Raw genomic sequence first — 57,671 nt, 5'->3', positions numbered from 1 at the left:
CCATTTGGCTGGTACTGATTCTACCGATTCTATAAACGTATCTAGTGTACAGGTATGCATTCCCAAGTATTCCACTCCTTGGTATGGTGGTTTTTGCCCATTTTGCTGCTGGTGATTAAAAAATTGCAAAAGTGGAGATACTCCTACAATATCAAAAGTGTATTTCATTTTAGTACTCCCAGTTTTAACTTACTTGCAGGAAAGATTTATTTTTTTAATATAATGTCTGACAAGTAACTAAAGCATCTAGAAAAAGTATGGTTTTCGTCTATATCATAGGCATTAAACCTCAGTCAAAAATTAGCACTAACAAGCCGAGAGTGCTAATTTTTTTTTGATAGTTTGATTTATTATTAAAGAGTTTGAGGTATTAATATAAGATGGTTCCCAGTTTGCGGGCTAAGGTAGATTTACCAGCACCCCCAGAACCAATAAATTAAAATTTTCTTCACGTTATGTTTGCATCTCCCTTTTCAAGCTCAAGAGGGTAAGCATTGCTCACCCAAATAACCGTCTTCAGGGCAACTCAATCCGCCGCTACAATAGTACCACTAGAAGGATTATGCCGAAATAGTGATATTATGACGACTGCTACAACTGTAAAAACTGAATATGAAGCGATTATTGGTCTAGAAACCCATTGTCAGCTGAGTACCAACACCAAGATTTTCTCTAATAGCTCTACGGCCTTTGGTGCTGACCCAAATACTAACATTGACCCGGTTTGTATGGGTTTACCTGGGGTCTTACCCGTACTCAATGAAAAAGTATTAGAATACGCTGTCAAAGCTGGTTTGGCACTGAATTGTCAAATCGCTAGATATAGCAAATTTGACCGGAAACAGTATTTTTATCCTGACTTACCCAAAAATTACCAAATTTCTCAATACGATCTACCGATCGCAGAACATGGTTGGTTAGAAATAGAATTGGTAGATGCTGAGGGGAATCCCAGCCGCAAACGTATTGGCATTACACGTCTGCACATGGAAGAAGATGCAGGAAAATTGGTACATGCAGGTAGCGATCGCCTTTCTGGTTCTTCCTATTCTCTAGTAGACTACAATCGCGCAGGTATACCATTAGTCGAAATTGTCTCGGAACCCGATCTGCGTTCTGGATTGGAAGCTGCTGAATATGCCGAAGAGATACGCCGGATTGTCCGGTATCTCGGCGTGAGTGACGGGAATATGCAAGAAGGATCTCTGCGCTGCGATGTCAACATTTCTGTACGTCCAGTGGGACGAAAGGAATTTGGTACCAAGGTAGAAATAAAAAACATGAACTCCTTCAGTGCCATCCAACGGGCGATTGACTACGAAATTGAGCGCCAAATTGCCGCCATCGAAGCAGGCGCGAGCATCATCCAAGAAACTCGCCTGTGGGAAGAAGGCGCTCAACGTACAAGTAGTATGCGGATAAAGGAAGGTTCTAGCGATTATCGCTACTTCCCCGAACCAGATTTAGCACCAATTGAGGTGACGGATGCTCAATTAGAGCAATGGCGTAGCGAAATACCAGAATTACCAGCCCAAAAACGCCATCATTATGAAAATGAGTTGGGGCTTTCGGCTTATGACGCGCGAGTGTTGACAGAAGATCGTCCAGTAACGGAATATTTTGAAACTGCGATCGCATCTGGAGCAAATCCCAAAGCTGCTGCAAACTGGATTACTCAAGATATCGCCGCCCACCTTAATAAGCAAAAACTCAGTATTACTGAAATTGGACTGACTCCCACCAATTTAGCTGATATCATCACTCGCATTGAAACAGGCAAAATTAGCAATGCTCAAGCTAAAGAAAAGTTGCCAGATTTGCTCAGTGGGATTTCTCCTGAAAAAGCTTTTGCAGGTCTTGAGTTAATCAGCGATCCTAGTGTACTAGAACCCATCGTCGATGGAGTCATAGCTGCTAATCCCAAAGAACTAGAAAAGTATCGCAACGGTAACACCAACCTTAAAGGCTTCTTTGTCGGACAAGTTCTGAAAAAGACAGCTAAACGTGCCGATCCGAAGCTGACTAATGAATTGGTGGAAAAAAAACTGAACGCCTTGTAATTCGTAATTACTGTTCAGTAAGAGTTTTAGACATTTTACAAGTCATCTCTCAAGTCAACTTTATTGGGTGAAGGGCAAAGGAGAAGAGGGGAGTTGCAGTAAGTCTTTTCCAATGCCCAATTCCCAAGTAAGTATTTTATCGGTGTTTCTTCATCAAATCTTCATATAAAAATTGGTGACAACCCGCATACCTAAAATGATATAGTGTGGTAAGTAGATGCACCCTGATGATCTGGAGAGCTGCCTAAGTAGCTCTCTTTTTTATTTTGTTTCACAGTTTTTATGGAGAAGCTTCATCAATTCTTATAAAAAATCTTAATAAATAAGTATTAACCCTTAAGTAAGAAAATATATATCGGAATAAAAAGATGCACCGTAACGATCTGGAGAGCTACTTAGGAGCTCTCTTTTTTCATATAGGATTACTATTTGATTTTTGAACGAAATTAGGTATTGTAGAGGAGCCAGTGCGTTGCGGAGGTTCCCTCCGTTGTAGCAACTGGCGTTGGGTTAGAACAGAGTTTGTAACGCACTCTTATCAAGGGTTTGATGCCGTACTCTCCGTGCTAACAGATCCTACGGATATTTTCAGAAATCAAATCGGAAGGCTATATTTGTCTTTCGTCATAAGAAAGGTAAAAACAATTATGCTAATCGCCAACTGGTGCATTATTATTGCCATCAGCAAATAAACTCACAATGAAGATTAAGGATTGGGGGAAATTCCTAACTCCTGTACAGACGCGATTAATCGCGTCTCTCCTAACTCAACACTTTGCTAAAGCACAAATTGACCTATCCAAACTGATAGTTGTAAGGACGAATAATGGCAGATTGGCAAAAAATAACAGGTGGTGTCACAGCACCAAGGGGGTATCAGGCGGCAGGAATTACCGCAGGGTTGAAACCTTCGGGGTTGCCGGATTTAGCTTTGATATTCTCAGAGGTGGAAGCGATCGCAGCTGGTGTCTTCACCACTAGTCAAGTTAAAGCTGCCTGTGTAGAATATTGTCGTCAACGCTTGCAAGCCAAACATAGCACTCGTGCGATCCTTTGTAACGCTGGACAAGCAAATGCCGCTACAGGTAATCAAGGCTACCTTGATACCTTAGAGTCTGCTCTGGCAATAGCCCAAGCACTGAACATCTCGTCTGAATCTGTCTTATTGGCTTCTACTGGGGTGATTGGTCAAAGAATTAAGATGGATGCTTTGCGAAGCGGAATTCCGAAAGTAGTAGCAGCACTATCAGAAACAGGCTCAGATGCCGCAGCCGGAGCGATTATCACTACAGATTTGGTAACAAAATCCATTGCCCTAGAGACAACCGTAGGCGATGCCTCCGGCGGGCTGCGCCAACGCCCAGTACGAATTGGCGGCATTGCCAAAGGTTCCGGCATGATTCACCCCAACATGGCAACCATGCTAGCATTTGTTACTTGTGATGCTATGGTTTCGCCAGCCCTTTGGCAACAAATGTTAGCAAGGGCGGCTGATAGAAGCTTTAATTCCATCACAGTGGATGGTGATACCAGTACCAACGACAGCTTAATCGCCTTGGCAAACGGTCAATCTCGCACCCCAGCAATTACAGAATGGGGTGCAGAAGCAGAGAAATTAGAGGCCATGTTAACAGCAGTTTGTCAGCATTTAGCCAAAGCGATCGCTCGTGATGGTGAAGGTGCAACCTGTCTAATAGAAGTGGAAGTAACAGGGGCCCATGATGAACTCTCAGCCAGACAAATAGCCAAAACTATCGTTGGTTCATCCTTAGTTAAATCTGCAATCTTTGGACGAGATCCCAACTGGGGACGTATCGCCGCCGCCGCTGGACGTGCAGGTATACCTTTTGAACAAGAAAACCTGCAAATTAAGTTAGGGGATTTTTTAATGTTGGAAAACGGACAACCCTTAACTTTTGATCGTGCAGCAGCGAGTGCTTATTTGAAAAAAGCGGCGATAGGTGCTTATCTCCAAGAGGATACGGTGTTAATTTCTGTTAATGTTGGCAATGGTTATGGTGTCGGTAAAGCTTGGGGTTGTGATTTGAGTTACGACTACGTGAGGATTAACGCCGAATACACTACTTAAACTTCTCACATCTATTTACTAGGTTGAGAAAACCATAACTAATTATTTGTGCAGAAGTTACGAACAAAAAGATCCCTGACTTCTTGAAGATGTCGGGGATCTGAGCTTTTCAGTCGAGAGCAAATCAAATAGGATTGTTATATAAATCATAATCCCAACATAATAGTCATTTATAGATAAAAGCTTCCTGATAGAATGGTGGTGTTCCAAAATTATTCGCTATTACCTTGGCGGACGGTAAGAGAAAATATTGCCCTCGCTGTAGACTCGGTAATGAAGGGTATACCCGCCGATGAGCGAAACGCTATTATCGAAAAACATATTGATATGGTGGGTTTGCGTCCCCATGCAGACAAACAACCGGGAATGTTATCAGGTGGACAAAAACAGCGAGTTGCGATCGCCCGCGCCTTAGCAATTCGTCCCAAATTACTCTTGCTAGATGAACCCTTTGGTGCATTGGATGCACTCACACGCGGCAATTTGCAAGAACAACTGATGCAAATCTGCGAAGAAAATCAAGTAACTGCCGTCATGGTTACACATGATGTCGATGAAGCAGTACTATTATCTGACAGAATCGTGATGCTAACCAACGGCCCCGAATCTAAAATCGGTGACATTTTAGAAGTAGATATTCCCAGACCCCGCAAGCGGATGGAAGTAGTAGAACATCCCAGTTACTACAGCTTAATGCAAAACTGGTATTGGTACAGAGTTTGCCGAACTGCGGAACTATCGCACTAGTGACGAAGCCCGGAATCAACTTTAGTAGAGACGCGAAATTAATTTCGCGTCTCTACTAATCACGGTTAATCAACCACAAAATTGTTGTTGGTTAGTGACAATCCAGCAGATAGTTGGGCAAATTTTACCTGAGTAAACCCAGCCGCACTGCCATCTTGGTCAAAATACAGTCCACCTGTAGAATTATCATAAATGAATCGTTGAGCGATCGTCGTTGCAGATGTTCCCAGAGTAAACTGATTAGCTGAGAGTGAACCTATTGACAACCCGCCACCAAAATAAGCAGCCGATACCTGAATGAGTTCATTAGCTGCGTTGAAGTCATAAATAGTAGCAATACCTTCTTCACTGTAACCATTGAAAGCAAAGGTATCAGTTCCATCTCCTCCATAGAGGGTATCATTACCGTTGCCACCTGTCAGAATATCATTGCCATCTCCCCCAAAGAGGAAGTTATCGCCTGTTGAACTTGTAGCATTCAAACTATCGTTACCAGCGCCCCCATTGAGGGTGTTATTACCAGAAGCGAAAAAAGCAGAGAGATAATCATCGCCACCGCCACCGTTGATGGTATTATAGCCTTCTGAGTCTTCAACATCCAAGAAATCATTGCCATCCTCGCCAGAGAGGATGTTATCGCCTCTTGAACGGATAGCACTCAAGGTATCGTCGCCTCCACCACCATTGAGGGTGTTATTGCCTACTGAGCGAGTGTCGGAGCTATTGTAGTAAAAGCCAGAGATGTCAAGAGAATCATTGCCATCACCCCCAGAAAGCAGGTTATAGCCTGGTAAACTACTAGCATTCAATGTATCGTCACCTGCACCACCATTGAGGGTGTTATTGCCTAAAGAGTAGGAGTAATCGTAGGCATCAAAAATGTAAAGATAATCATTGCCATCGCCCCCAGAGAGCAGGTTATTACCTTTTGAACTGCTAGCATTCAATGTATCGTCACCTGCACCACCATTGAGGATGTTATTACCTGTTGAACTGCTAGCACTCAAACTGTCGTTACCAATACCACCATCAAGGATATTATCACCTGCACCACCGTTGAGGGCATCATTTCCCGCACCACCAATGAGAGTATCATTTCCCGCACCACCTCTAAGAATGTCATTACCACTCAAACCGTTGATGATGTCGTCACCTCCTTGACCATTGATGACATCATTGGAGTTGTCAAAACCTGTAATATTGTTGGATAGGTCATTGAGGAAGGTAACAGTATTCTTATTGAACAGGGTAGTTTGAGTGGAATTAGCATCAAACACATCAAAACTGTCGGTGATGCTGGTTTGTCCATCAAACAAGATATTGCCAATAGCAGGTCGTGAAGAAGTTGCTGGCAGATTATCCAGGTTTTCTAATTTGAAGTTTTGCAGAATGACTTTGCTACCAGCAGAACCTTCAAAGGTAATTTCTAAGTTGTTACCATTTTGAGTTAATTGTAGATTTTGAGCAGTGAGGGCAGTGAATTGATCGCCTGTAAATTGCAAGGTATCTGAGGAGGCAATCACGGTTGCTGAGGGATTTGAGCCTTTACCTATGCCACCGAAATCGGTAATAACATCAACGCTGCCGCTAAAGTCGTAAACAAATCTATCATTGCCTGCGCCACCAGTTAGGGTGTTATTACCTCTGCTCCCGGAGAGGGTATCGTTGCCACTGTTCCCCACAATTAAGTCATTGTATTCTGTACCTAAGATATTTAATCGTTCGATATTCTTGTAACTAACCCGATTCGTACCTGCCGTAATTGAGCCAGTGTTAGTAGTGGCATTGTAAGTTGAAGCGATCGCCACAGCAGCATAATTGTAATTGACGGACAACACATCGTCACCCTCACCCCCATCTATGGTATCATTGCCACTAGCGCCCCCAGAGAGGGTATCGTTGCCACTGTTACCCACAATGTTGTCATTGTAACCTGTACCTAAGATATTTAATCGTTCGATATTCTTGTAACTAACCTGATTCGTACCCGCTTTAATTGAACCAATGTTAGTAGTAGGATTGAATGTCGTTGTAATTCCCCCAGTAGTATCATTGTAATTGACGGACAACACATCGTCACCCTCACCCCCATCTATGGTATCATTGCCGCCATAGCCTGTGGAAAGGGTATCGTTGCCACTGTCACCCACAATGTTGTCATTGTAACCTGTACCTGAGATATTTAATCGTTCGATATCCTTGTAATTAACCTGATAGGTGCCGGCCGTAATTGAGCCAGTGTTATTAGTAGGATTGAATGTCGTTGTAATTCCTTCTGTAACACTGACGTAATAACTGTAATCAACGGACAACAAATCGTCACCCTTACCCCCATCTACCGTTTGATTCTCTAAACTTAGATAGAAGGAATCATTGCCATCGTCTCCAAAGAGGAAGTTATTTCCTGTTGAATCCTCAGCCCTCAAGGTATCATCACCAGCACCACCGTTGAGAGTATTATCGCCTGAAGACAAGAATATACCATCGTAGTAAGTGGGAATACTAGAGATATCAAGATAATCATTGCCATCACCACCAGATAGCAGATTATTCCCTGATGAAGCCTCAGCCATCAAGTAATCGTCACCAGCGCCACCGTTGAGAGTGTTATTCCCTGATGAGATAAAATTAGGATCTGCTCTATAAGTAAAAACACCAGAGGTGGTGAGAGTATCATTGCCATCGCCACCAGATAGCAGGTTATTGCCTTTTGGAGACTCAGCATTCAAGTAATCGTCACCAGCGCCACCGTTAAGGGTGTTATTACCTAATGAGGCAGTATAGCCATAGCCATAAGGGTTTATAAAAATGTAAGAGGCGTAGAGAGTATCGTTGCCATCGCCACCAGATAGCAGGTTATTGCCTGATGAAGCCCCAGCATTCAAGTAATCGTCACCAGTGTCACCGTTAAGGATGTTGTTGCCTGTTGAATATTCAACATCCAAGATATCATTGCCCACACCACCAATCAGAGTATTATTCCCTGCACCACCCCGCAAACGGTCATTACCACTTTTGCCGTCAATTTTGTCATCACCTCCCTGACCATTGATGACATCATCTGAGTTATCAAAGCCGTTAACATTATTGTTCAGGTCGTTGAGGAAGGTGACTGTATTTTTGTTAAAGACTGTGCTTTGGGTGGAGTTGGCATTGAAGACATCAAAGCTATCTGTGATACTAGTTTGCCCATTAAACAGGATATTGCCTAAGTTTACTTTGGCTCCTGTAGATGTGCTGAGATTATCCAGATTTTCCAAGGCAAAGTTTTGCAGGATGACTTTAGGACTATATAAAGGAAACGGTTCAAAGCTGATTTCCAGATTGTTGCCCTTCTGAGTCAGCAGTAAATTTTCGGCATTGAGGGAATCATCGTAAGAAAATCTTAACGTGTCTACTTCGGCAATGACTGCTGCCGATGGATTGATGCCTTTACCTATGCCACCAAAATCGCTGATGGTGACGACACCAGAGGAATCGCCTGGTATATCATAAATATCGTTGCCGCCTCCACCAGTCAAGGTGTCGTCGCCACCGCCGTATAGGGTATCGTTACCGTTGGTTCCAATGATACTTGCCATGACTTTTACCTACCTCAATCTATTTTTTTTAGTAACTTAAATTCAGAATCTGCTGTTAGTGCTGTTTTTGGGCACAAACAACTCGCCGAAATTTGACGTTTTCGGCATACTTTATCACTCACCCTTGAGGATCGGAATATTTCTCGAAAATTTGCCCATATAATGGCTTGTACGTAGTACTGAATCTAACTATCTCCAACTATCTAAGCCTTAAGCGCTGTACAAACTAATGAGGGTATGCATTCAAGGTATTTGGTTATTTTGGGTTAAATAAATTATCTTTGTTCAGTAGAAATCACTGAATAAACAACAAAAAGTCTTCTAATTGAATGCCTAAAAATTACCGTTCATATTTAGTTTTTTGCCAGTGCCTAAGTCCTACTAGCTTAAAAGTAAGATAGAGATTTTTATGCCCTCCTTGTGGGCTATGTTCCGTGAGTATCTAGCTTGAACATAGAGAACATCTTAATAGCCCTCAGAATAACTACATAGTCAATATCTTACTTAAATGTCTGTGCTGAATCAGCATTTTTACACAAGCTTCATATTATTGACCAATCAATGTATATACGAATACTGAGCTTTGTATATTCTTTATATTCTTCTAATTTTTAATGCCTACCGAGGGCTACATTTACACCGATAATATTATCTGTGCAATAATTGCGATCGCTGACCAAAACGACTTCCATTGAGCAATAGGAATGCAATATGCTAAAAATAGCACCTCGCAAACCGTACCTGTTGGCGATCGAAGAGCGCTAATTCCGATTAAACAACCACAAAATTGTTGTTGCTTAGTGACAATCCAGCAGATATTTGTGCAAATTTTACCTGAGTAAACCCAGATGCACTGCCATCTGGGTCAAATAACAATGCACCTGTAGTGCTATTGTAAATAAATCGCTCTTCGTTAGTAATTGCAGATGTTCCGACGGTAAACTGAATTTTCTGAAGTGAACCTATTAATAACCACCCACCAAAACCAGTCTCTGATACTTGAATAAGTTCATTTGTGGCATTGAAGTCATAAAGACTATCGACACCTTCTTGTTAACAAATACCTTGCTTCTTCTGTTGCTGCTGAGTGCTACACCCAACATAGCAACTACCAGGGTTCCCAAAACAGTTGTCGGTTGAGGAACCGCAGATGATTTAATCTGATTCGGACTCGAATCGAGCAATTGACTATTGTCAATGAGTATTCGTTCGCTTTTAGCGTCTCGTAGAGAGCGTCATTACGAATTAGTAATTGTAAATGCTCACCCCGCCAGCCGATACACAATCACTTTTCCTTTCCAATTTTCTTCCACAAATACCAGATACTCACCATTTGAACGACGAAAAGCGCGGATACCATAGGGTATATCAATCCAGCCACTTTCGCTACCAACTTCTGGGCCTGGTTTTAACTGTTGTACTTGCGCTCCCGTCTTGGCATTATATACATATACCTCTGCGGTTTTGACTGTCACGGCAAATACACGATCTCCCGCCACACTTATGGCCGCTGTAGATACTTCACGTTTCCCGGTGGTGTCGTAGGGAATCACAGTTCGCCACTTGGGAGTACGATTTCCTTTACTCCAATTGTCAAAACGGGCAATCTCAGATCCAGCAACTCCAGTATCATCACCGAATGCGGGGCGATCTACTGTGAAGCCTGACAAATACATAGTATCTGTTTCGGGGAAATATTCGATTCGCCGGAAGTCGTTAAATATGTTGGGAGTTGTTTGCTTTTCCACCGAACTATAGTTGTAGATGGGATTGCCTTTAGCATCTATTCCCTGTAAAGGATAGTGGCGAATGCCATTTTCTGTTCGCAAAGCTTTCCAAACATCTCCTTTGCTGTCTACCCACCAGCCGCCGACATAGGGATAATCTTTGCTGGTATCATATTCATTCTTTTCAAATTTGCCATTACCGTTGCGATCGCGCCAGATCCATTCCCCTTTTTGTGGTTGATTCGGCGGCCAATTTCCAGCGAGAAATGGTTTGTCTGCGCCATTGCTACCGACAAACATTCCGGCTGGGATAGCGATTTTACCATCTGTGGCTGGATTAAAACGATATATTTGCAGGAAGCTGTTATACATATCTGTGAGGAACAAAAACGGCTTCCCTTTGATGCGGCGAACAAATGTTCCATCTGGCGATGTATGCAAACGTGGATCTTGAGGATATTTGAAAGGATTTAAGGTGTAGGCTTTGTAAGTCCATTGCTTACCAGCAGGCTGACTGTAATCCATGAGATAGTGTTCTTGTTTGGTGAATAAATCTACACCATCTGTTTTAGGATCGGCATCTGCATTATCGACGAATATCAATCCCAGCGATCGCCATATTAGTTTTCCCGATGGCGAAAATTTCCGCAAATCTGTTCCCGATTTGTTGAAACCATTACTATTTATATAGATATTACCTGAAGCATCTGCACCAACTCCGGTAAGCCCGTAAAGCTTCAAATCTCGAACTTCACCCGCAACTTCTGTATAGATACCACCCTTAGAGCCAAAACTACCCGTCTGCACTGGCCGATCTTTGATGTCATAAATCAACATTTGCTGACGCGGGCCATTTTCTGCCACTAACAGCTTACCTTGACGATCGATTGCGATCGCAGTTGGTTCAACGATATCTGCAATCTGTTGAGGCAATTGCTTTCCACTCTGGGAATAATGTAAAATCTTGGCAGGATTACTACCATTTTTACTTTGAATAATCCACAGATTTTTTTGTGAATCAATAGTTATTGCTCCCGGATTGTTAATAGTAAAGCTGCGTAATTCCTTCATCGTCTCAGTATCGTAGACACGAATGTGGTTAGCAGCAAAATCGCTCACATACAACTCACTTCCTACAGTTGCTAATCCAGTGACTTCACTTTTAGTACTGCTAATTAACATACTTTTATCCCAGCCACGCCCTTCAGGAAACGGTGCAGGTTTTCCCGATAAATCATAGCGTCTAACGCAGTGCCAAGCTGTTCCTTCAGGGGGATAATCTTCATCGGTTTTGCCCTTCGATCCCTGAGTCATGGCAAGGTAAATATATTTACTATTTGCGGTTACAGCTATGCCACCTCCACGACTCCAACCGTGAGTATCCCCAATAGCACCAATAACCTTACCATCTTTATATATAGCTGCCTCCATTCCCGCCTCATCCCAATGGCTGTTGGTATAAACTGTGCCATCAGGTGCAACATACATTGCCTCAATATTATTTTGTACCCGCAGATTTCCACTGCCAATAGTGTTACCTATCCATGATGTTTTGTAGGTAAGCCTGGGTGTTTCAATATTGTTTTGTACCAGCAGATTTGTACTGTCAATAGAATTACTTGTCCACGATATTTTGTATGGAAGCGTCGGTGTTTCCGTTGTTGCCCAGTCCGTTGTAATTCCAAGGGTAGTAACAATAAATCCAACAGTCAAGCTGAGTAAAAAATTGAAAGTTTTACTTCTTGGAAAATATCTAAAATTAGATAAGTTTTTGATATGCTGATTAAGTTTGCAACGAAGTTTTCCTAACTTCGTCATTAATTTATTTATCATATAGTTTTTCAGCTTTTAATTATTTATATACAATCATTTTTTGGGAAATCAGTAAAAAATATAATTATTATAAATGAACGATGATTTTACACTATCTTTATAAAAATCCTTTGATTATTTAATTTTTCAGACAATATCTCTAAAACCTTCCTGGAGGTATTAATAGCTACTGATTAGTAACCAAAAATAGTAAATATTAATACATGATATTTCTATAATTGTTAACTTATAGTGAATTTTGGCTCTCTCTATCTAGCATTTACCTTTGTTAATTGACAAGTATCATATATATCATAATCAGTGTTGTGTAGTTAATAAAAACACAAGGTTTTATCCCTTGTTGACGTTGACATATAAATAGTTTATAAATTGGTGTTCTATATAAAAATCTTCTTGCGAATGTGGATTCAATCCGGTTCTGGAAATTATAGTAATTAATATTTTGAATATTTTCTAGGGGCTTACATTTGTACATACCTACTGTTTTTATATATTTATAGGAGACATATTAGTGAAAAATAAACCAGAAAATTTTGCCTCATCGCCTGCATCTATCCTTACTTTGGGATTAGGCTGGTTTCCCAAAAACCCCGGAGGATTAGAAAGGTATATTTATGAATTAACTCATAAATTAGCAGCCAATAAAGACCAGGTTGAATTATGCGGAGTTGGTCTACCAGAGGCTGAAATCAATTCGCCAATTATGCTGACTAACTTAGCTTCTCCCGATAGTCCTATTTGGCAAAGATTATGGTCGATCAGAAGTAATTTCCAGAAAACAAGAACAAGCAAACCAGATGCTATTAATCTGCACTTTGCATTATATAGTTTTCCTCTTTTAGATATTTTGCCAAAGGGTGTACCAGTTACTTTTAATTTTCATGGCCCTTGGGCTTCTGAGAGTCAGCAAGAGGTAGTTAATAAAAATCTTAGTCTTTTGATCAAACACTGGCTAATAGAACAAAACACTTATAATCGCTGCGATCGCTTCATTGTTCTGAGCAAAGCATTTGGTAAAATTCTACATGAGAAATATCAAGTACCGTGGAGCAAAATTAATGTTATTCCTGGTGGAGTTGATATTGATTGGTTTCAACCAAATTTATCACCCCAAGAGGCTTGTAAACAACTAGGCTGGCCAAATAATCGCCGGATAATATTTACATCCCGCCGTTTAGTACATCGAACAGGAGTTGACAAATTATTGCAGGCTTTGGCTATAATTAAGCCCAGAATACCAGACGTTTGGCTAGCGATCGCAGGTCGCGGTCACATCCAAGCCGCACTCCAACAACAGGCTACAGAATTAGGACTAAATGACAACGTTAAATTTTTAGGTTTTCTCCCTGATGAGCAATTACCTATAGCTTATCAAGCTGCGGAATTGACTATAATGCCTAGTCAATCTTTTGAAGGATTTGGATTAGTAATAGTTGAATCTCTAGCCTGTGGTACTCCTGTTTTATGTACACCAGTCGGGGGAATGCCAGAAATTTTATCAGAATTTTCACCCGATTTAATTACTACTTCAATAGAAGCCTCAGCTATTGCTGAAAAATTAGAACAAGCGCTTTTGGGAAACATCCCCATACCTTCACGTTCGGACTGTCGCCATTACGCCACCACACACTACGACTGGAATCAAATCGCCCAACAAGTACGGAATGTTTTATTAGCTTAAACTAGAGACGCAAAACTCTGCATCTCTATATTGTATTATAAGGAAGTTTTATGAGAATTTTTTTCTTAGACCAAAGTGGGAAACCAGGTGGTGCAGAATTGTGTTTAATAGATATTGCTAAACCATATTCCCATCATGCTTTAGTAGGTTTATTTGCAGATGGGCCATTTAAAGATTTACTACAGCAAAATCATATCCCAGTAGAAGTTCTTGCAACTCAAGCAATCCCAGTTCGTAAAGAAAGTAGTTTGGTGCAAGGATTAAAGAGTTTGGGACAACTTGCACCTTTGATTACTAAGGTAATTAAAAAAGCACGTGAATACGATTTAATTTATGCCAACACCCAAAAGGCATTAGTTGTTGGAGCATTAGCAAGTTTTTTTAGTCGTCGTCCTCTAGTTTATCATTTACATGATATTCTTTCCACAGAACATTTTAGCCAAACTAATCTTCGCATTGCTATTAACTTAGCTAATCGTTTTGCCTCATTAGTAATTGCTAATTCCCAAGCTAGTAAAATAGCCTTTATCCAAGCAGGAGGATGCTCAGATATAATCGAAGTTGTCTATAACGGCTTCGATCCAAAAAATTATCAAACTGATGAATATGACATTAGTAAATTGCAGGAAAAGTTAGGATTGGAAGGTAAATTTGTCGTCGGACACTTTAGCCGTCTTGCACCTTGGAAAGGACAGCACATTTTAATTGATGCCCTTGCCAAATGTCCGCAAGAGGTGATAGCTATTTTAGTGGGTGATGCCCTGTTTGGCGAACAAGATTACGTCCAGAAGTTACACCAACAAGTTGCCGAACTGGGACTAGAAAACCGCGTTAAATTTTTAGGATTTCGTTCCGATATTCCCCAGTTAATGGCAGCTTGTAACTTGGTGGCACATACCTCTACTTCCCCCGAACCCTTTGGTAGAGTGATTGTAGAGGCAATGTTATGTGGAAAACCTGTAGTTGCAGCAAAAGCTGGGGGTGTAATGGAATTGGTGGAACACGGGCTTAATGGTTTTTTGGTGACACCAGGAGAACCCCAGGAACTTGCACAAGTAATTATCACCTGTCTTCAGGAGACGGAAATAACTGCAACTATAGCTAATAATGCCAAGACTACTGCTAGTCGGCGTTTTGATGTTGCAACTATTAATCAGCAAATTGCCCAACTGTTGTCTCACAGATTCTAGTACACTGTGGCAGAAGTAGGGGATTTTGGCCAAGATCCCCTACAAATAATTTGGGATAATTTGTTTTTTGGAAGCCCCTTATCTTACATTGTCTGGTTAAATAATATGAGTTGTTGAGCGATCGCTAATCTTGCTCTCAACTTAGCTACACTAAATTAGCTACGCAGATATTCTAAGCGATCGCATTAAGCCGCTTCCCGCAATTGTGGTTGTGACGACACACTCACCTCTGGAAACGAAAGCGAGAGCTGTTCTGCTTGAGGGACTGCGGCTTGCTGCAAAACTTGAACTTCGATATTCACGCTCACCAAATAACTGCCTGTATCAGCACCAACCGCTTCAGCAATTAATTTTGCAATGTCTGGGCGTTTGGCAGTTAAAGGGTCGCGTAAAATACACCGATCCCATTCATGTTTGGCAGTCGGATTGAGGTTGAGAATGTAATGCTTCATCATCGAACTAACCCTTGAATCCATCTTCTGGAAGGTTTTCACACAGCCGTTAGGCATTTCATTAGGCTTTGTGGACGCTATATCTATTATAGTATATTTGTACTAAAGTTGGTCAATATCTGAGTGAGAAAGTAGAGTAGATAGACTCTTCATCGCAGCGCACAGGTGTACATTAGCCATATTTCTGTGCTACATCCCATTATTTTAGGGGCGCGAAGAATCGAAGTGCGATACCGATGGCCGGCAAAGCCACGCGCAGCATTTCGTAGAGAGCGTCATTTTGAATTTTGAATTTTGAATTTTGAATTGTTAACTATTCCCTTTTTCTGCAATTTGGTGGCGCGTTTAAATCCCTAATCCCAGAAAATCTGCCCATAGGTAATTCTAATAAAAAAATATTGCAATTAAGCTTACAAAGTAACGCATAATTTTATACAAATGGCTATATGGTAAATCTCTATATAATTGACCTATTTGTGATTGGTCTACTTCTGCTGATGGTAACATTAGGGTCAGGCTGGATTGCTCGCCTACCTCTTTCCTTTGCCATTATCTACCTAATAGTTGGTATTTTTCTAGGCCCTTATGGCTTAGGACTGATTCAATTACGTCGAGATGAAGTTTTCAACGCTGAACTGCTGGAAAAAATAACAGAACTTGTAGTAATTATTTCTGTCTTTAGCTGCGGCTTAAGAATTGTTCGTCCTCTAAGGTTGGGCATTTGGGATATTACAGTGCGATTGATTGTATTTCTGATGCCAATTTCAATTTTTGCCCTGGCTGTTGTGGGTAAATTATTTTTAGGAATGAATTGGGGAGAAGCAATTTTATTAGGAGCAATTCTTGCACCTACAGATCCAGTATTAGCATCAGAAGTACAACTGACCGATACAAACGACCAAGATGAGTTGAGATTTGGTTTAACTTCTGAAGGTGGGTTAAATGATGCTTTAGCTTTTCCCTTCGTTTATTTTGGTCTTCATGCGTTAAAAGATGATAATTGGGGGAACTGGTTTAAACAGTGGATTGCGGTTGATTTAATTTGGGCGATCGCAGTTGGCATTATTATGGGAATTGTCGTTGCCAAATCTATAGTTTGGATTGAAAAGAAAGTTCAAAAACGCCGTGCTGCTGATAAGTTAATGGAAGATTTTATTGCTATCAGCACAATTCTAATAACTTATTCTTTAACAGAAATGGTTCATGGCTATGGATTTTTGGCAGTATTTGTTGCTGGATTAGTTGTCCAACGAAGTTACAGCAATCCTGAAAAACCACTAGCACAATTAGAATTTGTTGAACAAGTTGAAAAGCTGCTGGAAGTTGGAACAATTTTAGTATTGGGTTCAATATTGTTATTGCAACCAATGCTCAATTATGCTATGCAATCTTTGTTGGTAGTAATTTTGTTATTATTCCTAATCCGACCTGTAGGAGTTTGGATTAGCACAATAGGTAAGCGCCCTCTAGACTCACACCGCCGAACCTTTCATCCAGGAACTCGTTGGTTATTTGGATGGTTTGGTATTCGCGGTGTCGGCTCATTATATTATCTCGCCTATGCTTTTGGTAATGGCTTAAAAGGTGAAGCTGCCGAAAAAATTGCTTGGATAACTTACACCACTATCGTAGCTTCTGTGATTATACATGGCACCAGTGCAACTCCATTAATGAAGTGGTATGAGCGCAATTTTGCTAATCAGAAAAAATCTACTCCTCCAGCCACAATTGATGAATTTGAATAAAAGTAATTTTTGTAGAGTGTGTTATGCCGAAGGCTAACGCACCTTAAATTGTTGATGGTGCGTTACGCTAAAGCGACAACGCACCCTACAATTTAATTTTCTAAACCTGTGTACTCCAAACCAGAGAAAGGCTTTGAATCTTACTCCCCAACGCAACGCTAGTAAGGAAGTGCTTGGTGGTTAGGATTCTCTATTTACCTGTTACCTTTTCAATAACTTCTTTTGCTTTCTCACCAAAACTTTCTGGAGGATTTTGTTCTTTCTCAGCCTTCAAATTTCTTTCGTAAGTCTTCTCTATAGTATTAAGATTTTTGGAATCTTTTATTGCTTGCTCATAAGCTTCTTCTCGTTCTTCTTCTTGAACGCCAACACCTGGATCGTATTCGTTTGCACGATTAATTTTTTCTTCAGAATTTGGTTTATACTCTGGAGGTACTAGCTTCAATTCTTCAAGTGTAGTTGCATAACTAGCTTGCTGAACGAAAATAAATGAACCTGACAAGCTGATGGAAACCATCAAGCAAACAACTAAAAAGCTTGAACATAACGCTTGTTTTAAAGTTAATAGAATTTTTTGCATGGAAAAACCCTCCTAGTTTTCTCTTATAAGCCTTGGTCATGTATAAATACATTCAAAATTTAAGGCTCACAGGCATCCTAAGTGTTTAGGTACAGTTCTTCCTTCTACCGCAAGGTATATTAATTTTTACCTATAGTTCAGTTAATGTAATCTGAACGTTTTAGAATCTATACCCATAAATAAAGGCGGGCAAGATGCCCACCCCACAAGATTGGGTAATTTATTTGTTGAAAATCCCTTATAACCAACTATGATTAATTTTAATTCCTCGACTTTGCATTACTTCTTCAAATAAATCTGTTGGGAGTGCTTCTTCCACAGCAAAAACACCTGGTTTGTTGAGTTTACCTTCTAGGAGTAATTGGGCAATACTACCTGTGCCACAACCAGAAGCTATCGCTGTATTTTCATGCACTACAGTTGAACAATAAACGGCAGTTTGACCATTTTTTTGTCCTGTAACTTCTGAACGAACTGCTACCCCAATTCCACTAAAGTTATTAGTGACATCTGTCATTGAATGGCTAACATGAGATAGAAATTCAATCATGTAACGACGCTGCATTAACCATTTAGGAAAAACGTGTGCTGCAATCCAAGTTAGGTGATTGTAAAAATCGGGAATAGAGCCAAACTTAGTAATTACAGTTTTTACTGATGGGAAAGCTTTGGGTAGTGTAAAGGTTTCTGGCATATCAAACCAGTAAACTCCACTGCGTTGATATGGAGGTGGAAACTCAACTATTTCTCTTTCACTATAAGGCTTAATTATTTCCCATTTTCCATCTATCCAAGCCTCAAAAGGATACTGCAACCCCAGAAAAGTTGTCCGCATCACTGTAATGCCAGCACCACCAGAACCAGACACCAAATAACTTAAATGGATCTTTTCTGGTTTATCAAATTGTTCAACACCTTGACGTACCATGCTATTAGAAATACCAGGAAAAATCCCAGTATTAATAATTGCCATCACACCAGCAGCAGCAGCTTGTTCGTGATAATTGAGAGCTTTTATGGTATAAGAACGATGGTCGCTGACATCTACATAATTAACGCCTTGAGAAATACAGGTTTCGAGAACATTAGTATCTCGATAGTGAAATGGCCCAGCACAATGAATGACTAAGTTAGAGTTTGCGATCGCATCTCGCAATTTGTCAACTTCTGCCAAGTCCAATACCAAAAACTGTACTTGTCCGCCTGAAGACAAGCTAACAGCCTTGCCAAATTCCGCAGAACGTCCAGTAATCGTAATTTGAGCTTGCGTATGGGTAGCTAGATCCTGAGCAACACTACTACCAATCCGCCCCCGTCCACCAAGAATTAAAACTCTGTCTGTCATTACTCCAGATTGGCAACACTAACCTTATTTCATCAGTTTTGTGTCCTGTTTGCCATCGGTTACAAGTATGACTTGCCTGCTAAGGAAGGAGGACTTTTCGATTATTGGTAATTAAGAAGTTTTTGCGCCTCAATTTGCCTGACTACCGTTAGCGCCGAATAACTCACTCCAGCCGTACCTTCGCCGGGATGGGTGGAATCACCAACCAACCACAAATGCTGAATTGGTGTCCGATTGGCGAACCCAAAGGGGCCAAAGGTGGGTATTCTTTGACCTATACCGCCAACTATACCGCGATCGCGGGCTGTGAAATGGGCAAAGGTACGGGGTGTTGCGGCTTCTTGATGAATAATCGTTTCTGGTTTGAGATAGAAATATTGGGCAAGACGAGCGATCGCTTCTTGGGTAAACTTTTCTTTTAGTCGTTCATAATCTTCAGTCTGCCACCACTGTGCAGGATCGACAAATGAAGAAGCAATAATTGTCGCTTTCCCCTGCGGTGCGCGGCCGTCTCCAGGATGACTAACGGAAACAAATAGGGAATTATTCTCGCCAATGGGGCCATCAGCATCATACAAAAATTGCAAGTGGGGAGGACACCCAATTGGAATGGCGCTAGCATCTACACCCAAATACACCACAAACGCACCCGATGCTTGGGGTAGTTTTTCCACCCGGTTTTTATATCCAGATGGCGCTTGTTCTCCCAATAATTGCACCAAGTTTTGCACGGTGACGTTGCTAACTATGTGGTCTGCGACTTCTGTCCAGACTTCGCCAGTTTTCTGATTTTTAATGACTACAGCAGTAGCTTTGCTGTTTTCTACTTTGATTTTTTCTACAGTGTGGCGCATCAATAATTTGCCGCCATCTCTTTCTAAAGATTGTACCAAGCGATCGCTTAATACTTGCATACTTCCCTGGAGGTGAAACAATCCTTGGGGAAGTTGGGATACACTCAACGCTGTGGCGGCATAAAGTAATGCTGTATTCTCTGCATCCACCTGGGAGTATAGCTTCAGTTGCAAATCTAAAAAAGTCCTCAATCGCTGGTCATTTCCCAGTCCACATAAGCGTAAAGCATCTCCTACCGTAAACAAAGTGAAGGGTACGGTAATTAATGTACTGGGACGCACCGCTTGCGTTAGCTGCCACAAATCCCATAAATTACGGGGTGGTAGCACTGGGTCGCGTCCTTGAAATTCCCAACTGGCATTAAACAAAGTTGCCATCAATTGCCAAAACGGTTCGCTACCGGGGAACTGTTTTTGTCGTTCCTCTTGCCATTTCTCTTGGTCGCGCCAAACGTTAATCGGGGTGGTTTCTCCAGGTAAATATACTGCACAAGCAGGATCGCAAGGCGTTGCTTCTGGTAAATCTATTGACAATTCTGAGAAAATGCGGTGGTGAATTCCCCCTGCTTCCAACCCCGCCACCTGAGTTGCTCCCACATCAAAGGTAAATCCCTGGCGTTTAAACGTCGAAGCACAACCTCCTGGTACGAGAGCTTGATCTAAAATTAAGACGCTGTAACCTCTATGAGCTAATAATGCTCCAGCAGTCAGTCCACCTATTCCCGCACCGATGACGACAATATGAGAGTTACTTTTGTCAAGAGAAATGCTGGACATTGGTTAGTTTGTTTAAGATTCTTAATATATTTTATTTATAATTTTACCTTAATCTCTGAGCGTAGGCGTAGCCCGCCGCAGGCATCGCAGATAAAAGGGCGGTTAGAAACCGCGTCTACACAACCCAAACCTACCTGTGCCGTGTACACACAAGTCATCAAATTACCTAAAACAAAAGAAAAACCTCACCCTGTCCTATCGGACATCCCTCTCCTTACTAAGGCTACGGTGTACACACAAGTCTTTGAGAGTGGCCTCATAGGCTTTTGATCCCCCCAACCCCCCTTAAAAAGGGGGGCAAAAGTCTCTTAAAGTCCCCCTTTTTAAGGGGGATTTAGGGGGATCTCCAACGATTTTGGGTTTCTACAGAGANTGTGTGTACACCGTAGCCTTACTAAGGAGAGGGACAGGTTTTGCGTAGCATAACCAGGGTGAGATATCTCAGGGGTTACGCGATAAATCTTGACACGCTACCCTAAACCCAAAAAATTTGAAATCAACGGTAACAGATTGCTGCACTGTTCAACCAACTTTGTGGCACTGGGTAAACTAGAAATTGTTCCTTTTAAAATCTTTATTGCCGTTTTCGCCGCCTTTTGCATCGCCCCTTCTTGAGGACTTTTCCCGGCTTCTGCTAAGGCTTTTACCTGTTCTAATGCCTCAGCTTTATCTTCTTGAGGTAAATTTGTATCAGCTTCAATTGCTGCTTGTAATTGCGTCAACAATTCCTTAATTCCCGGTTTATCTGGTTCGGGAGATGCTGGTAACTCGTTGATGGTATTTGTTACTGTACCGCTAATATCACCTAAATTTAAAGCTTGTCCACTGGCATTAAAATCTCTGCCTACACTGCCAATTTCAATTTTGCGGCTGGCATCATTGCTGTTAGTCATATTTTTATTCTCTACTTTATTGTCAACTTGAACATTAATTGGTTTACTCGCTAATAATTTTACAATCTCTGCCATATCTCCACTTTGTTGGCGATAAACGACTATTTGCTCATCTTTAGCTTGTAATTGTGCTTTATATTTTTCTTCTACAGCTTGCAGTGCCAGTTGATAATTTTGTGTAAAATCGCTATGAATCTTTTCTTTATCAGCACTATCAGGCACACCAACTTTAACGACTACTACGCCATCACCTTTATTTTCAATACTCTGTAGAGCTAATTCTGTGTCTTCATTTTGATTTTTTACTGTTTGGAAGGCGCTAACAAAAGCTTTCCAGTCGATACCATCGCGGAAAATCAAATCAACAGTATTTAAAACCTTTTCAAAGAGTTTAGTAAATTCTCCTGGTTGAAAGTCGCCACTACTGGGACGGCGTTCGCGGTCGTCTGTTTCAGGCTTGGGATGCTCTAAAAGATAGATAAAGCGACAATCTATATTATCTAATTTGGTTGTACTTTCAATATTCCACGCTTCGACACAAGCACCTGTCATTTGGGCGATGGTGAAGTTAGTACCTACAGCTTGAGCTAAAGTTAGGTTTGCCCGCTCTAAACAAGCGCCTTGGAAGGTGGCTTCTGTAATATCAACATCTTTTAGATTCGCTTCTTTTAAATCTGCACCTATCAGGTTAGCGCCTTTCAGGTTTGCACCAGCATAAGATTTTCCTCGACCATTACCAGTGACGAGTAATTTTATAACAGCTAATTTAGTTAATATGGTGTCGTCAACTCTGGCAAAGTCAAGTTTTTTTGCTTCATAAAAACGGGTGCGTGTTAGGTTTGCTTTTCTAAAATCTGTGTTTTTCAGGGTTGCACCAGTAAAATCAGCATCGGTTAAATCGGCATTGCGGAAGCTAGTTCCACCTGTCGCAGCAAAGGCGAGAGCTAATGAGCGAATCCAAGCATCTTTTTCATCTCCCATTAAACTACGCCAGCCAATGTAAGCGCTAAATAATGTAAAGGCTCCGGCGAAGGCTCCGGCTCCGGCTCTGGCTACGGCGAAGGCGAAGGCGAAGGCTGCGGCGAAAGCTCCGGCTACGGCGAAAGCTCCGGCGAAGGCTGCGGCGAAGGCGAAGGCGAAGGCTCCGGCTCCGGCTATGGCTCCGGCTCCGGCGAAGGCTCCGGCTATGGCGAAGGCTCCGGCTACGGCTCCGGCTCCGGCTCCGGCTCCGGCGAAGGCTACTAAACCTACTGTTAGACTCTTACGAATGGTAATAATAAAAAAAACCAGTATCACAATTAGGGAAACTATCCCGATGATGACGTTTTGAGTGCTTTTGATATCAAAAATATATGCGACCAATACACCATCTAAGATTGAGAAAAACCCTGATATTCCCGATAGCAGCCATGAGGCTATAAGCAACCCAATAGTCCAACGTCGCTGTAGTCCAGCGTTAAGCTGTTGCGTATTTAATTTGTATATGCGATGCGGGCAAGATGCCCGCACTACAATAATTTTACGTTTTCGTACTATACAATTTAGATGCACATCAGCTTACCACCTGTGAAGTCAGCCTCTTTAAGAATCGCGTTGGTAAAGTTTGCTCCTCTAATATCTGCCTTGCTAAAGTTTGCCCCAGTCAGGTTTTGACCTTTAAAAGAGCGACCTCGAAGATTTTGACCGGAGTAGTCTGGCGGCATAATCACTAATTCGTAATTCGTAATTCGTAATTCGTAATTTAGAAAGTCAGATTAAATCTGGGTTTGGGGGTTTAAATCTGTTGATAGATTTTAGAGAATTGGCATCACTGAGATTTTATACAAGTTTGCTGTGCAATATTCCCGATTTGGTGAAATTTTCATCAATATTGCAACTATAGCGGTCTATCTCATAACGGGAGCAACTTCAGAACTTATGCGAGCGGTCTACCTTATAATACTACTCACTAAGAGTAGTAAAGCTTATAAAGGTGCTTAGAGGTTGTTTGAAAAGTAGTTAACTGTGATTTTAGGCACTTGTTGATCCCCCCTAACCCCCCTTAAAAAGGGGGGAACCGGAATTAAAGTCCCCCTTTTTAAGGGGGATTTAGGGGGATCTAGAACGTTTTGCTACTAACAAGAGGACTTTTCAAACATCCTCTTAGACACGGCCTGTCTTAAATATCGCTTGACCGATACTTTTAAGAATTTGTAATATTTCATACACCTCTCTAGCAGAGGTAAACAGGGCAAAGACCCGTGAGAGTTCGTATTGAGGAGTAGGTGTTTGCCTCAATTTAATAAATAAAATATCGTCCCCGTTAGTCAACATCCCAAAGACAGGTTTATCAGGTTGAGGGTTAGCCATCAAATAAGCTAGTGCTTGTGGCAAAGCTGACCAAACCGAAAGCGTAGTTTTTTTAGACTTTAACACCATCACCCACAACTGATTTTGCAGCACTAGAACGTCAATCCGTCCACGCAGTACTTCTTCTCCATCATTCAGCACTAACTCTACTGATGACTCGGCGGCAATTTTAAAGGGAGGATCGTAAAATCCTGCTAGTGCAAGCAAGGGAGATACCACTAACAACATCACTGTCCCCTCTAACAAATCACCTTCGCCACGATGATATAGATATCTGCGCCGCAGTACATCCAGTGAGGTTTTTTCAGCTTCAGTAATTTGAGGTAATCCCTCAAACCACTCCGGGAAAAACTGCTCGTCTTCAATGCGGACTAAACCAAATCGAGTATGGGCATCTGTTAAGCTGGTAATCGCTTCTGTAATTGCTGCTGTCTGTGTCATAGCTTTTGATTTTAGTCTTGCTTCCTATCTATATAAGCCATCAAAATAGCCAAGCCTTGACTAGCATAATTTTTTCTTTTGGCGATCGCAGCTACTCAACTACTTTTATATATAGTGTGAGATTATTCAATTTTTTATTTCACTAGAACTACTACAATTACTATTGATGCTAGATAATGGGAAGGCTTTGACATTTTCTTCCCAATCTAGCCCGGAAACAATAACTAAGACTTATGCGAACTCATTATTGCGGCGAACTCCGAAAAGAACATATTGGAGAAACTGTTACCTTTTACGGATGGGTAGACCGTCGCCGCGATCACGGTGGTGTGATATTTTTAGATTTACGCGATCGCTCTGGAATTGTCCAAATCGTCAGCGATCCGCAACGCACCCCAGATTCTTACGAACAGGCGAACGCCCTGCGAAATGAATATGTTGTCGAAATCACTGGTAGGGTAACGCACCGTCCCGAAGAATCGCTGAATACCCGCATCCCCACAGGCGAGGTAGAAATCTATGCCGATAAAATTCAACTCCTGAATGCTGTCCGCAAACAGTTACCTTTCCAAGTTTCCGTAGTTGATACCGAGACAGTGCGCGAAGACTTGCGGCTAAAATATCGTTATTTGGATTTGCGACGCGATCGCATGGCGCAAAATTTGCAACTGCGTCATCAAATTGTTAAAGCCATGCGGCGTTATTTGGAAGATTTGGAAGGTTTTATTGAAGTCGAAACCCCAATACTTACCCGTTCTACCCCAGAAGGGGCGCGGGATTATGTTCTACCCAGTCGCGTCAATCCTGGTGAGTGGTATGCTTTGCCGCAATCACCCCAGCTATTTAAACAATTGCTGATGGTATCCGGTTTAGATAGATATTATCAGATTGCGCGTTGCTTTCGTGACGAGGATTTACGCGCCGACAGACAACCAGAATTTACTCAGTTGGACATGGAAATGAGCTTCATGTCCCAAGAAGAAATTATCGAACTGAATGAAAACTTAGTTTGCCATATCTTCAAAACCGTTAAAGGAATTGAGTTACAGCGCCCTTTCCCCCGCCTCACTTACGCTGAGGGGATGGAACGCTACGGGAGTGATAAACCAGATACCCGCTATGGTTTGGAATTAGTTGATGTCTCAGATATTGTCAAAGAGTCTGGTTTCAAAGTCTTTCGGGATACTGTTACCAATGGTGGTATCGTCAAAATTCTACCGATTCCTAACGGTAACGATGTAATTTCTAACGTCCGTATTAAACCAGGTGGCGATTTATTCAAAGAAGCCAGCGAAGCCGGTGCTAGAGGTTTAGCTTATATCCGTGTTAGGGATGATGGCGAAATTGATACTATTGGGGCGATTAAAGACAACCTCAGCATTGAACAAAAACAAGAAATTTTGCGGCGTACAGGTGCAAAAGCTGGACATTTGCTGTTGTTTGGGGCAGGGGAAGCTGGTACAGTTAATAAAACATTAGATAGATTACGGCAAGCGATCGCTAAAGAGTTTGATTTAATCGATCCAGAAAAAATCAACTTGCTGTGGATTACAGATTTCCCCATGTTCGAGTGGAATGCTGATGAAAAACGTTTAGAAGCACTCCACCACCCATTCACAGCACCCCATCCTGATGATTTGAGTGATTTAAAAACAGCACGCGCCCAAGCTTACGACTTGATACTCAACGGCGTAGAAGTTGGCGGCGGAAGTCTGCGAATTTATCAGCGAGAAATTCAACAGCAGGTGTTTGAAGCGATCGGTTTATCTCCTGAAGAAGCACAAAGTAAATTTGGTTTTCTCTTGGAAGCATTTGAATATGGTACACCGCCGCATGGTGGCATCGCCTACGGTTTAGATCGTTTGGTAATGTTGCTAGCTGGAGAAGAATCCATTCGAGATGTCATTGCTTTTCCGAAGACACAACAAGCGCGTTGTTTGTTAACAGATGCACCTTCGAGTGTAGATGCAAAACAGTTGAAAGAATTGCACGTTGCTTCGACTTATAAACCAAAGTCTTAAATAAAGCGCAAGGGTAGTACAGAAAGTGAAAGTAAGCCTTTATGGGTCAGTTTCTCTCTAACTCTGAAGAACCCCACCCCGCCGCAAGCGAAGAGGGGAGTATGATGTACCTCGTATGATTAGACATCTAGGGTGCGTTACGGATTTCATCCTAACGCACCCTACAATACTTATTTTTTTCACCATTCAAATCGCAATCCGGTTCGGTTAACGTGTTCGTCTCTCGAATATCCCCCCAACCCCTTAAAAAGGGGGGCTTTTTCTAATCTTTACCCCCTTAAAAAGGGGGTCGCCGCAGGCGGGGGGATCTTATCCGAACCGTATTGATTCAAATCGGATTCCTACATTAGTTAAATATACTATGTACTGAAAAAACACCTTTTTTGGGAATGCTGCTGAGAAAGCGTTCTCGAATTGAGTCTAATTTATAGTCACAAATTAAACTTAATATACCCAGTAAAACTGGTATGATAACTATGTTTGTAGGTAGATTAATTCCGATTAGCAACAACGCTATAATTGTCAATCCGAGCGTAAAATTTTGACAAAAGTTTTTGACTTTATTTATCAAAACTAAAGATTGCCGACAACTAGGGCAATGCTTTGTATGTCTGTGCCAGATATCGTATAATTCCTCATCGCTTAATTCTTGAAAAGGTGCTTCTGCTACTCCCTGCCATGCAGGTTTACCACCGCCAAACTCATCTAACCATTTGCGAAAAGTAACGATGCCAACGTCAGCTATTGAAGGCATAAAATATGACTTTTGCCAAGTTTTATCGATCGCAGATTCGTTAACAGCTTGGGAGTGCATCATTGATAAATCTTGGTTACTCAACTTATAACTAGATGAATGTTTTAACCCAGTTTGTAAATATTTGGGTAGAAGCTCAAACCAAAAATTACGTTTTTGTGGAAGGCTATCAGCAATGAACTTACCAATTTGCTTACATGAACCTGATTTTGTGGGCACAAAATATAACTGAAATAAAGCAGATTTACCGTTAGAATATTTGTAGATTGTTGTATTAGAACAAGGTGGACTGAACTTCCGAGTCGCATCCATATCTTTGTTAAAAATATTGTAACCAGAATGCTTTAAAGTAAAACCATCTTCAGCAGATATTTCTCCCAATACTTCAAAATGTTCTATAGGGATAGCTCGTTCCGGTGAAAATCCAGCAATTCCTTCATGCAAAAATTGGGCATGAGAAGGGTCAAAACTACTTTCAACAGAGACAGTGTAACCAACAGGAACTTCTGACATAAACCAATCGGTCAACGAGCTATCAAGTTGAGATTCTGGCATCAGGGCAGGTTGCTTTGAAGTGCTATCTTCAAAAGCAGTAGGACTATTATCTGCCCAGATCCATAGTAATTCTTGTAGCACTTGAGTCGGGTATGTTGTTACTTGCGATCGCTCGCTATTACAGGCAACTTTTAAAGCCTTTTCATCACTCAGCATGGGAATATTTGTACATTTTCCTGCCCCATCAAAACACCAACCATGATGACGACACATTAGGTTTCCATTTTCATTGATACTTCCTAAAGATAACTGCGCCAATTTATGGGGACAAGTATCATCCATCACTACCCAATTTTGATGTTTGTCTCTCCAAATTACCAGCTTTTTTCCAAGCAAAGTAATGGGGGTCGGATAAGAGGGTTCTAGATAGCTGAGGGGAGTTATTGGATACCACTGTTTAGTCCAGGAGAAGTTATTTACCATCAAATTCGCTAATGTATTCAACTTTTTTAATTAGGATTGCGATCGCCTACTTCCACCCCCGACACCAAGACTAATACTACAGGGGATTAGCCTCTACTACCACTTCTGGCAGTGGAATAAACTCTGTTTCATCTGCCACGCTAGCAAAGCGGTAATCCCGCCAATCGGCTTTTGCTTGCTCAATCCGCTCTGGTCGGCTAGAAACAAAATTCCACCATTTGTAACGTGTACCCAATGGTTCACCACCAATAACAATACACCGAGCAGCAGCAGCAGCAGAAACCCTGACTTCATCCACCGGCTCTAGGATGGCGAGGCGATATGGCTCTAGCGGTTGCTCATTAATACTCAAACCTTCTGTGACGCTGTATACTGCCCTCTCTGAATAACCTGTGGGGATAGTAAAATGAGCATTGGCAGACAGCACTACATCTAAATAGAGAATAGGTGAGAAAACTTTGACAGGTGAGGTGTAGCCAAAGGCTTGTCCTGCTATCAGTTTGATGATAGCACCATTCTCTTCCCAGGTAGGAAGGGTAACAGCTGGATAATGAGTGAAACTTGGGTCGGTTTCTTCGTATTCCACAGGCAAGGCGACCCAGGTTTGAATGCCATGAATGGTAGCTTCATTTTGACGGTCGATATCGGGCGATCGCTCTGAATGTACAATCCCCTTTCCCGCCGTCATCCAGTTTACAGCACCCAGTTGAATTTCCTGCACAGTGCCTAAACTATCGCGGTGCATCAAAGCACCATCAAATAAGTAAGTTACGGTGGCGAGATTGATATGAGGATGTGGTCGAACATCGATACCTTTGTGGGGTGGTAAAACGGATGGGCCAAGATGATCGAAGAAAATAAACGGCCCAACCATTTGACGATTAAGATATGGCAAACTGCGACGGGCAACAAACCCACCCAAATCTTTAACTTCAGGTTCAATCAGTTGAAGTATTGCCATAAGTGGAGGTAATTGGTAAATGCTGGAATTATTATAAGTAGATCCACCAGAAAAAGCTAACCTTTGTGAGTTATTTGTTTGTGCGATCGCCTCGGTTGGATACTTCGTGCGATCGCTCATCCGAATTTACCTAATCGTTTGGAGACAGGATCGCGGGAGGGAACTTCACAGCAGTCAAATCAGGAAGAGTCACTTGCCTCAAGCTTAAAACAATCGTCCACAAGGAATTGTTCCCCGACGGATTGCATGACCGCTAGTTTCGGAATCATCCGCCCAGAAGAACTGTTTTAGATTACTGATGCATTCAGAATTGGGCGCAATGGCGATGCCTTCATTGTTAATATTTGACATCGAACTTGGACGTTCGTAACCCTTGCTGATGATGAATTTGCCTTTCGTTGGCGAGCCAACAGTGGTATCAATGGCGAGTAAAGTTGAGCGGTTGCTGCAATTGTCATCGCAATACGCCCATAAAGTCTCATTATCGCGATCGAAGGATAAATCCATAATCTTCGTATTACCACTGGCAATGGTAGCGATCCTCTGATACGTAGAGTCAGAGTTGAGCGCGTAGGCGTAAATTTGTCCATTCGCTTCCAGTCCAACGAAAAACAATCCCGTGCCGTGTAACGGATAATTGGCTGGGTTGTACGGCTGATTGGTACTTTCGTCTATGAATCCATTAGCCTGCAAATAACTATCTGGAACCCAGGCGATCGCTTCCAAACCTAGATTAGTGGAGCTAACTGTCGGTAAATTAGAAGTTAAGTTCCATTCCTTGATGGCATTGAGGGTGGTGGCACTGCTGCTGCTGTCATAACTCAGTACGCTGAAGCGGTTCGAGCCGCTACCATCTCGCTCAGTAGAGACATAGATAGTTGTTGAAGAAAGCTCGGCTTTGGTTACGCCTTCCGAATCCGGCGCACCAGTCCCATTGGGATAGCGCAACGTTTTTCCAGAACTCCAACCATTAGTAGTATTTTTGACAAAAGTGCTACCATTCCAAACCATGTTGTAGAGTTTTGATGGTGAATTTTGCACCGCCCACAACACCGCTTGTTGGGTTCCAGTCGCAGGGTCGTAGAACAAACCGCTAAGATTACCACCGAACTGGTTAGAGCCATCAGCAGTGACTACAGTTGTGGTGCTAGGCCATGGGCTGTAGGTAACAGCGGCCGCTACCAATTTCGCACTCAATAAACTGATGCCGCAGGCAAAAGACAGCTTTGCGATCGCCCAAGAAGATATTGCTTTACATTTCATTATTTGATAATCTCTGAGAAGAATTAATGATTGAAACCCATGCGCCGTCAAATTTTCGATGCATAGATTGTTTGGATTACGCGGCATCACAAAAGTGGGTGTGAAATCCACTCTAGCAATTGGGTATAACTAAAAAAATGACAATTAGTTAAAATTTTGGTTAAAATTAGCTATTTTCACGAAATTTTCGCCACTCCCAAAAAGCTGCTCTTGGAATATCCAGAATCTTGGGTGATTGAAGAAGCTTAATCCAATTGACGAAATTTGGACAAAATTAGGTATTGTAGGGTGTGTTAGAACGCAGTTCGTAACGCACCATTATCGAGGGTTTGGTGCCGTACTCTCCGTGCTAACACAACGCCAGTGACGCTCCTTCTGCTGACGGAGACGCTACGCTAACGTAGCTACCGCCCAAGTCGGGAAACCCGCCCACACGACTGGCTCCCCTACGGATCTTTTCATAAATCAAACCGGATTCCTATATATGATTTGGCGTGGATTGAGTTTAAAAATCAGGCTAGTGTTTACGATATTTTTACTCCTAGTATTCATAGCAGTAATTGCACGGTGGCAATTCTCCTTAAGAGAACCCCAGCTAGTACCAAAAGAAAGCAATTACGCGATACATACTCGACAAAATTTTAATCAATCTGATTTCTACCCAGTTGCACAAATTCCATCTGCCAAACTTTACAAACCTATTGGTGACTGGGTAGGAAGATTAATACTACCAACAAAACAGCAATTACAAGATGGTTTAGATTGGGTATGGATGGAAGTGCAATATGCACCACCGACAGCACAAAATTTGCTAGGAAAGATTGTGCGTCTAGAGTGGAAAAAGAATGAAGATTTGCTTGCTAAAGTTAAAGCTGTAACGCGAGATATAAACTTCACTTCGGAAGTTATTAAAAGTCAAAACCAAGGTAATATTCATCCTTTTCGACTAAATGGAGTTCGTCAGGTAGGGATTTTACGTTCTTTGGCTGGTGCAAATCCTCATGATGATGCAATTGTTGCTTTAGATGCAAATACAATAATTGATGCAAATCGAGAACAAGCTATTTTGCAAATTGGACGCGAACCTGTTTTGGCAACTGGTAGATTTTATGGGTTGGTAAAAATAATTAAACCGATTAAATCTAGCGACGAAAGCCTTTTATCTACAAATGATAAGCAGGATAGGGATTATTTCTCTGTACAGCACTATAACCCCAACTCAAATAAATTTGATGGCATTCAAGAAACTATTCGTATTCCCCAACAAGCAATAGATACGCGAAACTTTGCGCCTTCAAGTCCGCAGCAAATCGAAAAATCACCTGCGGGTGAAGATGGTTGGTATATTTATGGTGCTAAAGATGCAAATGCTGTATTTATAGTAAGCGCCCTTGCACCTCGTTCTCTATTTCAAATTCAACCCCATCAAATCATTACTGGGAAAGAATTAGGGATAAATTATATCAAAGAGGTAAATTGGCAAAATACTGATAAAAATAAAGGTAAATTAAATACTGCCTTGTTAAAACCTGTAGAAACATCTATATCAAAATGGCAACAGGGCGATAAAGCGATTGTACTACACTTATTCGGTGGAATTGGCGGACGTAAAGCTGAAGCGATCGCAGTACCTTATACTATCACCGGACATTTCGCTTTTGGAATTGCAGAAGTTGTCCGCGACGAGTTTACTAACGAATTACGCTTTGAGACTAAATACCATCAAATTTATGCCCATAACCCTGATGGAATTATTGCCGGAACGCATACATGGGCTGATTATATGGGGAATTTGCAACGTGGCTGGCTGGCAACACGTCCAGTATCAGATATTCTGATTAAATTCGATCCTGTAACGCAAGATTATGATTTTGATGGTATTAAACTTTCGCCTTTAAAGCAATTCCAGCAACAATTACAGGTAACAATGGCACGTTATCGCGTTGGCGATGGTACTGGTGGGGCAATGGTATCACCTGGTACATCATGCGTCCAAGACTCAAGCCAAGCACTTTATGCTGCGATAATGGCAATTAAAAACCAAGTTGCTAAAACTCCTCAAATTCAAACTTGGGTACGCGCAAACCCTAATCATCCACAAGCATTACGCTTTCAGCAGCTAGTTGAATTAGGTAAATCTTTAGAACAACAATTAGCACCCTTGGGGATAATTCGTGCTGATTGGCAGAGTCAAGCAGGTATACTCGCAGGTACGGGAATCGGAAAAACGACGAAACCATTTCAAGATGGTAGTATTTGGGCTGGTTTGACAACATGGCGAACAATAATGCCAAGACAAGCACACGACGACCTCGCCACAATATTTTTCAAACATGGTGCAACTATGCAAGTATTGCGAACCAATCAAGTAGGTGGTTGGCAATCCGATATTATACCCATTGCACCAACAGTCTTTTTAGGACAATTTAAAATACCCTTTACTAATATTTCACCACTTTCAGTTATTTTAAATCGTGTTCTAGCGTCGTTAGCAATTCCTACACAACAAGATTGGTTAGTTATTGTTTTACTGCTGATAGTTTATAGTATTATTGCCATACATTATGGCTGGAAAATGGGATTTTTAGAGGTAAAAATTTGGTCTGCAAATTGGATTGAAAAATGCTTATTAACGTTACGTTGTTTGTTTACACCTGCGATTACTGAAGAACTCTTTTTTCGAGTTATTTTGCTTCCTCATCCTAGCGAAATCACCAATTGGTTAAAATGGAGTTTATGGGCATTAGTGAGTTTAGTCTTGTTTATTTTATATCATCCATTGAATGCTAAATTATTTTTTAAAGCTGCAATTCCCACATTTTTTAATCATGTTTTTCTTACTTTAACTTCATTGTTGGGAATTATCTGTACTGTTGCATATACCTTAACAGGATCTTTGTGGGTGATAATTTTAATTCACTGGGTAGTAGTAGTAGTTTGGTTAATTGTTTTTGGAGGAATCACAAAATTAGATAAAAATCAGAAAGCTTAGAGGCAATTTCTAAACTAAAAATAAAATTATTGTAGGGTGTGTTATATCAAGTCCGCTTAATCACTTACGATATGTCATTGCGAGTGAAACGGAGTGGAACGAAGCAATCGCTGCTGACTCTGCGATTACTTCACTTCGCTATCGCTGCGTTCGTAATGACAAGTATTTATCCAGACATGATATTAGCTCGACTTTATCCATTTTTTCGCAATGCGATACTCCTGCGGAGTCGTTGCACGAACGCCTAAGCTGAAACCTATATGGGACAGTAGTTTTACTTTTTGATATTCATCGAGAATCTGTGACGTGGAAAAAGTATGTGCCAAAAAGCCAGGGTTTTTGCCGGATAAAGAAAACCGAGTTTTTAATTTTGGATAAAGTCGAGATTAGAGGATGAATGAACAAGTATTTCGCTGTGATTTTAGGTACAAGAATCAAAGTCCCCCTTATTAAGGGGGATTTAGGGGGATCTAGAACGTTTTAATACCTGTTACGAACTTCGTTATATAGCGGTTATCGATTGGATGAGAACACCAAAGTCCTTGCTGTCAAATCATTTCAGCAAAGTTTTTGTATCTCACTGAACTGCACACCGCTATAACACACCCTACATACCTAATTTTGTTCAAAAATCAAAGGGCAAAAGATATTTTTACACTCATTGAGATGCTCCCATTATATTCGCCCAATACTTTTAAAACATCATCTAATCCAGATGTAAAGGATATGGGTAAAAATAAGGCTAAAAAAGGTTTTTTTGGGAGATATCTTATCTATAATCTTGCTTTTGAATACTCCCTAAACGAGCAGAATCACGAATATTGTAGTCGGATCGAGTAAAGCGATTTAGCTGCATTTCAAAAAATTCTCGATTTGCTTGTAAATGTTTGGGATTTTGGTCATCTAAAGGATATAAAAGTGCAGTTCGCAAGGCTTGAATTACCGCAGAAGTGACACAGTACATTGACCGTTGAAAACTCACTCCCAACTGAATCAACATATCTTCTTCACCCCGGCAATGTTGGCTGTAGTAATCAATAAGATACGGGGGCAAAAAATGCAACATATCTTGCATTAATAATGTGGGAGGAATACCAGCAGTACCCACTGGAAATACATCAGCGTAAAGAATACCATAATGAAAGTCTTTTTGGTCTTCTGGTATTTGACGCGCTTGAGCATTATAAGATTTTGTGCCTCGGAAGGGTGCGGTGCGGTAGAAAACCGCTTCGACATAAGGTAATGCAGCTTCATATAGCCACATGAAACCCTTGGATTTGGGGACAATTTCGTAGCATTCGCCACGAATATAAACATGATGGTAAATCGGACGACCTGCGATCGCAAATATACGATTAACTAAGAAGCTCATTGCCTCTGGAACGCTGGTAATGGTACCTTCATCATAGCGATCGGACATTTCAAAGAACACTGGGGCCATGACTTCCCAGAATAAGCCCAGATTAGCGTAGTATGACATCTGGCGGCACTGTTCCAAAAACATATCTGGGAACAGCTTGTAAAGCCCCAGCATGACGGGGTTGCCTTGGAAGTAAGCTTTAATTGCTCGGTCAGCGTTGGCTTTGTATTCTTCAGAATCTAGGTAAGGGTCAAATTGTCCCCCCATCCCTCTGTGCCACAACATCGCCCGCATACAAGCTTCCGCAAATTCCATGTTAATGCGATCGTGGAACAAGTGATGCAACAACTTCGGCATTTTGAAAGTTTCACCCTTCTCAATAAATGCCAAAAGTTCTGGATGTGCAGTAGCTTCACCGCGCCAAATTCGTAAATCGGCATCATCGCCAGCGTAATGATTATGCAGTTCTAAATACTCTTTGGGTAAGAAGTATTTAAAGAACGGAAGTGGGTTTAAAAATTCACGTTCGGCAATATAAAGTAGGTCACGCCAGTAAAAATCCATCGGCACAGCATAAGCTTTGTATAAACCGATGATTTGCATCAAATTTTCTGGAGTATCGGGTAACATTGCACCGCCAGCTTCTAAGCGGTGAATTACATCAGCAAATTCGTGTTTGGAAGGAGGTAATTTAATCGCAGTTTTAATTGCTGTCATGGTAATTTAAATTTGGTAGAGACGCGATAAATCGCGTCTGGGGGATAGGTTTTGAAACGCAATTTATCGCGTGTGCGGGGATGGATTTTGAGACGCGATAAATCGCCGTCTCTACAAGTGTTTTTATCTATTTACTATTTCAGCGCTACTTCAGAGATTACGGTTTTTTCTAAGGAGGGAATTGCGGCCACCATTGTTGTAGTTGTGGATTCACTCCAACGCACTAACCAAGTGGGTTGTACTCCCAAAAAGATGATAAAAGCTGCCAAAATTAAAGCTGGTATTTTTTCAGACCAAAAGACTTTGGGATAGTAGGCGATATTATCGAGTCTGCCAAAACAAGTACGGTTGAGGAGGATGACAAAATAAACTGCGGTTAATCCACTAGCTACTACACACAAAATAGTTGGGATGGGAAAGATAGAAAAGCTACCTTGAAAGACGATAAACTCCGCGATGAATCCTGTTAAACCGGGAATACCTGCACTAGCCATCCCACTTAAAACGAGTAAAGCGCTAATTAGAGGTAAACCGCGTATAGGACTCATCAAACCATTGAGTTTATCTAACTCGCGGGTACCAACTTTGGCTTCTACAACTCCCACCAAGTGGAAGAGGATTGCCAGGATGATACCGTGACTAAACATTTGGGCGACTACACCGACGAGTGCTAAGGAAGTACTGGCAGCAGCACCTAGCAAGATATAGCCCATGTGACCAACGGAACTATATGCTACCATGCGCTTGATATCTTTTTGAGCGATCGCAATTACTGCCCCATAGATAGCGCTAATTGCTCCCCAAATCGCCAAAGTCGGTGCAATAATACTCCAAGCATCGGGAAACATCCCCAATCCAAATCGCAGCAATCCATAAGTTCCTAGTTTTGCCAACACGCCACCGAGAAGAATGGCGATTGGTGCTGAAGCTTCAACATAAGCATCAGGTAGCCAAGTATGGAAGGGAACTAAGGGAATTTTAATCCCAAAACCTAAGACTATTCCTGCTAGTAAAAGGATTTGCTTTGCTATTGACAGATTTTCTGTAGAGAATGCATCAAAAGCAAAATTGGTAGAACCACTCAGCCATACCATACCCAAGAATGTCGCCAGAATTAATGCTCCCGAAACCGCAGTATAAATCAGGAATTTAATCCCAGCATAACCCCGTTTTGACCCTCCCCAAATAGAAATTAGTAAGTAGAAGGGGATTAATTCTAGTTCGTAGAATAGGAAGAATAGCAGTAAATTTTCAGCGAGAAAAGCACCTGCAACTCCACCACTCACTAATAAAATCATGGAGTAGAACAGCCGGGGACGTTGAGTTTCTTTACTGCTGCTGTAAATCGAAATCCAGGTGAGTAGGCTATTTAACACTAACATTAATATAGAAAGCCCATCAACACCTATTTGATAGTTCAATCCAAGGGTTTCATTCCAGGGTAAATACTCTTTAAATTGCATTCCTGGATTACTAATATCAAATTTTATCAATATCAACACATTCCAAAAAAGAACTATCCCAGAAAAAATTAATGCTGTTAAACGAATCCGATGATTAGGGATACTTACAGGTAATATTGCTATGAAAGCGGCGGCTAGAATAGGGAGCCAAATCAAAACACTTAACATTATATTTCTCCTTTGTTATTTGTCCTTTGTGCGTTAGTAATGACCAATGACTAATGACAAAGGACGAAAAAGCTAACTTACTAAACTAATTCTGCCAGTATCTAAATCGTAATAACTACCAACTATTTTCAGCTTTTCTGCCTTGATTAATTCAGATAAAACTGACGATGACTTCAATTTTTCAACTTGCGCTAAAACATTTGCTTTACAGACATTTTCTAACTTATCTCCTGATTTTCCTTTGGAACTTTCTACACTTGGTTGAATTGCTGCAAGCAAAGTTCCAATTTGCCCTGGGACTTGAGCGCCTTTAATAGCAGCTTCTACCGCACCACATCTTTTATGTCCCATTACCATAATGACTTTAGTGCCTAACACTAAGCTGCCAAATTCTAAGCTACCAATTTGCTGTGTTGTGGCAATATTTCCAGCTATGCGACAGACAAATAAATCTCCAAGTCCTTGGTCAAAAACAATCTCTGATGGTACACGTGAATCTGCACAGCCTAAAATAGAAGCAAAAGGCTTCTGACCTTTGGCAACTTCGACTAAACGTGAATGAGTTTGGTTGGGATTGCGACGTTTTGCTTTGACAAATCTTTCATTCCCCTCTAATAACTCTTGCAATGCCTTATCGGGGGTAATATCATTTTCTGCTGGCGCTGCTGGAGTTTTTTCGGCTGCAAGTAAATTTGAGCCAAGTCCAACTGTCAGTACCCCTGTACCGATCGCACCTACACCAAACTTGAATAAACTTCTTCTAGAAAGATTGGTTTGTGGATGTTGTCTGCTCATGGAATTATCCTCACAATATTAATGTGTGCTTGTAATAAAACGGTGTTTAACTACCCAACTGTCGAAATTTGAGAAATCAAATTTAAAAACTGCACTCCCCAAAATGGCCAAGCTACCCACATTCCTAAAAAACTTACTCCTAGTAAGACGGTTAAGGCGTAGAACTGGGTTTGTCCAGAGGTACTGTATTTTAAACTTTCACCACCCAATAGCGAAAATAAACCAACCAAATTAACGATGCCATCGACTACAAAGCGGTCAATCATATCGGCAAGTTGGGAAATTTTGGCAACGCCAAAAATAATGGTTATCCGATAAAGTTTTGGGGTGTAAAAGTCGTATGCGAACAAGTCTTGTAAACCTTTCCAGGGGAGGCGAATTGGTTTAGGAATATTGCCTAAATAAACCACCCCAGTGATGCTGCAACCGGAAATACTCGACCAAATTAAAAGTAGTACGACATCTTTATTTAAAGCTTCCCAATCTGGTAAAAGTGATAAGCTTTGCAACACTAAAGGAAGATGGAGACTAAAGGCAAGTAGAATTACCATTGGCAAAATCATCGGCCAGTGTGCTTCAGGCGATCGCTGACTCATTTGTGTAGCTTTACCACCAAAAATTAAACCAAATTCTCTGGTTAAACTCACTGCTGTCAAAGCGTTTACAGCTATCACTACTCCTACTAACCAAGGTTGGGTTTCCCACAACCCATCTGCTAGTTTCACCAACGCCCAAAAACTACCCAATGGTGGAAAACCAATTAATCCCAAAGTCCCGACGATAAAGGCTATGGCTGAAATCGGGCGACGTGTCCACAACCCGCCCAATTGGGTAACATCTTGAGTGATGCTATTCCAAATAATTCCCCCGGTACTCATCACCAACAAGGCTGCGGATATAGCATGGGTAAGTACTAACAACAGCGCTGCTTCGTGTTGTTGTGTTCCCACAGCAATGAATACTAAACCCATGTATGCACTGACAGAATAGGATTGACAGCGTTTAAGATCGATTTGAGCGATCGCAATTAAAGAAGCACCAAGCGCTGTCAATACCCCAATGGCCACCATAGCCGAGGAAACTATGGGCGACAGGCTTAACACAGGTTGCAGTTTAATCAGCACCCATGCACCACTCGCAACTACTACAGAATTCCGCAAAATTGTACTGGGAACAGGGCCTTCCATTGCCTCATCCAACCACAAATGCAGGGGGAACTGGGCACATTTACCCATTGGCCCGGCAATTAAGGCTAAACCTACTAGTGCCATTGTTGTAGGGTTGACGTTAGCAGTAGCCGCCCACTTAGCTAGTTCTGGATAACTCCAAGTTCCGGCGAGGGGCCATAATGCCAACACGCCCATCAGCAAGAATAAGTCTCCCACCCGCTTGGTTAAGAAAGCATCTCTCGCACCTGAGACTACTAATGGCTGGCTAAACCATAAGCCAACTAGTAGATAGGTTCCCAGCGTCAGGACTTCCAAAATTACATAGCTGAAGAACAGGTTATTACACAGAACCAGGGCGCATAATCCCGCTTCAAATAATCCTAATAAGGAATAGAAACGTCCCCAACCCCAATCCATCTCCATATAACCGATGGCATAAATCTGCGCCAGCAAATTCAAACCAGTAATTACAACTAAAGCGCCGACGCTAATCGAGGATATTTCTAAAGCAATGGTGAGGTCTAAACCAGCCGTAGATAACCAAGGAATAAACACTTCTTGGGTTGGCTGATTCCAAGTTGCTTGTAAGGCGATCGCACTATGTACAAAGGCCAAAAATGTCATCACCAAGTTTATATAACCCGCCGGCCTTGGCCCCGTTTTCCGAATGATCCCCGGCGACCAAGGTACGGCTAACAAGCCACCTATTAGGGCATAGCAAGGAACTAGCCAAACAGTCTCAAGTAGAAACTGAGCCATCAACTTACCTCTATAATTGTCATCAAAAATTTGGGGTTGTGAATTAACTTGCGTTGATCCCTGTCAACCAAGCGATGTCTACGACGGTCACTGAGCTTCTTGCCTTGAGGGACTTTGAGCACAGCCGAAGTAAGCCGAAAGGTGTCTAAGTACGGCTACGCTTATGCAGATAATGAAAATTTATCTTTGTTTAATTTTGTTAGAAACAGCTTACCGTTATTTTTGTCAAAATGGAATTACTTATCTAAATAAATTTGAGATAATTACTCTAAACAAATCTTATATAATCGACTATTTGAGTAACGAATAATAGCTATTGTTTTTTATCTATGAATTAACTGTTGGTTTCATCAATAGTCATCATTAGTTTTTATAGCGGTTCTCAGTTGAGTGAGGTAATCAAGTTCCCCAACCCCGGAAATTCTGAAGGACTTTGTGTGCTTGTTAATGCCTTAATTTCTGCAATAGCTAACCCAGACAACAACGGAGTAGCAGAAGTGTTTTGCGGCGATGCCGAATTTTATGAAGTGATTGTTCAAGTAGCGACTAATCTAGGGCGATCTCTCGCCACCACCCGATCAAAAATTATGAAACTTTCAAATCTAATCGCCACGCTCGACTCACAAATACCGATCGCAGCGATATAACGGTGCGTGGGCTTTAGCCGTAACACACCCTAATTTTTGATTTACTTTATAAATTATCTCTAAAAGTACGATTACCAAAGAAACCCCTAAAAACAAAAAAAACCCGCTACGGCGGGTTACACAACAAACTAAGAACAATGAAAACTTGATTTAGCTGGAATACCTCATTTCAGCTTCCAGTTGACGAATCAGTTGTTCGTCGCCCTTTGCTCTGGCTACTTGCAAGCGATGCTCTAGGCTTTTTTGAATATTCTCTCTGTGGGCTTCTTGTGCTTTTCTTGCACTTTGTAGTCTACCTTGATTCATAGTGATTACCTTCTTTAATTTTTCACTTTATGTCTTCTATCGTTAACATAACATAGATTCTGTAGCAACAGCTACAGAATTTTATAACTTAATGTATATTTTAATAAAAATATGTCTGAGAAGCAGATAGATCGACAACGACTCATGACTTTTCTAAGCGATTTCGGCGATCGCGATATCTATGTAGGCGTAATGAAGGGTGTCATCGCCCAACTCAACCCCAGACTGGCGGTAATAGACTTAACACACCAAATTCCGCCGCAAGATATCGCCGCAGCCAGGTTTTGCCTGATGAATGCTTATCCCTATTTCCCCGTTGGGACAGTGCATCTGGCAGTAGTAGATCCGGGTGTGGGAAGCAAGCGACGAGCGATCGCAGTAGAATTTGCTCAAGGGTTTCTAGTCGGCCCTGATAATGGTATCTTTAGCGGCGTACTTAGTCAAAGCCCTGCGATCGCAGCCGTCGAACTTACAAATCTTAACTATTGGCGAACTTCTCAACCAAGCAACACTTTTCACGGTAGAGATATTTTTGCACCAGTGGCAGCTAATCTTGCTAATGGTGTCCCCCTCAAACAGCTAGGACAAGAAATCGATCCAGCAAGTTTAGTCAAACTGGATATAGCCGAGTGCAAGCAGACAAGCAATGGTGTAGTGGGTTGCATTCAATATATCGATCGCTTTGGCAATTTAGCGAGCAACATTCCGGCAAGTTACGTACAAGGCAAAACTTGGTATGTGCAAGCTGCTGGTTTGAGGATACCAGGTTGTAAAACTTACGGTGATGTCAACCAGGGAGAGATACTAGCTTTAGTTGGCAGCCACGGCTGGGTAGAAATTGCGATTAATAGCGGCAATGCTCGCTCAAAGTTGCAGTTAGATTGGCAAGAACCGCTTCAAGTTGTGCTGACTTAAATCCCACACCTAGTCAGTGCCACATCTAGAGAAACGCCAAAGTTATATCCTCTCTCCACAGTTGGCAGATGTCCTGGGGGGAAAGTTTTAAAGTTTGGTTCCTTGCCAGGTTTATACTCATATCTTTTAGTTTGCTGATTATAGTTCCACTGAATCAGCCACTCACCTGTTAACGTTTGCCATCCAACCGCGTCATACATCTTGCGATAATCATTTTTTTGTTCCCTCAAAATCTTTTCTTGAGCGCTAAAGCCCAACTTATCATCACTGGCTGTACTCCAAAGTTTGTCAATGGTTTTCAAGTCAACACACGAAAGTGCATTCATTTCATCTTTGCCAATAGCACCCTCTGCTTGTGCCTTAGTCCCTGCAACATCTAGCATTCTCAGATAAGTTTCTCGGTCAGATTGTTGCCAATCTTTGCTTTGTAAATATTTCTGCAACTGACTGTAATCGACATTGCGGGCTGTAGTGATTTCTACTTGCTTCAATGAGCCAGAATTAGTAGTTGTATTAACTAAACCCTTGTTTTCTGGATTTTTACTCTCAGACTTAGACCGTGTTAACGAATATCCAATCCAGCCCAAAACAGCAAATATACCGATAAGACTTGCTGTAATTAGTAAGGTTAGTGTCAGAACAGTCTGATTATTCTTTGCCATTTTTGGATGCTTCTGATTACTTTGAATGCCCCAGGTTGAATTTAGTCTAACCGCTACTACATAGATGTATATATTGTCATATCATCTCTCTCTTATTTCCTAACAGGTCTATTCTACAATGTCATCTTTTCGGAGAGAATAAGTACTTAGTCAATCACTCAGACTTTCTTTGCAGAGTTGTTAGGGTAATTGTTTAATGATTCTAGACGTGAGAGCCAATTGATATTCCGTGTAATCGTCGATTAAAGCGCGATTTTTCTAACACATTGGCAATCAGATGATGGCCTTTCATGTACTCGCAGCCTTTGACGAGATCCAGTTGTAAAATTATATATCCCTCAGTCAGGAAAATTGTGATGTTTAGATCATTACTACTTATACTAATTGTTACAGTAATTCTAGGTAGCTTTTTGAACCTGACACCCTCTACTGCCTTTGCACAACAGATATATGAACCAACAAATGAGTCGCTATCAAAGCATGAAGTTCCAGAGTGGTTCAAAGATGCTAAACTCGGCATTTTCATTCACTGGGGTGTGTACTCTGTACCTGGTTGGGCACCACTGACTGGTGAACAGAACAAGGTAGTTGCAGAACGCGGTTGGGAATATTGGTTCCAGCACAACCCTTATGCTGAATGGTACTACAACTCCATGAAACTTGAGGGCAGTGACACCTATAAGTATCACCGTGCAACCTACGGTGAAAATTTTACCTATGACGACTTCATCCCCACCTTCAACGCAGCCATCACAAGGTGGAATCCATCCCAATGGGCAAAACTGTTTTCTCAAGTAGGTGCGCGGTACGTTGTGCTGACGACCAAACATCATGATGGTTTCCTGTTATGGCCTAGCAAAACCACTAACCAGTCAGGACGAGTGGCGGCGCGGGATATTGTGGGGGAACTGACACAAGCCGTTCGTAAACAAGGTATGCGTATGGGTCTGTACTACTCCGGCGGTATTGATTGGTCTAAACAAGATACAACGGTGACAGACTTTAACACCTTGGTCGCAGCCATTATCCAAGAAAAAGCTTACGCTGAATACGCTAATGCTCATTGGCGCGAACTCATTGACCGCTATCAGCCGTCTATCTTGTGGAATGACCTTGGCTATCCTGTTGGTCAAGCAAACGAGATTATGGCTTACTTTTACAATCACGTACCTAACGGTGTCGTTAATGACCGCTTTGATTTAGGTGGGCAATTCGGTTTACACTTCGACTTCTCCACACCTGAATACAGTCAACTCAAACAAATCGAACCAAAGAAATGGGAAAGCACAAGGGGTTTAGGTTACTCGTTTGGTTACAACCAGAATGATACCGACTTGAACATGATTTCAGTAGACGAACTGGTTGATTCATTCGTTGACATTGTTAGTAAAAACGGCAACTTACTGCTCAACATTGGCCCAAATGCCGATGGTTCAATCTCCAAACTGCAAACTGAACGGTTGCTTGGCTTAGGCAAGTGGCTAGATGTAAATGGTGAAGCCATCTTTGGCTCGCGCTATTGGATACGCTCAGAAGATGTATCTACTCAAGGCATCCGAGTGCGCTACACCACAAACAAAGGTAATTTGTATGCTGTCTTGCTTGATACTCCCATGAGTCAGACGCTGACAATCCCAGGGCTAATTCTGCCGAAAAATGCAAAGATTACAATGCTAGGGGCAAAAGGTAAACTTGAGTGGCAACAGTACGGACAGAATTTATTTGTCACGCTACCGGATATGTCTACGGTGAAAAAATCACCAGCCTACACGTTGAAAATCAGCCAGATACCTCTTTCCTGAAGCTCGGATATGAAATGCTGTACTAAGTTAATTTAAAATTACATCCACCCGCCAACTTCCGCATCAGTTAAAGGTTTCTCTAACTTGCTATATTCCGTCTGAGCAGCCCGCAATACGTGTTTCATCTGCACTGCTTCTCCAGCATCGGCAGCGAGGAAAGCTGCATTTAAGGCTATGTTACGGATATTACCACCAGCGACATTTAGCCGTGCTAGTTGGAGGGCATCTAAGTCTGCGGTTGGGGTGTCTGCGGGAAAAACGCGCCGCCAAATCTCGGCTCGTTGTGTTGTGTCGGGGAAGGGGAACTGCACCACAAAGCGAATCCGCCGCAGAAAGGCTGTATCAATTGCACTTTTCAGGTTCGTTGTTAGGACTGCTAAACCTGGGTAGCTTTCCATCCGTTGCAATAGATAGCTAACTTCAATATTGGCATAGCGATCGCGCGCATCTTTAACTTCACTGCGTTTGCCAAATAAAGCATCAGCTTCATCAAATAACAAAATCACGCCGCCTTGTTCAGCAGCATCAAACACCCGGCGCAAATTCTTCTCTGTTTCCCCAATATATTTGCTAACGACTGATGATAAATCAATGCGATAGAGGTCGAGGCGCAATTTCTGAGCTAGCACTTCTGCCCCTAATGTTTTACCAGTGCCGCTAGCACCTGCAAATAAGGCGCTGATTCCCAATCCTCTCGCACTCTTGGCACCAAAGCCCCAGTTATTATATACAGTACTGCGTTGACGGACATGAGCCGCAATGTCTCGGAGAACTTGTTTCTGGGCCTCTGGTAATACCAAATCTTCCCAATTACCAGATGGCTCAATTCGCTGGGCGAGTTCATCCAAGCGCGGACGTGCTTGCACGCGGCAGGCATCCCATAAAATGCTATTAATATCGTTGTCTGGTGTTTGTGCTAACTGTCCTGCGGCTTCTGCACAAGCCGCGCGGATGGTTGCGGCACTTAGGTTAAACTGATCCACTAGGGTTTTAATTTGCCCATTTATTTGCGGTGCAATTGAACCTAATGCATCTTGCCAAACTGTACCTTGTTCTTTGGTAGTTGGTTGATGTACGTCAAAATTAACTACCAGGCGTTGTCCTAGTCCAATGCGTTCCCGACTCGTAACTATTAAAAAGCCTTTTGTGCGTTCGATGAAACGAGCGATCGCATTCAGCCGCGCTATATCATTAGTATCGAGATCGTTGCAATCTATAAGTAACGCACACTTACTTAAAATCGTCTCCCGAGTCCACAGGCGAATGAGATTATCTAACTCGCTAGGTGCTAATGGAATTACTTGTGCAGGCATTACCCACAAGTTTAAACCCTGGAGTTGACAAATTGTTGCGGCAATGCCGCGTTTGCTAGTAGTTTCAACACCACATAACTGAACAATTGGCAAGCTATTAACCTTATAAGCTTGCGACCAAACTACTGATACTCGCTCGGCTAAATCTTGGTGCGAGGCGACTAAATCGCTAACTGCTTGTAATGGTTCAATGATGCCGGCTAATCTTTCGTCAAGATATTGAATGCCCGTGAGATAATGTAAAATTCGTTCGTCAATTCTTACGGGACTGAGAGTCAGGGCATGACCATCACCAATTTGAATTAACCGCCAATGACGTAAGGGAGCATTTGGAGCGATCGCATCCCAGTGGACATCAGGTAAAGCGGCTAGAGCTAAACTTAGAGTTGGGTAAGCTCGTTGTAAATCCCCGTGCATTATAGCACACAATTTAGCAAAATCTCCATTCAATTCCATACCTGCACACAACAGCAACAAATCGCGTTCAAAGGGTGAGAGGCTAAATATTTTGCATACTCTTTCCAATGCCGATGGTGCAGGCATTGCAGCAGCAGCTTCCTGTAACGCTTGCCGTAAATGCTCTTGGTTGTTCTCTACAGATTGATTTTGCTCTTTTGCCGTGTGATTTTCTAAAATACCATGTACGACGGCCAGAGATGCTGATAGATAGCGATAGTTTGCCTCATCCCAATTGCGATTTGTTGTAGCATTCATAGAATAGTCACCTCTGGCGAATCATAACCTCCAGACTGATTCTTCTTATGCAATTGACTTTCTGCCCCATCTACCTGCACCCGAACAATATAAGTTCCTGGCTTGATGTTTTTGACAGGAATAGTAATTGCATCGGTGTCTTCAGTCCGCGATGCAACCAAGAAAGAGTAAGCTACCGGACTATTGTCTGACGCTTCATTGAGTAGCAAAACTACCCGTTGTACCTTACCAACTTTGGGCTGGAATTTCACGGTAATTTCGGCTGTACGTAAATTGTCGCCGCTATTTTCCACTTGAGCGACAAATGCTGTAATTGTTGGATGGAGGACGAAAGCCGCAACGTTTGATTCAACTACATAATCTGTTTGCCCTGCATTGCCCATTGTGAGATGGACAACTTGGATACCTTGCACACTTGCGGATAAATCTGATGGGACTAACAGGCTAATTTGTGTTTCTTTAACATCATGAGGTACTATTAAAGTCTCCGTATTACTTAAACGGATTCGGGTAATCTCACCGCGTAACCGTTTACCACGAATTACTAGCGTTGTGCCCGCAACAATAATTTGATCGGTCTTTGCCGGAGCCATAACTTGCTCTATAGTCGGTTGAGACAAGGGCATTATGTAGAAACCTTCAGAATTTTCAGGTTTGCTACTTTCAATTAATACCATTGATGCCAGATAGGTAGCTGAAGGTCGATAGTGTGTTTGTAAAGCAGACCATAATTTAGAAGTTTCTTCCATATTAAAAAACTCTGGAGTCAATTTAATCTGCCCAATTTGTTCAGCTAAATCGGATACAGATACACTCGCGACAGCTTGGGAAAAAGCACTTGAGGTATTGGTTGTAGAGGCATTTATCAGAGTATTTTCAATAATATCCGATGTGATAGCTGGTGTTTTGTGTAATAAATGCATTGCATAGCCCAGTAAAAGCTCCGACTGAAAATCCTTGGCTCCGTAGGCTGTGAGCAAATAGTGGAGGTCAAGAGCTAGTGGGGGACTTGGAGAGTGCGGGTTTCCATTAATACGTGAATGCCTACTCCGAAATTCCTGAGATACCCAATCGACATTGCGATTCTGCGTTACTTGATAGAGAAAGAGGTTAATTTGAGCGCGTTCGTCAGCTTCAACTGAAATTCGATCGGGCGGTAGGGCAGTTACAATTACATCACCAACACTAGCAGCGATCGGATCGCTGACTAAACCATTTTCCAGCAAGACTTTTAGTACTGCTGTCACGGCGGCTATAGAGAGCACATTACTCATCCTCGTTCCTCATGGCAATAGCACATATTAATCATGTACGCCAGAGTACATTGACAGAATATATTTTGCAAAACTTTAAATATTCTGTAACAGAGACTATCGGCACGGCGTACAAAAGCACATTGGCAACTACTAGTACAGGATGGCGTAAATCCACTTGGTATATAAAATAACTACAAGTCAGGCAAATTCCCTTGTTAAAAGTAGGCAAAATTCCCCGGTATTTTACTATTCTGGATTTGCGCTTTCCCGTTTCACTCCTACCATTTTTGTTTGAAGATGCGCCGATAAGACTGATGCAGAACTACAAGCTGTAGCGGCAATTCATGTAAACGCTTTCGCAAAGCGTCTCATAGAGTAACTGCTTCTCTACAAATTCTCTAACAGAGTACTGGCATGGTATTGCTGCATTATCTCTAAAAGGCAGCCTCACGTAGAATTGGTATTAACACTACTGAAGCTGACAGTCTTGTAGAATTTGCATTAACTTCATCTTAGAAACAAATTTCAACTACCATAAGTCTTAATTTTAAACATTTTATCAAATTGCTAGCATTACTTTAAGTTACTAATATGTTAAGCTGAGTATAATTAGATAAATCGTAAGTAATATATATTACTAGCATTCATCTAGTTTACAAAGTAAGCAATCATATTTGTAATACTAGTAATATCTCTGACTAAAGTTAACACCTTAAAGTAACTAGGATGGGTTCCCGCAGATGAAATCCCCACCTTCTTCAAATTCTTGGATTGGTCGCTTCGTAGGTGATAACGAGCGATACCGTTTAGAAAAACGGTTAGGCGGGGGTGGCATGGGAGATGTCTTCCTGGCAACAGATACCCGTGTAGGTCAGCAGGTAGCATTGAAGTTACTCAAAGATACGCTGGTGGCATCACAAGAAATGAGAAAGCGTTTTGAGCGGGAAGTGGCAGTTTGTGCTGCTTTGCAAAGCGACCATATCGTTAAGATTAGTGATTGTGGATTCACCCCAGAAGGCTTTCCATTTTACGTAATGGAATATTTGCGCGGGCAAACGCTCAGACAATTACTGCTACGCGAAAAGCGGCTATCTGTTGAGCGGACGGTGAAAATTATGGCGCAAGTTTGCAAAGGTCTACAGCTTGCCCATCAAGGTGTTACTCTCCAACGGGAGGGTGGAAAAAGCACTGAGCATATTCAGGTAGTTCATCGTGACCTGAAACCAGATAATATATTTTTAGTGCCTACAGATTTGGGTGAGTGGGTCAAGGTTTTGGATTTTGGTGTTGCCAAAATTCGGAGTGAATCTTCAGAAAATGCCAATATTACAAATATTACCAGTACATTTATTGGTACGTTTCGTTACGCGCCTCCTGAGCAAATCCAAAGCGATAAAAACCTGGACGCAAGGGGTGATATTTACAGTTTAGGCATTATTCTTTATGAAATGCTGAGTGCCGCCGATCCCTTTGGTATCAGCATTAAGGGTAGTCATGTCAGTGAGGCTTCTTGGGTATTAGCTCATGCTTATGAGCCACCGAAACCACTGCGATCGCAACCAGGTTGCGAGCATTTGCCCGTACAATTGGAAGCTGTGGTGATGAAATGCCTCCACAAAAACCCCGCTAACCGATTTGCAACGGTAGAAGAACTCAATCTTGCTTTGCAAGCGGCTGCCAAATTTGCCCCCGGACAGGCTACCGGGCAACCGCAACCTTCCTACAATCAAGGTTCAAATCACGAAACTGTTCCCAGACAATCGAGCGACGACACTATTCTGCGTCCGCCATCTGGATATAATCAAGGTTCAAATCACGAAACTGTTCCCAGACAATCGAGCGACGACACTGTTCTACGTCCTCCATCTGGATATAATCAAGGTTCAAATCACGAAACTATTCCCAGACAATCGAGCGACGACACTATTCTGCGTCCGCCATCTGGATATAATCAAGGTTCAAATCACGAAACTGTTCCCAGACCGTTTAACCCGATTCAGCAAAACCAATCTGAGGAAACAGTTTCTCCCCTTCAGCCTAGATACAACCAAGGTTCAAATAACGAAACCGTTCCAAGGCAGTTTAACCCAGTTGAGCAAAATCAACAGAGTCCTGTGAATAATCCAAACACCAGTAAACCGGACGTGACCTTGTATCAACCGCGACCTGGTTCTAATCAAGGCGGACAACAAGTGCCACCAGATAAGACGTTATATCAACCGCGATCGGGTTCTAATCAAGGCGGACAACAAGTGCCACCAGATAAGACGTTGTTTCAACCGCGACCTGGTTCTAATCAAGGCGGGCAACAAGTGCCACCAGATAAAACGTTGTTTCAACCGCGACCTAGTTCTAATCAAGGCGGACAACAAGTGCCACCAGATAAAACGTTGTTTCAACCGCGACCTGGTTCTAATCAAGGCGGACAACAAGTGCCACCAGATAAAACGTTGTATCAACCGCGACCTGATTCTAATCAAGGCAGACCACCAGTACCACGAGATGTGACGTTGTATCAACCACGACCTGCATCTCATCAAAACGGACAACAAGTGCGAACGGATGATACTATTTACCAACCAAAGCTAAATGAGCAGCTAGCTACGAGAATCACTCCCAATTTTTTGCGAATCTTGGGAGTAGTCTTAGCCATTGGATTGTCCTTAGCATTGGTGGCTTATATATATACTCAACTTCAATCTCGTAAAGAGCCAAGTAACCAGCAAGGTTTACCTAATAGCGATCGCCTTCAGAACTAACCCTACCGGAGAAGACCGTACTGCCTCCTCCAGTGAGTGTTCTTTTAACTACTTACTAGTTCCTGCCAAATACACTGCCAAGGGCACGCGCCATATTTTGCGGTTGCATTGCATCCATTGCGGCGGTGGGTTCGTAGCCGCAATGAACCATGCAATCGGCACACTTGGGATTACCACTCTTCTGGCCGTATTGACTCCAATCAGTTTGTGCCAGTAATTCCTTGAAGGTAGAGTAATAACCCTCGTTCAGCAAATAGCAAGGTTTTTGCCAACCGAGAACGCTATAGCTAGGGCTACCCCAAGGCGTGCATTCGTAGTCCTTCTCACCAGTGAGAAAATCTAGGAAGAGGGGATTGTGATTAAAGTTCCAGCTTTTTTCACCAGCTTTGTAAGGAGCCAGAATTTGCCGGAAAAGGGTGCGGGTTTGTTCGCGGTGGAGAAAATGATCTTGATCTGGTGCCCACTCGTAACTGTAGCCAGGAGAAATCATCATCCCGTCAGTATTTAGGGTTTCCAAAAAGTCGAAGAACTCTTGCATATCTTTAGGTTCAGTCCCCTCAAAGATAGTGGTGTTAGTGGTGACACGAAAGCCTTTAGCTTTAGCGGCGCGGATGGCTTTGACAGCAATATCAAAAACACCTTGGCGATCGACACAGCGATCGTGCAACTCGCGCATTCCATCTAAATGCACGCTAAAAGTCAGGTAAGGGGAAGGTTGAAACTTATCTAGGCTCTTTTCTAACAACAAACCATTGGTACACAAGTAAATATATTTCTTGCGCTCAATTAATCCTTGAACAATCTCATCGATCTGGGGATGTAGCAGAGGTTCTCCCCCAGGAATTGAGACAACCGGTGCGCCGCACTCTTCCACTGCGGTAAAGCACTGTTCTGGGGTGAGATTTTGCTTTAAAATTTCCTTGGGATGTTGGATTTTACCACAACCAGTACAGGCTAGATTACAGCGAAAAAGAGGTTCCAACATCAATACTAAGGGGAAGCGTTTACGTCCTTTCAAACGCTGAGTAACCAGATACTTCCCGATATCCATAGCTTGTTGTATATTAACTGCCATTATTGCGATCGCTCCTCTTTATATATCTAAAAACACTACAGTAGGGGCGCACATCGGTGCTACTTGATTGCGTATTGCATCCCCACGTGAATTGCTATATTTTTCATTTCACATAGCCCTGAACAACAAACCAATCCACAGCATCTTTGAGCGCTGCTTTCAACGAAGATTGAGGTAGACCCAACTCTCGTACAGCCTTAGCAGCATCATAATACATAGGCTGTTTCGCCATCCGCACGCCATCCAATGGCACTGAGGGCGATTTCCCCAAGGGTGCAAGAATCTTTTCATCAACCCAGGCAACACTAAGGGGCAACCAAGCGGGTACTGTTCGTTGAGGTGCTATCAAACCTGCAATCTCGGCAAGTTGTTCGAGTAGTTCTTTGAGACTTAAATTTTGATGACCTAAGATATAGCGATCGCCTGACTTACCCCGTTGCAAAGCCAGTAAATGCCCCCACGCCACATCCCGCACATCGATAAAATTCAGACCAGTATCTAAATAAAAGGGCATTTGCCGTCGTAAAAACCGTAAGATTATATCACCTGTCGGAGTAGGTTTGATATCCAACGCTCCAATGGGGCTGCTAGGATTGACAATAACTACCTCTTGACCTCTAGCAACAGCTTGCATGGCTTCAAGTTCCGCCAGAAACTTAGACTTTTTGTAGTCACCCACCAACTTTTCTAAGGGACTCTGATGTGTTTCATCGACCACTTGACCAAACGATCCTACCCCAATAGCTGCTACTGAACTAGTATAAACGGTACGCTCAATTCCAGCTTTGCTAGCTGCTGCTAACACATTGCGCGTACCGAGAACATTATTATAGTGAAGCAACTCCCGGTCTGTTTGCCACAGGGAATAATGGGCTGCAACATGAAATAGATATTGACAACCTCTCATCTGTTGCCAGAGATTTGGATCGTTCAAATCGCCTTTGATAATTTCCACATCCAAACCGCGGAGATTCTCCAGGTTGCTGCTTGAGCGTACCAGAGCTTTGACTGTGTAACCCTGTTGCAGTAACAATCGGATTAAATGGGCACCAATAAAACCTGTACCCCCTGTGACAAAAACCTTTTGAGATTTTGGATTGAGCAATTTGGGATTTCCTGTTTTGAATAGAGATTAGGGATTAGGCTTGCCGTGAGCGTAGCCGAACGGGACTAAGGACTATTGGTGACAAGTTAAGCCTGTATACCTTTCTTTATTCTCGTAATCAAGTCAACTTTGCGTCTGAGAGCGATCGCACAGAGGTTTATCAAACTCACATTGCAAGTAACTCAGTTGCACATCCTGTGATAATATAAATCTCAAAGATAAGTATTTTCACTATTACAAATTGTTGAGAATTAAATATGGAACCTATTTCTCTAATTATTGCAGCTTTAGGCGCTGGTGCGATCGCTGCTACTAAAGATACCGCAGGAACAGCCGTTAAAGATGCCTATCAGGGTTTGAAAACCTTGATTAAGAAGAAGTTTGAAAGTGAACCAAAAGCCCAAATGGTTCTGGAAGAACACGAAACAGATCCTGAAACCTATGAAGCAGCACTTAAAAAGAAATTAGCTGAAGCTGGTGTTGATCGGGATGCGGAAATTATTAAGGCTGCTCAGGAGTTACTCAAACAAGAAAAGCCAGAAGAGTCAGCAGCAGGTAAATATAACACAGTATTTCAAGGCGAAGTGAAGGGGATTCAGGTTGGCGATCGCAACAAACAGGAAAATAAGTTTGGCTAGAAGCCACTCGAGTATCTAGATGGCTGAAGATAGTTCCAAATACCACTCAACGTTTCAAAATGAAGTCAAAGGTGCTGTAGTTGGTGAAGGAAACATTATCTACAACTACTTCTACTCTACCGAAAAAGTAAAACCTGTTGATTCTGCGATCGCTCTTGATGAATATCTCCGTTGTCCTTATCAGGGCTTATTTCATTTTGGCCCCAATGATGCTGAGTTTTTCTTTGGGCGGGAAATATTTATAGAAGAACTTTATATTACAACTAAAACCCGTAATTTTATACCCGTGCTGGGTGCATCAGGAAGCGGTAAATCTTCAGTGGTATTAGCGGGATTAGTTCCTAAGTTAGAAAAAGAGGGTCATTGGGAGTTTACTCACTTTCGTCCTGGATCTGATCCTTTCCATGTGATCGCTTTAGCTCTTGTCCCTCTTTATACACCTGATTTAGATCAAACTGACCAAATTGCCCAAGCCCGAAAGATGGCTGGTTACTTGCAAGATGGCTCTGTTCCTCTCTCAGACGTTTTTGCTAAAATTCGGCAAAATCACCCTAATCATCGAGTCCTACTGATTGCTGACCAATTTGAAGAAATTTACACACTTTGTAACAATCAGGAAATACGCCGTAAATTTCTCGACTGCTTATTAGCCAGTATAGAAACTCCTATTTCTCTGTCTTCATCGGCTACGGTGTTGGTAGCAACGATGCGGGCAGATTTTTTGGGAAATGCTCTCTCCTATCGTCCCTTTGCTGATGTCTTGCAAAATGCTGACTTGAAACTGGGGCCGATGAATCGGAAAGAACTAACAGAAGTCATTGAAAAACCTGCCCAAAAATTAGGGGTGACATTTGAAACAGGACTGGTAGAACGCATTCTCAAAGATGTGGAAGACCAACCGGGAAATTTACCTTTGCTAGAGTTTGCATTAACAGAGTTGTGGAACAAGCGATCGGGTAAACTATTAACTCACAAAATTTATGAAGAAATTGGTCAAGTAGAAGGTGCGTTAGCGCGCCATGCTGATGAGAAATATGGCAACTTGACTGATGACGAGAAGGAAAAAGTCCGGCGGATTTTTATTCAATTGGTGCGTCCGGGTGAGGGAGCAGAGGATACAAGACGCATAGCGATGAAAGCGGAATTGGGGGAGCAAAGCTGGTCTTTGGTAAAAAAATTAGCTGATGCTCGGTTGGTGGTGACAAGTCGCAATCTCAGCAGTCAAGAAACGGTGGAGGTAGTTCATGAAGCTCTGATTCGTAATTGGGGAGAATTGCGAGAATGGATGAATACAAGCCGCGTTTTTAGAGCTTGGCAAGAGCGACTGCGGGGAGCAAAGGGACAATGGGAAGCAACGAATCGAGATTCGGGTTCATTGTTGCGTGGTGCAGCATTAGCAGAGGCAGAAGAAAAACTGAAAGAACGCCCAGAAGACTTAATTGATGAGAAAGAATTTATTGAGCAGAGTATTCAAGAACGCGAGATCATCAGGAAGCTTGGAATCAGAGCTAGATGGGGGATTGTGGTGATTTCCCTTGGGGCAGTGGTAATTAGCAGTAGTTTGGGGTTGATGGCATGGAATCAGAAAAACCAATCGGAACTCAATCAAGCCGAATCTCTTGGTCGATATTCTTTGTCTCTATTGAATGAAAATAAAGACTTAGAGGCTTTTGTCCAAGCAATCAAGGGGGGAAAATTTCTGCAAAGCCAACATACAACTAACCCAGAGGTAATGAATGCTTTGCAGGTAGTTAGTTTTCCAGGAAGAGAACGCAACCGCTTGCAAGGACATGATGGCTTTGTCAGGAGCGTCAGTTTTAGCGCCGACGGCAAGACTTTGGCTTCTGGGAGTGATGACAACACGATCAAACTCTGGAATCTAGAGACAGGAAAGGAAATCCGCACCCTCAAGGGACATAATAGCTCTGTCTCTAGCGTCAGTTTTAGCCCCGACGGCAAGACATTGGCTTCTGGGAGTTATGACAAGACAATCAAACTCTGGAATCTAGAGACAGGAAAGGAAATCCGCACCCTCAAGGGACATAATAGCTTTGTCTTTAGCGTCAGTTTTAGCGCCGACGGCAAGACATTGGCTTCTGGCAGTTATGACAAGACGATCAAACTCTGGAATCTAGAGACAGGAAAGGAAATCCGCACCCTCAAGGGACATGATAGCTATGTCTTTAGCGTCAGTTTTAGCGCCGACGGCAAGACATTGGCTTCTGGCAGTTATGACAAGACGATCAAACTCTGGAATCTAGAGACAGGAAAGGAAATCCGCACCCTCAAAGGACATGATGGCATTGTCTATAGCGTCAGTTTTAGCGCCGACGGCAAGACTTTGGCTTCTGGCAGTGTTGACAAGACGATCAAACTCTGGAATCTAGAGACAGGAAAGGAAATCCGCACCCTCAGGGGACATGATGGCTTTGTCTATAGCGTCAGTTTTAGCCCCGACGGCAAGACTTTGGCTTCTGGTAGTGAGGACAAGACGAGCAAACTCTGGAATCTAGAGACAGGAAAGGAAATCCGTACCCTCAAGGGACATGATATCCCTGTCTTAAGCGTCAGTTTTAGCGCCGACGGCAAGACTTTGGCTTCTGGCAGTGAGGACAAGACGATCAAACTCTGGAATCTAGAGACAGGAAAGGAAATCCGCACCCTCAAAGGACATGATGGCATTGTCTATAGCGTCAGTTTTAGCCCCGACGGCAAGACTTTGGCTTCTGGCAGTGTTGACAAGACGATCAAACTCTGGAATCTAGAGACAGGAAAGGAAATCCGCACCCTCAAGGGACATGATGGCATTGTCTTTAGCGTCAGTTTTAGCCCCGACGGCAAGACATTGGCTTCTGGCAGTGGTGACAACACGATCAAACTCTGGAATCTAGAGACAGGAAAGGAAATCCGTACCCTCAAGGGACATGATAGCCCTGTCTATAGCGTCAGTTTTAGCGCCGACGGCAAGACATTGGCTTCTGGCAGTTATGACAAGACGATCAAACTCTGGAATCTAGAGACAGGAAAGGAAATCCGTACCCTCAAGGGACATGATAGCTCTGTCTATAGCGTCAGTTTTAGCGCCGACGGCAAGACATTGGCTTCTGGCAGTGGTGACAAGACGATCAAACTCTGGAATCTTCCAGATTTAGAGTTAGATTCTTTAATGGGGCGCAGTTGTGATTGGGTGCGGGGTTATTTACAAAATAATCCTAACGTTAGCCAGAGCGATCGGCACTTGTGCGACGGCATCGGCACGCAAAAGTAAACAGGCGTTCCGCAGGAAAATCTAAAATTTATTGCGGGGAAACCAATCATCCAAAATGCTGTAAACTACTGGCACGACAATCAAACTGAGGATAGTCGAAGTTATTAATCCACCAGCGATCGCAACAGCCATAGGCGATCGCAATTCCGAACCAGCACCAAAACCTAATGCGATCGGTAGGAAAATCTAAAATTTATTGCGGGGAAACCAATCATCCAAAATGGTGTAGACTACTGGCACGACAATTAAGCTGAGGATAGTTGAAGTTACGAGTCCACCAGCGATCGCTACGGCCATAGGCGATCGCAATTCCGAACCAGCACCAAAACCTAATGCGATCGGTAGCATTCCTAAAATAGTGGAGGCAGTAGTCATCATAATTGGTCTGAGGCGCACTATTCCCGTTTTAAGGATCGCCTCGGTGCGTTCTGTACCAGCATTGCGTAATTGGTTGATATAATCCACAAGCAAGATGGCATTTTTATTGGCCAGCCCCAGCAAAAAGACGAAACCAATCAGTGAGATCATACCAAAATCGCTCTTGGTAATCAGTAATGCCAACATTGCCCCCACCAGTGCTAAAGGTAAAGAGACACCAATCACCAGAGGGTCTACCCAGGTTTTGAACAGCAAAAATAGTACCACAACAATACACAGGGCAGATAAAGCCAAAGTACTGCCGAAACTGCTAAAAACTTCACCTTGGTTAGCCGAATCTCCTCCCAAATCTAAGGAAACGTTAGAGGGTAACACCGCCTTTGCTTCCGCTACCACTTTGTCAGTAGCATCACCTAAAGATAGATTCTTACCAAGATTCGCACTAACATAAGCAACTCGCTGATTATTCAGCCGCTCGATTTGAACAACCTTACCCTGTGGATTCGTTTCACCTGTAATTGTGACATCAGCAAATCCCGGTAGTCTCTGAATTCTCTCTTTAATTGCCTTGACTGCTTTACTTAAGGCTTGGAGATCGTCACCACTTAAAGCTATTTGCAGAGGTTTTTGACCCCCAGAATCGACAAATTGAATATCTTCCACACTAGTAGTTACCCCAGGAAGGATAGGTAAAGAGGAGCGCAATTGATCTTGTAGTTCTCCAGTTGCGATCGCGCGGTCTTCCTTTAACTTTATATATAGTGTGCCTTTGTTTGGCTCACCCTCACGAGAACCAACAGTAGTAAATACCGTTTCAACTGCTGGTGATTTTCTGACTACATCTTCTAGTTTTTTCGCAACCTGAAGAGAATCGTTTAAGGGATTGGGAATTGGGGATTGGGAATTGGGAATTGGGGATTGGGAATTGGGAATATTATTATTACTCCGTTGTCCTCCTTGTCCAGGGCAGATAAAGCCAAAGTACTGCCGAAACTGCTAAAAACTTCACCTTGGTTAGCCGAATCTCCTCCCAAATCTAAGGAAACGTTAGAGGGTAACACCGCCTTTGCTTCCGCTACCACTTTGTCA

Annotated in this window: 37 protein-coding genes and 5 pseudogenes (1 of these 42 running past the window's edge); 15 read left to right on the top strand and 27 right to left on the bottom strand. The window is 42.3% G+C overall.

The window, feature by feature from the left end; genetic code table 11:
* Nucleotides 1-168, bottom strand: partial view of a hypothetical protein gene (locus CDG79_RS15230; protein ID WP_094342871.1) — the 5' end (the start) only. Its footprint begins 180 nt before the window's first position; only the first 168 of its 348 coding nucleotides appear in the window; it begins with the start codon at nt 166-168; the stop codon falls past the left edge of the window.
* A gap of 413 nt (nt 169-581) precedes the next feature.
* Here CDG79_RS15230 and gatB point away from each other — a divergent pair, with 413 nt between their 5' ends.
* The 3 genes and pseudogenes from gatB to CDG79_RS15215 all read left to right on the top strand — a co-directional run.
* The gene (gatB, locus tag CDG79_RS15225; protein WP_094342870.1) at nt 582-2,060 is read left to right on the top strand and encodes an Asp-tRNA(Asn)/Glu-tRNA(Gln) amidotransferase subunit GatB; all 1,479 of its coding nucleotides are present in this window, start codon (nt 582-584) and stop codon (nt 2,058-2,060) included.
* A gap of 826 nt (nt 2,061-2,886) precedes the next feature.
* Nucleotides 2,887-4,149: a bifunctional ornithine acetyltransferase/N-acetylglutamate synthase gene (gene argJ / locus CDG79_RS15220; protein ID WP_094342869.1), complete on the top strand. Its 1,263-nt coding sequence runs from the start codon at nt 2,887-2,889 to the stop codon at nt 4,147-4,149.
* A gap of 186 nt (nt 4,150-4,335) precedes the next feature.
* Nucleotides 4,336-4,863: pseudogene (locus tag CDG79_RS15215) on the top strand (nitrate ABC transporter ATP-binding protein); the annotation flags it as partial.
* A 98-nt stretch (nt 4,864-4,961) separates the two neighbouring features.
* Here the strand turns inward: CDG79_RS15215 and CDG79_RS15210 are convergent.
* Nucleotides 4,962-8,477: a beta strand repeat-containing protein gene (locus CDG79_RS15210; protein ID WP_094342868.1), complete on the bottom strand. Its 3,516-nt coding sequence runs from the start codon at nt 8,475-8,477 to the stop codon at nt 4,962-4,964.
* A gap of 704 nt (nt 8,478-9,181) precedes the next feature.
* Between CDG79_RS15210 and CDG79_RS42410 the strand changes: the two genes are divergently transcribed.
* Entirely contained in the window at nt 9,182-9,319 is a 138-nt protein-coding gene (locus CDG79_RS42410) for a hypothetical protein (RefSeq protein WP_189525011.1), read from the top strand.
* Nucleotides 9,320-9,739: 420 nt separating this feature from the next.
* Here the strand turns inward: CDG79_RS42410 and CDG79_RS15205 are convergent, their stop codons facing one another.
* Entirely contained in the window at nt 9,740-12,037 is a 2,298-nt protein-coding gene (locus tag CDG79_RS15205; protein ID WP_094342867.1) for a hypothetical protein, read from the bottom strand.
* Nucleotides 12,038-12,548: 511 nt separating this feature from the next.
* Between CDG79_RS15205 and CDG79_RS15200 the strand changes: the two genes are divergently transcribed.
* Nucleotides 12,549-13,718: a glycosyltransferase family 4 protein gene (locus tag CDG79_RS15200; RefSeq protein ID WP_094342866.1), complete on the top strand. Its 1,170-nt coding sequence runs from the start codon at nt 12,549-12,551 to the stop codon at nt 13,716-13,718.
* A 50-nt stretch (nt 13,719-13,768) separates the two neighbouring features.
* Nucleotides 13,769-14,908, top strand: a complete 1,140-nt coding sequence (locus tag CDG79_RS15195; RefSeq protein ID WP_094342865.1) for a glycosyltransferase family 4 protein — start codon at nt 13,769-13,771, stop codon at nt 14,906-14,908.
* Between the two features lie 185 nt (nt 14,909-15,093).
* Here the strand turns inward: CDG79_RS15195 and CDG79_RS15190 are convergent, their stop codons facing one another.
* Nucleotides 15,094-15,363, bottom strand: a complete 270-nt coding sequence (locus CDG79_RS15190; RefSeq protein WP_094330359.1) for a hypothetical protein — start codon at nt 15,361-15,363, stop codon at nt 15,094-15,096.
* Nucleotides 15,364-15,806: 443 nt separating this feature from the next.
* Here CDG79_RS15190 and CDG79_RS15185 point away from each other — a divergent pair, with 443 nt between their 5' ends.
* Complete coding sequence (locus tag CDG79_RS15185; RefSeq protein WP_094342864.1) at nt 15,807-17,105, top strand: cation:proton antiporter; 1,299 nt, start codon at nt 15,807-15,809, stop codon at nt 17,103-17,105.
* A 190-nt stretch (nt 17,106-17,295) separates the two neighbouring features.
* Here the strand turns inward: CDG79_RS15185 and CDG79_RS15180 are convergent, their stop codons facing one another.
* The 6 genes and pseudogenes from CDG79_RS15180 to CDG79_RS15160 all read right to left on the bottom strand — a co-directional run bounded on the left by CDG79_RS15180 (nt 17,296) and on the right by CDG79_RS15160 (nt 24,344).
* Entirely contained in the window at nt 17,296-17,685 is a 390-nt protein-coding gene (locus tag CDG79_RS15180) for a hypothetical protein (RefSeq protein ID WP_094342863.1), read from the bottom strand.
* Between the two features lie 238 nt (nt 17,686-17,923).
* Nucleotides 17,924-19,030, bottom strand: coding sequence for a saccharopine dehydrogenase family protein (locus CDG79_RS15175; protein WP_094342862.1), 1,107 nt, complete (start codon nt 19,028-19,030; stop codon nt 17,924-17,926).
* Nucleotides 19,031-19,131: 101 nt separating this feature from the next.
* Nucleotides 19,132-20,661, bottom strand: coding sequence for a C-3',4' desaturase CrtD (gene crtD, locus CDG79_RS15170; RefSeq protein WP_094342861.1), 1,530 nt, complete (start codon nt 20,659-20,661; stop codon nt 19,132-19,134).
* A 35-nt stretch (nt 20,662-20,696) separates the two neighbouring features.
* Nucleotides 20,697-20,819: a hypothetical protein gene (locus CDG79_RS44840; protein ID WP_262985802.1), complete on the bottom strand. Its 123-nt coding sequence runs from the start codon at nt 20,817-20,819 to the stop codon at nt 20,697-20,699.
* Nucleotides 20,820-21,131: 312 nt separating this feature from the next.
* Nucleotides 21,132-23,257 (bottom strand): annotated as a pseudogene (locus tag CDG79_RS15165) (pentapeptide repeat-containing protein).
* 439 nt (nt 23,258-23,696) lie between these two features.
* Entirely contained in the window at nt 23,697-24,344 is a 648-nt protein-coding gene (locus CDG79_RS15160) for a type I restriction endonuclease subunit R (RefSeq protein ID WP_094342860.1), read from the bottom strand.
* 233 nt (nt 24,345-24,577) lie between these two features.
* Here CDG79_RS15160 and aspS point away from each other — a divergent pair, with 233 nt between their 5' ends.
* Nucleotides 24,578-26,365, top strand: a complete 1,788-nt coding sequence (gene aspS / locus CDG79_RS15155; protein WP_094342859.1) for an aspartate--tRNA ligase — start codon at nt 24,578-24,580, stop codon at nt 26,363-26,365.
* 346 nt (nt 26,366-26,711) lie between these two features.
* Here aspS and CDG79_RS15150 read toward each other — a convergent pair whose 3' ends face one another.
* The 3 genes from CDG79_RS15150 to CDG79_RS15140 all read right to left on the bottom strand — a co-directional run bounded on the left by CDG79_RS15150 (nt 26,712) and on the right by CDG79_RS15140 (nt 30,321).
* Nucleotides 26,712-28,097 carry an aromatic ring-hydroxylating dioxygenase subunit alpha gene (locus tag CDG79_RS15150; protein WP_094342858.1) on the bottom strand — a complete coding sequence of 462 codons (1,386 nt, stop codon included), beginning with the start codon at nt 28,095-28,097 and terminating at the stop codon, nt 26,712-26,714.
* 76 nt (nt 28,098-28,173) lie between these two features.
* Entirely contained in the window at nt 28,174-29,178 is a 1,005-nt protein-coding gene (locus CDG79_RS15145; protein ID WP_223278158.1) for a pirin family protein, read from the bottom strand.
* 84 nt (nt 29,179-29,262) lie between these two features.
* Nucleotides 29,263-30,321 (bottom strand): hypothetical protein, encoded by a 1,059-nt coding sequence (locus tag CDG79_RS15140; protein WP_094342857.1) that lies wholly within the window; start codon nt 30,319-30,321, stop codon nt 29,263-29,265.
* A gap of 484 nt (nt 30,322-30,805) precedes the next feature.
* On the opposite strand from CDG79_RS15140, the gene CDG79_RS15135 reads away from it, so the two are divergent.
* Entirely contained in the window at nt 30,806-33,313 is a 2,508-nt protein-coding gene (locus tag CDG79_RS15135) for a CPBP family glutamic-type intramembrane protease (RefSeq protein ID WP_094342856.1), read from the top strand.
* Nucleotides 33,314-34,082: 769 nt separating this feature from the next.
* Here CDG79_RS15135 and CDG79_RS15130 read toward each other — a convergent pair.
* The 4 genes from CDG79_RS15130 to CDG79_RS15115 all read right to left on the bottom strand — a co-directional run bounded on the left by CDG79_RS15130 (nt 34,083) and on the right by CDG79_RS15115 (nt 39,744).
* Nucleotides 34,083-35,390: a CO2 hydration protein gene (locus CDG79_RS15130; protein ID WP_094342855.1), complete on the bottom strand. Its 1,308-nt coding sequence runs from the start codon at nt 35,388-35,390 to the stop codon at nt 34,083-34,085.
* A 134-nt stretch (nt 35,391-35,524) separates the two neighbouring features.
* Nucleotides 35,525-37,021, bottom strand: a complete 1,497-nt coding sequence (locus tag CDG79_RS15125) for an NADH-quinone oxidoreductase subunit M (RefSeq protein ID WP_094342854.1) — start codon at nt 37,019-37,021, stop codon at nt 35,525-35,527.
* A 72-nt stretch (nt 37,022-37,093) separates the two neighbouring features.
* Nucleotides 37,094-37,816 (bottom strand): carbonic anhydrase, encoded by a 723-nt coding sequence (locus CDG79_RS15120; RefSeq protein ID WP_094342853.1) that lies wholly within the window; start codon nt 37,814-37,816, stop codon nt 37,094-37,096.
* A 50-nt stretch (nt 37,817-37,866) separates the two neighbouring features.
* Nucleotides 37,867-39,744: an NAD(P)H-quinone oxidoreductase subunit F gene (locus tag CDG79_RS15115; RefSeq protein WP_094342852.1), complete on the bottom strand. Its 1,878-nt coding sequence runs from the start codon at nt 39,742-39,744 to the stop codon at nt 37,867-37,869.
* 341 nt (nt 39,745-40,085) lie between these two features.
* On the opposite strand from CDG79_RS15115, the gene CDG79_RS15110 reads away from it, so the two are divergent.
* A complete protein-coding gene (locus tag CDG79_RS15110) occupies nt 40,086-40,391 on the top strand; it encodes a hypothetical protein (RefSeq protein WP_094342851.1) in 306 nt (101 codons plus the stop codon).
* A 150-nt stretch (nt 40,392-40,541) separates the two neighbouring features.
* On the opposite strand, the gene pirA is transcribed toward CDG79_RS15110, so the two are convergent.
* The gene (pirA, locus tag CDG79_RS42400; RefSeq protein WP_181154184.1) at nt 40,542-40,697 is read right to left on the bottom strand and encodes an arginine synthesis PII-interacting regulator PirA; all 156 of its coding nucleotides are present in this window, start codon (nt 40,695-40,697) and stop codon (nt 40,542-40,544) included.
* A gap of 111 nt (nt 40,698-40,808) precedes the next feature.
* Between pirA and CDG79_RS15105 the strand changes: the two genes are divergently transcribed.
* Nucleotides 40,809-41,612 (top strand): SAM hydrolase/SAM-dependent halogenase family protein, encoded by an 804-nt coding sequence (locus tag CDG79_RS15105; protein WP_094342850.1) that lies wholly within the window; start codon nt 40,809-40,811, stop codon nt 41,610-41,612.
* Here the strand turns inward: CDG79_RS15105 and CDG79_RS15100 are convergent.
* The gene (locus CDG79_RS15100; protein WP_094342849.1) at nt 41,609-42,274 is read right to left on the bottom strand and encodes a GUN4 domain-containing protein; all 666 of its coding nucleotides are present in this window, start codon (nt 42,272-42,274) and stop codon (nt 41,609-41,611) included. The genes CDG79_RS15105 and CDG79_RS15100 overlap by 4 nt on opposite strands.
* Nucleotides 42,275-42,491: 217 nt before the next feature.
* Nucleotides 42,492-42,581 (bottom strand): annotated as a pseudogene (locus tag CDG79_RS45485) (IS982 family transposase); the annotation flags it as partial.
* Nucleotides 42,582-42,630: 49 nt separating this feature from the next.
* Between CDG79_RS45485 and CDG79_RS15095 the strand changes: the two are divergent.
* Nucleotides 42,631-44,076, top strand: coding sequence for an alpha-L-fucosidase (locus CDG79_RS15095; protein WP_094342848.1), 1,446 nt, complete (start codon nt 42,631-42,633; stop codon nt 44,074-44,076).
* 38 nt (nt 44,077-44,114) lie between these two features.
* Here CDG79_RS15095 and CDG79_RS15090 read toward each other — a convergent pair whose 3' ends face one another.
* A complete protein-coding gene (locus CDG79_RS15090; RefSeq protein ID WP_094342847.1) occupies nt 44,115-46,103 on the bottom strand; it encodes an ATP-binding protein in 1,989 nt (662 codons plus the stop codon).
* A complete protein-coding gene (locus CDG79_RS15085) occupies nt 46,100-47,377 on the bottom strand; it encodes a DUF4255 domain-containing protein (protein WP_094342846.1) in 1,278 nt (425 codons plus the stop codon). Before CDG79_RS15085 ends, CDG79_RS15090 begins: the two co-directional genes overlap by 4 nt.
* 722 nt (nt 47,378-48,099) lie before the next feature.
* On the opposite strand from CDG79_RS15085, the gene CDG79_RS15080 reads away from it, so the two are divergent.
* Complete coding sequence (locus CDG79_RS15080; RefSeq protein WP_094342845.1) at nt 48,100-50,118, top strand: serine/threonine protein kinase; 2,019 nt, start codon at nt 48,100-48,102, stop codon at nt 50,116-50,118.
* A gap of 55 nt (nt 50,119-50,173) precedes the next feature.
* Here the strand turns inward: CDG79_RS15080 and hpnH are convergent, their stop codons facing one another.
* Complete coding sequence (hpnH, locus tag CDG79_RS15075) at nt 50,174-51,193, bottom strand: adenosyl-hopene transferase HpnH (RefSeq protein WP_094329691.1); 1,020 nt, start codon at nt 51,191-51,193, stop codon at nt 50,174-50,176.
* Between the two features lie 103 nt (nt 51,194-51,296).
* Nucleotides 51,297-52,298 (bottom strand): hopanoid-associated sugar epimerase, encoded by a 1,002-nt coding sequence (gene hpnA / locus CDG79_RS15070; protein ID WP_094342844.1) that lies wholly within the window; start codon nt 52,296-52,298, stop codon nt 51,297-51,299.
* A 257-nt stretch (nt 52,299-52,555) separates the two neighbouring features.
* Between hpnA and CDG79_RS15065 the strand changes: the two genes are divergently transcribed.
* Both CDG79_RS15065 and CDG79_RS15060 read left to right on the top strand, forming a co-directional pair.
* On the top strand, nt 52,556-52,936 hold the full coding sequence (locus tag CDG79_RS15065; protein WP_094342843.1) for a hypothetical protein: 381 nt from the start codon (nt 52,556-52,558) through the stop codon (nt 52,934-52,936).
* Nucleotides 52,937-52,955: 19 nt separating this feature from the next.
* Entirely contained in the window at nt 52,956-56,204 is a 3,249-nt protein-coding gene (locus CDG79_RS15060; protein ID WP_094342842.1) for a WD40 repeat domain-containing protein, read from the top strand.
* A 21-nt stretch (nt 56,205-56,225) separates the two neighbouring features.
* Here the strand turns inward: CDG79_RS15060 and CDG79_RS41050 are convergent.
* From CDG79_RS41050 to CDG79_RS42395, 3 genes and pseudogenes are all read right to left on the bottom strand, one after another.
* Nucleotides 56,226-56,384, bottom strand: a pseudogene (locus CDG79_RS41050) (efflux RND transporter permease subunit); the annotation flags it as partial.
* 6 nt (nt 56,385-56,390) lie between these two features.
* Nucleotides 56,391-57,485: pseudogene (locus CDG79_RS15055) on the bottom strand (efflux RND transporter permease subunit); the annotation flags it as partial.
* Nucleotides 57,458-57,671, bottom strand: a 214-nt coding sequence (locus CDG79_RS42395; RefSeq protein ID WP_189525007.1) for a hypothetical protein, incomplete at its 5' end; no start/stop codon positions are given. The gene CDG79_RS42395 and the pseudogene CDG79_RS15055, both read right to left, overlap by 28 nt.

The sequence above is a fragment of the Nostoc sp. 'Peltigera membranacea cyanobiont' 232 genome (assembly GCF_002245985.1).
In the GTDB taxonomy this organism is placed as follows: domain Bacteria; phylum Cyanobacteriota; class Cyanobacteriia; order Cyanobacteriales; family Nostocaceae; genus Nostoc.
The sequence above is the reverse complement of the archived record's forward strand: the minus strand, read 5'-3'. Positions and strand labels throughout refer to the sequence as shown.

Excerpts from the sequence above, each read along its gene's own strand:
- gatB (WP_094342870.1), top strand. The coding sequence starts at position 582 with ATGACGACTGCTACAACTGTAAAAACTGAATATGAAGCGATTATTGGT.
- argJ (WP_094342869.1), top strand. The coding sequence starts at position 2,887 with ATGGCAGATTGGCAAAAAATAACAGGTGGTGTCACAGCACCAAGGGGG.
- CDG79_RS15210 (WP_094342868.1), bottom strand. The coding sequence starts at position 8,477 with ATGGCAAGTATCATTGGAACCAACGGTAACGATACCCTATACGGCGGT.
- CDG79_RS42410 (WP_189525011.1), top strand. The coding sequence starts at position 9,182 with ATGCAATATGCTAAAAATAGCACCTCGCAAACCGTACCTGTTGGCGAT.
- CDG79_RS15205 (WP_094342867.1), bottom strand. The coding sequence starts at position 12,037 with ATGATAAATAAATTAATGACGAAGTTAGGAAAACTTCGTTGCAAACTT.
- CDG79_RS15195 (WP_094342865.1), top strand. The coding sequence starts at position 13,769 with ATGAGAATTTTTTTCTTAGACCAAAGTGGGAAACCAGGTGGTGCAGAA.
- CDG79_RS15190 (WP_094330359.1), bottom strand. The coding sequence starts at position 15,363 with ATGATGAAGCATTACATTCTCAACCTCAATCCGACTGCCAAACATGAA.
- CDG79_RS15185 (WP_094342864.1), top strand. The coding sequence starts at position 15,807 with ATGGTAAATCTCTATATAATTGACCTATTTGTGATTGGTCTACTTCTG.
- CDG79_RS15180 (WP_094342863.1), bottom strand. The coding sequence starts at position 17,685 with ATGCAAAAAATTCTATTAACTTTAAAACAAGCGTTATGTTCAAGCTTT.
- CDG79_RS15175 (WP_094342862.1), bottom strand. The coding sequence starts at position 19,030 with ATGACAGACAGAGTTTTAATTCTTGGTGGACGGGGGCGGATTGGTAGT.
- crtD (WP_094342861.1), bottom strand. The coding sequence starts at position 20,661 with ATGTCCAGCATTTCTCTTGACAAAAGTAACTCTCATATTGTCGTCATC.
- CDG79_RS44840 (WP_262985802.1), bottom strand. The coding sequence starts at position 20,819 with ATGACTTGTGTGTACACGGCACAGGTAGGTTTGGGTTGTGTAGACGCG.
- CDG79_RS15160 (WP_094342860.1), bottom strand. The coding sequence starts at position 24,344 with ATGACACAGACAGCAGCAATTACAGAAGCGATTACCAGCTTAACAGAT.
- aspS (WP_094342859.1), top strand. The coding sequence starts at position 24,578 with ATGCGAACTCATTATTGCGGCGAACTCCGAAAAGAACATATTGGAGAA.
- CDG79_RS15150 (WP_094342858.1), bottom strand. The coding sequence starts at position 28,097 with ATGGTAAATAACTTCTCCTGGACTAAACAGTGGTATCCAATAACTCCC.
- CDG79_RS15145 (WP_223278158.1), bottom strand. The coding sequence starts at position 29,178 with ATGAGCGATCGCACGAAGTATCCAACCGAGGCGATCGCACAAACAAAT.
- CDG79_RS15140 (WP_094342857.1), bottom strand. The coding sequence starts at position 30,321 with ATGAAATGTAAAGCAATATCTTCTTGGGCGATCGCAAAGCTGTCTTTT.
- CDG79_RS15135 (WP_094342856.1), top strand. The coding sequence starts at position 30,806 with ATGATTTGGCGTGGATTGAGTTTAAAAATCAGGCTAGTGTTTACGATA.
- CDG79_RS15130 (WP_094342855.1), bottom strand. The coding sequence starts at position 35,390 with ATGACAGCAATTAAAACTGCGATTAAATTACCTCCTTCCAAACACGAA.
- CDG79_RS15125 (WP_094342854.1), bottom strand. The coding sequence starts at position 37,021 with ATGTTAAGTGTTTTGATTTGGCTCCCTATTCTAGCCGCCGCTTTCATA.
- CDG79_RS15120 (WP_094342853.1), bottom strand. The coding sequence starts at position 37,816 with ATGAGCAGACAACATCCACAAACCAATCTTTCTAGAAGAAGTTTATTC.
- CDG79_RS15115 (WP_094342852.1), bottom strand. The coding sequence starts at position 39,744 with ATGGCTCAGTTTCTACTTGAGACTGTTTGGCTAGTTCCTTGCTATGCC.
- pirA (WP_181154184.1), bottom strand. The coding sequence starts at position 40,697 with ATGAATCAAGGTAGACTACAAAGTGCAAGAAAAGCACAAGAAGCCCAC.
- CDG79_RS15105 (WP_094342850.1), top strand. The coding sequence starts at position 40,809 with ATGTCTGAGAAGCAGATAGATCGACAACGACTCATGACTTTTCTAAGC.
- CDG79_RS15100 (WP_094342849.1), bottom strand. The coding sequence starts at position 42,274 with ATGGCAAAGAATAATCAGACTGTTCTGACACTAACCTTACTAATTACA.
- CDG79_RS15095 (WP_094342848.1), top strand. The coding sequence starts at position 42,631 with ATGTTTAGATCATTACTACTTATACTAATTGTTACAGTAATTCTAGGT.
- CDG79_RS15090 (WP_094342847.1), bottom strand. The coding sequence starts at position 46,103 with ATGAATGCTACAACAAATCGCAATTGGGATGAGGCAAACTATCGCTAT.
- CDG79_RS15085 (WP_094342846.1), bottom strand. The coding sequence starts at position 47,377 with ATGAGTAATGTGCTCTCTATAGCCGCCGTGACAGCAGTACTAAAAGTC.
- CDG79_RS15080 (WP_094342845.1), top strand. The coding sequence starts at position 48,100 with ATGAAATCCCCACCTTCTTCAAATTCTTGGATTGGTCGCTTCGTAGGT.
- hpnH (WP_094329691.1), bottom strand. The coding sequence starts at position 51,193 with ATGGCAGTTAATATACAACAAGCTATGGATATCGGGAAGTATCTGGTT.
- CDG79_RS15065 (WP_094342843.1), top strand. The coding sequence starts at position 52,556 with ATGGAACCTATTTCTCTAATTATTGCAGCTTTAGGCGCTGGTGCGATC.
- CDG79_RS15060 (WP_094342842.1), top strand. The coding sequence starts at position 52,956 with ATGGCTGAAGATAGTTCCAAATACCACTCAACGTTTCAAAATGAAGTC.